Origin of the sequence: Amycolatopsis keratiniphila subsp. keratiniphila (assembly GCF_001620365.2) — a bacterium.
Lineage (GTDB): Bacteria > Actinomycetota > Actinomycetes > Mycobacteriales > Pseudonocardiaceae > Amycolatopsis > Amycolatopsis keratiniphila.
Window position 1 is genome coordinate 61,340 of sequence record NZ_LQMT02000003.1, and the last position, 52,114, is coordinate 113,453.

Below are 52,114 nucleotides of genomic sequence, written 5' to 3' on the forward strand. Positions count from 1 at the left end.
GGAACGGCCCGTTCATAGCGTCTTAAGCGAGCGAAGTCTTCACCGGCGTCGGGTTCCGGAACAGGTCCAGCACCGGGCAGTGCTCGTCCACCTGTCGCTTCAGATCCTCGTAGACCTCCGCCCCGGCAGGCCCGCTCAGCTCGACCGAAACACGCACATCCCCGAAGCCCGGCCGGGTCTCCGAGAACCCGAAGAACCCGTGCAGGTCGATGTCGCCGTCCACGGTCACCTGCACGCCTTCGAGCGGCACACCGAGCTTCGACGCCCAGAACTGGTACGTGATCACCTGGCACGAGCCCAGCGCGGCCAGCGCGTACTCGACCGGGTTCGCCGCGGTGTCGGTGCCGCCGAGCGCGGCGGGCTCGTCGACGGCGAACGAGTGGTCGCGCACCCGCACGTCCACCCGGGTCGCGGTCCCTGGGGTCAGCGCGTTGGCGACGCTGAACGAGACGGCGGCGTTGCGCGGGTCGGCGTCGACGGCGGTCTTGGTTCCTTCGATGACATCGGTCAGCGACATCGGGTCTCTCCAGGATCGAGGTGTCGGACGCCGCCCAGGGTGGGCCAACACCGGGATCCGCGCGCATGATCCCAACTGGTGAACGGCGAAATATCCTCAAGGCGCCGTCGTTGCCGTCGAACATGACCATCGGAGTGGCACTCCCGTCCGGGGACACCGCGGACGCCGTCAACATCGTCGACGAACTCATCACGCAGACCCGGCAGGCAGCCGACGCGGGCCTTACGTCCGTCTGGTTCTCGCAGCAGATGGAGCACGACGCGATCACCGTCGCCGCCCTCGCGGGCCGTGCGGTCCCGGGAATCACCGTCGGGACGAGCGTCGTCCCGATCTACCCGCGGCATCCCCTGCTGATCACCGGTCTCGCGCAGACGGCGCAGGCCGCCACCGGGGGCCGCTTCGTGCTCGGCCTGGGGACCGGTGCGAAGAACTGGCTCGAACCGGCGTACGGCATCGAGTACCCGTCGCCGATCAAACACCTTCGCGAGTACCTCACGATCCTCCGGCAGGTGCTCAGCGGCGGCGAAGTCGACTTCCACGGCGAGACGGTCCGGGCGCACGCCAAGGGCTTCGCGGCCTCGCTTTCCGTCGCGGGGTCTTCGGACATCCCGGTGATCGTCGCCGCGATGGGACGGCAGGCGCTGCGCGTCACCGGCGAGCTCGCCGACGGCACGATCCCGTTCCTCGCCGGGCCGAAGGCCCTTTCCGGGCTGATCGTCCCGGAGCTCACCAAGGCCGCCGCCGGCCGTCCGGCGCCGCGCGTCATCGCCATGGTCCCGGTCGTCGTGACCGATGATCCCGACGGTGTCCGCGCCGCGGTCGACCGGCAGTACGCGTTCTTCCGCGACATCCCCTCCTATCGCGCGGTCTTCGACGCCCAGGGCGTGGATTCCGCCGGTGAGCTGGTGATCGCGGGGGACGAGGAGACCGTCGCGGCCGAGATCCGGCGGTACTTCGACGCCGGGGCGACCGAGGTCGTCGCGGCACAGAGCGGCATCCGGAACGCCGAAGAGCGGCTCCGCACCTGGCAGGTTCTCGGGGAGCTCGCGAAGCGCTGACCTTGTGTCATGAAAGGGCCGTTCAGGACATTCATCGTCCTGAACGGCCCTTTCATGTCATTCAGGAGACCAGTGGCCTTGCTCACAGCGTTCGGATTGTGCATACTCGTGCGCATAGCGAACACAGCTGGAGGTCCCCATGTCCCCTGCCGCGGCCCGTTCGTGGGTGGTCCCACTCGCCTGGACGGCGGTACTGCTCGACGGATTCGACCTGGTCGTCCTGGGCACGGTGCTGCCCGCGCTGCTCCGTGACCACGTCTGGGGCCTGACACCGGGCACGGCGTCGGTGATCTCGACGTTCGGCCTGATCGGCATGACGATCGGCGCGCTGGCGATCGGCACGATCACCGACCTCATCGGCCGCCGGAAGGCGCTGATCATCGCGGTCACCGCCTTCTCGGCGTTCACCGCGTTGTGCGCGATCTCGCCGTCGGCGTTCGTCTTCGGTCTGCTGCGCTTCCTCGCCGGGCTGGGTCTCGGCGGCTGCCTGCCGACGGCGATCGCGCTGGTCACCGAGTACGCCCGCAAGGGAAAGGGCGGCAGCGCGACCACCACGGTGATGACCGGCTATCACGTCGGCGCGGTGCTCACGGCCTTGCTCGGCATCTGGCTGATCCAGCCGCTCGGCTGGCGCGCGATGTTCATCGCGGGCGCGCTGCCCGCGCTCGTGCTGGTCCCGTTGATGATCAAGTACCTGCCGGAGTCCGAGACCTTCGAGCGTGCGCGGGAGACACAGGAGAAGTCGGCGACGGAGGTGGTCGGCGGGCTGTTCCGCGGCGGGCTCCTGCGCGCCACCATCGCGTTCTGGGTGACGTCGTTCATGGGCCTGCTGCTGGTCTACGGGCTCAACACCTGGCTGCCGGAGATCATGCGGCAGGCCGGGTACCCGCTGGGCGCGGCGCTCGGGCTGCTGCTCACGCTGAACCTCGGCGGTGTCGTCGGCCTGCTCGTCGCGGGCCGGGTGGCGGACAAGGTGGGCGTCCGGCCGGCGGTGATCTTCTGGTTCCTCGGGGCGGCCGTGTTCCTCGCCCTGCTGAGCGTGAAGCTGCCCGCCGTCGGCCTGTACGTGGCCGTGTTCCTCACCGGCGGTTTCGTGTTCAGCGCGCAGGTGCTCGTGTACGCGTACATCGGCAAGACGTACCCGGACGTCATGCGCGCCACCGGCATCGGCTGGGCGGCGGGGGTCGGCCGTGTCGGCGCGATCTGCGGCCCGATCCTCGGCGGCGCGCTGCTGAGCGCCGGGATCGCGTATCCGTGGGGTTTCTACGCCTTCGCCGGAGTCGGGGCGTTGGGAGCGGCCGCGGTGACCGGAGTCCGCGCGGGCCGCTCCCGGGAGAACGTCGCCGCTACCCCAGCTCCTTGAGTTCCTTTTCCACGGCGGCGAGTTCCTCCTCGGAACCCTGCACCTTCGGACCTGTGAACCACTTGCGTGCCGAGGCGAACCACCACACCGCCGCACCACCGAGTACGACGAGGAAGGCGATGGGCGTGTAGTTGAAACTGTCGATGGTGACCGGTGATCCCTGCGGGAGCATGAAAAGCACGAAGATGAAGCACACCCACACGGTCGCGATGGTCCCGATGAGCTTGCCCCAGCGGCCGAGGTTCCACGGTCCTGGCTCGAAGTCGTCGCCCTTGCGCACCCGCAGGAACACCGGGATCACGTAGGCCACGTAGAGACCGACGACGGCGATCGAGGTCACCGCCGCGTAGGCGGTCGCGCTCCACAAGTACGGCAGGGCGAGCAGGAGCGCGCCGCCCGCGGCCAGCCACACCGCGTTGGTGGGTGTCTGGGTGCGCTTGTTGATGCGGTGCCAGAACTTCGAACCCGGGATCGCGCCGTCGCGGGCGAAGGCGTAGATCATCCGTGAGTTCGCGGTCACCGACGCCATCCCGCAGAACAGCTGGGCGCCGATGCAGATCAGCAGGAGGAACTTGCCGGTCGTCGCGCCGGTCGCGTCGATGAAGATCTGCGCGGGCGGCACCCCGGTCTCGGAGCCCACGGCGCCGTCGTAGTCCTGGATGGCGAAGGTGAGGCCGATCAGCAGGATCCACCCGGCGACCAAGGAGACGAGGATCGAGTTGATGATGCCGCGCGGTCCGGCCTTCGCCGCGTTCTTGGTCTCCTCGGTCATATGCGCCGAGGCGTCATAGCCGGTCAGCGTGTACTGCGCGACGAGAAGCCCCAATAAGAAGACGTAGACCGGTGAAGCCCAGCCGGTCTTGTTCACGAACTCGCCGAAGACGAAGGACGCGTCCTGGTGCTTGGCGGGCACGACGATCAGCACCCCGACGATGACCAGCACCCCCACCAGATGCCACCACACGCTGATGCTGTTCAGCAGCGCCACGATCTTGACGCCGAAGGTGTTCAGCAGGCCGTGGATCACCAGGATGATCGCCAGCAGCAGGATCGTGTTGCCCGGCGTCGCCTCGAAGCCGAACTGCAGATCGAGGAAGGCGTTGAGGAACAGCGCCGCGCCGAAGTCGATCCCCGCGGTGACGGCGATCTGCCCGATGAGGTTGAACCAGCCGGTGAACCACGACCAGGCCGCGCCGTTACGCGGGGCCAGCTTCGCGGCCCAGTAGTAGAGGCCGCCCGCGGTCGGGTAGCTGGAGCAGACCTCGGCCATGCCGAGCCCGACGAGGATGACGAACAGGCCGACCAGCGGCCAGCCCCAGATCATCGCGGCTGGTCCGCCGGTCTTCATGCCGAACCCGTAGAGGGTCAGGCAGCCGGAGAGGATCGAGATGATCGTGAAGGAGACGGCGAAGTTGGAGAAGGTCGACATCGTGCGCCGGAGTTCCTGCGCGTAGCCGAGTTGGTGGAGCCGGGCACTGTCTTCGTCGGCGGGTTCTGCGGCCTGCTTGTCAGAGACATCCATCGGGCACCCACTTAAAAGGTATGCGGACAGACCATTGAGATCCGCCGAAATTAGGCCCGCCGACCTGCGCATGTCAAGGTCCCGTCAAGAAACCCTTCCCCAGATGTCATGAAAGGGTCGTTCAGGACGGATTTCGTCCTGAACGACCCTTTCATGACACTCGCCTCTGCGCCCGCTACAGGCTCCCTGAAGTACGTGAAGGCCCCCTTCACTGCGCTAGACGCAATGAAGGGGGCCTTCACGTACCGAGAGGTCAGCGCCCCTGGAAGGCCTTCACGGCCTCCAGCGCCGTGTCCGGGTGATCGGCGAAGTACCCGTCGACACCCGCCTTCAGGAACGCCTCCTGCTCGGCGAACGCGTTGCCGTACTCGGCGGGGTTCGCCGACGAACGCAGGTTCTGCGGGAGGAAGTTGTTCTCGTTGCGGAACGTGTACGGCCCGACCTTCAGCCCGGCCTTGTGCGCGTCGGCGACGAGCCTGGTCGGCTGCCCCAGCGCACCGTTCACCACCGGGATGACCTGCGCCTTCTCCGGGCCCAGGTAGTCCGCGTACTTCGAGATCTCCTTCAGGCCTGCCGGCGTCACGAGGTCGGCGTACGTCCGCGGGTCACCCTTCGCGATGAAGTCGGCCGGAGCGCCGGACGCCGAGGTCAGCTGCAGCAGCGGCACTCGCACCTGACGCGAGAGCTCGATCAGGTTCGACACCTCGAACGACTGGATGATCACCGGCGCCTTCGGGTGGTTGAGCCCGTTGCGCTTGATCAGCTCGACCAGCTTCGGCTCGGTCGGGTTCTTGATCGACGCGAAGTAGGTCGAGTGCTTGATCTCCGGGTACGTCCCCAGCTCGCGGCGCAGTTCGCGGCCGAGGCGGCGCGTCAGATCGAGCACCTCCTGGTAGGTGGCGATCTGGTAGCGGCCGTCGTAGATCTTGTTGTTCGGCCGCAGCTGCGGGATGCGCTCGGTCGCGCGCAGGGTCTTCAGCTCGGCGAGCGTGAAGTCCTCGGTGAACCAGCCGGTGAACGACGTGCCGTCGATGACCTTCGTCGTCTTCCGGTTCGCGAACTCGGGGTGCTTCGCGACGTCGGTGGTCCCGCCGATCTCGTTCTCGTGCCGGGCGACGAGCTGGCCGTCCTTGGTCGGCACCAGGTCGACGTCGACCCAGTCGACGCCCTGACGGTAGGCGAGCTCATACGAGGCGAGCGTGTGCTCCGGGCGGTAGCCGGGGGCGCCGCGGTGTCCGACGATCACCGGCCCATCGTGGCCCTTGGCCGACGCCGACACATCCCGGGCACCCGGCTCGGCGGCGCCGGCCAACCCGGTGACACTGAGTACGGCGAGTCCGGACAGGGCGAGCACGCCCAGGCGCTTTCGCATGGTGGATGACCTCTTTCGCTTGAACTCGGGGTACCGCGCCACCCTTGACGCAGGAGGCGTCCGGTCGGCGAAGACGGACCGGCGGAGGCCTGACCGCCGGGTGAACGCCGGATGGAACCACCCGCTCGAGGACGGCGACGTCTCTGTAGCTCACCGGCCCGGTTACCCTGTGCGTCGTGCGCGTACTGGTAATCGGGTCCGGCGCCCGTGAGCATGCACTCGTCCTCGCGGTCGCGGAAGACCCTTCCGTCACCGCACTGGCCTGTGCCCCGGGCAACGCCGGCACCTCTTCGGTGGCCGAGCAGCTCGGCGTCGACGCGGCCGACCCCGAATCGGTCGCCGCCCTCGCGAAGCAGTGGCAGGCGGACCTGGTGGTGGTCGGCCCCGAGGTTCCGCTGGTGGCGGGCGTCGCCGACGCGGTCCGGAAGGCGGGCATCGCCTGCTTCGGTCCCTCCGCCTCCGCGGCCAGGATCGAGGGCTCGAAGGCCTTCGCGAAGGACGTCATGGCGGCCGCGAAGGTGCCGACGGCGCACTGCGAGGTCGTCGACAACCCGGCCCGCCTCGATGCCGCGCTCGGCCGGTTCGGCCCCACCTGGGTGGTCAAGGACGACGGTCTCGCCGCGGGCAAGGGTGTCGTGGTCACCAAGGACGTCGACGTCGCGCGCAAGCACGCCCTGATGCTCCTCGACGGCGGGCACCCGGTGCTCCTGGAGTCGTTCCTCGACGGCCCGGAGGCCTCTCTCTTCTGCTTCGTCGACGGCCGCACGGTCGTCCCGCTGCTGCCCGCGCAGGACTTCAAGCGCGTCGGCGACGGCGACGCCGGCCCGAACACCGGCGGCATGGGGGCGTACGCGCCGTTGCCGTGGGCGCCGAAGGACCTGGTCGACGACGTCGTCGCCCGCATCGTCCAGCCCGTGGTCGACGAGCTCGACGAGCGCGGCGCCACCTTCTCCGGCCTGCTCTACGCCGGTCTCGCGCTGACTTCCGAAGGTCCGCAGGTCATCGAGTTCAACTGCCGGTTCGGCGACCCGGAGACCCAGGTCGTCCTGGCGCTGCTGCGCAGCCCGCTCGGCAAGGTCCTGCACGCGACGGCGACCGGCAAGCTCGCCGAGCTGCCGCCGCTGGAGTGGGATTCCGGCGCGGCGGTCACCGTCGTGCTCGCCGCGGACGGCTACCCCGGCAAGCCGAGGACCGGCGACGTCATCACCGGCGGCGAACTCGAAGGCGTGCTCCACGCGGGCACCCGCCGCCGCGACGACGGTGCCGTGGTCTCCTCCGGCGGCCGTGTGCTGTCGGTCGTCGGCACCGGCAAGAACCTGAAGGCCGCCCGCAAGGACGCCTACGCGACGGTCGAGAAGGTCCACCTGGCCGGCTCCCACCACCGCACCGACATCGCCCTCCTCGCCGCCAAGGGAGAGATCGCCACCCCGGTCTCGTGAATTCCGGACGGAACCTTCCCGGTACCTGGTGCGTCTAACCCGGTATTTCCGGCAAAGCTTAGGCAGCCGATACATCCGCGTTGGTAGCCTCAGGCAGGACGAACGGTCACCGTGCGCAGTGTCCAAGGGGTGGGGAATGGCAGCATCGGGCAAGGTCCAGAACCTCACGTCGGCGGTCCCGACGCCACCGTCGGTGGCCGACATCAGAGTCGATCCGTCGAAGCTGCTCGAAGTGGCGAAGATCGTCGAAGAGCAGGTCGACGCGTTGCAGGACAAGCTCATGACGCGGCTCGACCAGCTGCGGATCGACACTCCGGCCAACGACACGGTGAGCGTGCACGCGACCGACGTGTGGAACTCGCTCGTGGCCGACGGCGACCAGTCGTACGCCGCGCAGGTCCGGGCGTACGTGGCCGGTCTGCGGGGTCTGGTCAGCCAGCTCCGCACGGCGGCCAAGGAGTACAAGACCAGTGATGCGGACAAGGCCGCCGCGTTCGGGGACCGTGGTGTTCACCGGGCGTAGCTCCCGTGTGCTGGTGTCCGGCGGCGTGCTCACCCTCGCACTGGCCGGATGCACCACGGACACGGGCGGGCAGGCCTACCCCGACAAACCCGCGCTGGCTTCGGCCACGCAGGGTGCCAAGGCGTCCGCGCTGCCGGCCAGGCCCGCCGAGCTGAACCTCCAGGGTGCCGATCCGTGTGCCCTGCTCGCCGATCCGCAGCTCGACCGGCTCGAGATCAACAGCAAACCGCGCGCGGCCGCGGAACCGATCGACGGGCCGACCTGTGTCTTCGACGCGGACGCGGAGCAGCCCTTCCACAGCTATTACGTCCGCACGATCACCGCGGACGTCGAAGAATGGTTCACCGGCAAGCGCCGGAAGAACAGCATGACGACGGAGCCGACGCAGGTCGGCGGTTTCCCCGCCATCAGGAACCACCGCGACGCCGGCACGCCGGGTGATTGCGAAACGCTCGTCGGTGTCGCCAAGGGGCAGACGCTGGCGGTGCGGGCCGTCACCGTCACCGCCGGCGCGTTCACCATGCCGCAGCTGTGCGAGAAATCCGCACTGGCGGCCGATTTGGCTTTGCAGACCTTGAAAGCACGCAACTAGGGAGGGCGGCGTGAACGTTTCCGACCTCGCGGGCAGGCTCCGCGATCTTCGGTTCGACGGCTACACCGACACCGGGATCGCGACCGAGATCGAGCAGTTCCGCAGCGGCGACGGCACCGGCAGCATCGGCATCGCCGTCGACGCGCTGAAATCCGTCGCGGGCGCGCTCGCCGACACCGACAAGACGCTGCGCGACGAGCTGGGCAAGCTCGGCGTGGAATGGCAGAGCGAAGCGGGCGGCGCCGCCGGTCAGGTGTTCACCGAGCAGGCGGGCTTCTCCCAGGACGCGAACACGAAGGTCTCGCATTCCGCGGAGATGATCTTCGCCCAGGGTGAGGCCTTCAACCGGACGCTGCACAAGCTCCCGGATCCCGAAGTGGTCCGGAAGGGCGCCGGCGGCCTGACCGTCGGCGACGTCCTGCTGAGCCTCATCGGGTTCGAGACCGACCACGCCAAGACGGTCAGCGCCGCGAACAACGCGCGGGCGCAGGCGCAGGAGGCGTTGAACGACTACGCCAAGACGAGCGGCGAGAACCTGCTGTCGACCGACACCCTGGCCGACCCGCAGGCGATGAACCTGACCCAGACCACGACCACCGCCGGGGCGGGCGGCGGGTCCGGCCCGCTCGACCTCGCGGGCACGGCCACGGACCTCACCCCGGATGGCAGTGTGCGCCCGGCGTCGGCGGCCGTCGAGTCGAAGTACGTGCCGCCGGTCGCGCAGCCGGTCAGCCACCCGAAGGCGCCGTCCTACGACGCTCCGACCCCGGCGTACGGCGTCGCCATGGGCGGCGGAACGGCTCGGAAGACCGCTTCGGCGGCGCCCGCCCCGGGCGCGACCGTTCCCGCGGGCTCGACCACGCCGTCCGGCACGTCGAAGCCCGCCCCGGCGCCGGGCACCGGCTGGGTGACGCCGAACCGGCCGTCCCCGCAGCCCGAACAGGGCAGGCCGTCGTACCCGGGCACCGGCTCGCCCGTCTCGCCGCCGTTCGTCCCGCCGGGCGCGCCGAACACCCCGAACGTCCCGCCGCCGGGTCAGTCCACCGGCAGCGCGCCGCCGAACAGCACCACGTCGGCGCAGCCGCTCGGCAAGTCGTTCGGCCCCGGTCCCGGTATCGACGGTGCCCTCGGCAAGGGGCCCGGCTCCAGCTCCGGTCCCGGTGTCTTCGGCAACGTCGGCGGTGGCACCGGCGGCGGTGACCAGGCGCTCGGCAAGGGCCGCTCAGTCGGCTCCGGACCGCAGACGCCGATGGCCCCCGGCAACGAATCCGGCCGCGGCTTCCCCGCCGTCCCGAAGATCACCGGCCCGGCCGCGGGCGACCTGGGCGCCGGGGCCGCCGCGCTCGGTGCCGGTGTCGCCGGTGGCGCGCTGAGCGGCGACAAGGAACGCGACCGCCGTCCCCGTCAGGAAGGCGGCGTCAAGCCGACCCGGCAGCTGCCGATCGGCGAGCTTCCCGAAGAGGAGGCCATGCGGCGCTCGGAGAAGATCGGCGCGAAGCAGCCGAAGCCCGAGTCGAAGTTCATGGAGCGCGCCGCCACCCAGGACGTCGAAGAGGACGCCGAGCACATCAGGCGTTACGGCGTCGACGACAAGGACCTGTTCACCGACGAGCGGCTGGTGTCGCCCGACGTGATCGGTGACCACGGCAACCGGGAAGCGCGCTGAACCTGTGCCGAACGACAACGGCAGCCTGGTGCTGTCCGCACTCGAGTTCGAAATGCTCTGGGAAGCCGAAAGGCTGCCCCGCCGCCATGTCGCGCTCGACGTGCCGAGCCCCGGAACGACCCACACGGAGCGGGCGGCACTGATCGAAGAGGCCTGGGAATCCCTGCGCGCGCGAGGGCTCGCGCGGGGACACCAGGCGTCGGGCGAACTGGTCGACATGCTGAACCTGTTCGCGCATCCCAGGCTCGCCATCGACGTCTGGGTGTGGACCGACCGCGAGATCAAGGGCCAGGCGGTCAGCGTCGGCAACCAGGCGTTGCTCGGCGTGATCGACTCCGGTCAGGTGTGGCTGATCCCCGCCCGCGAGAGCTCACTGGCCGAGGCAGCCGTCTCGGTCGCGGGTGATCTCGGCCCCGGCGTCGGCCAGTCGATCAGCATCCCCCACGACCTCCTGGTCCAGGCCGACGCCGCCGCCCGCGGCGACGCGAAAGCGCTGGTCACCGCGCTGGAAGACCTGGACGTACCGCTCTGGCAGGCGCAAGAGGTGGCGGGCATGCTGCTCGGCCAGGAGGCCCGTGGCCAGTTCGGCGCCGAACGCGCGGGCCGCGACGGCCGCCCCCGCCGCGCGGACAGCGTGGTCGCCTTCTACGACACGGACGCGGGCCGCTATCTGTTCCAGGTCGCGCGGAACCGCGACGGACGGGATTGGGCGACCATCACCCCGGCGGACAATCAGTTGCTGGCGACGCGTATCCGGGAAGTCGCCGATTTCTGATTCGCCCGATTATCGGCGGGGTGGAAGTTGGCGTGGATACGCACACGGCCCACTGCCGAGGTCTTAAAGTATGCGCGGGAACCGTCGTGATCGGCCACGCGTCAGATCGGGCGGACACAAGTTTTTCCGTGAAGGGGATGACGAACCGTGCCTGTGTACGACCCGGATTCCATGGGGATCGCCGCCGGTCAGGTGGAGAAGCTCAAGGACGAGTTCGAGAAGACCAAAAAAGGCGTCACCGGTATGGATGACGAGAAGGAAAGCCCCTTCGGCGGAGTGGACGAGCACGGTGACGCGCAGGGCGCGGTCGGCAAGTTCAAGCAGGGAGTGCACAACGAATTCGATTCGGCCGGCCAGCTGATGGAGGCCACGGCCTTCGTGCTGCGAAAGGCGGCGGGGTTGATCAAGGAGACCGAAGCGGTCCACGTGGACAACCTGAAGGTGCACGGGGACCTGTGACGACTCGCCAGGCCTGGGGGCCGAAGACCAAGGGGGCTTGAGCAGTGGCTTTGAACGGTGTCGGCGCCGGCACGCCGGATGGCTGGGACGGACTGGTCCAGAAGGCCGAGCAGATCAGCAAAGTCAACCTCGCCGCCATTCAGAACGCGTCGAGGCAGTTCAAGACGGCCGCCGACAACGCGGGTGATCACAGCGCGGCGTTGAAAACGTCGACCGAAGCGCTGAACGGCGGCGTCTGGGCCGGGCCCGCCGCGGAAGCGTTCTTCGAGTACGTCAAGTCGATCACCACGGCCGGGAAGAACGTCGAAGAGCAGCTGGGCAAGGTCGTCGACGACCTCAGTCGCGTCCACACCGATCTCGGCAACATCAAGGCCCAGGTGAAGGGCGTCTACGAAGACGCCGAAGCGGCGGTCAACACCAGGAACGCGCAGGCGGAGAAGGACAAGAACGCGGCGATCACGGCCGCCGCGCAGGCCGAGAAGGATCACAAACCGGCGCCGAGCCCTTCGGCCGACGAGATCATCCAGAAGGCCAAGACCGACATCAACGGCATCGCCAAGGACGCCGACGGCCGGGTCAAGGGCCTGCTCGACCAGGCCAACCAGATGATCCAGAAGTCCCAAGAGCTGATGAAGAAGGACATCCAGGGCGGTTACTCCACCGTCCCGATGCCCGGCAAGGACGGCTCCGTCCCCAAGCGCACCGGTGGTCTCCACACCGGTGGCGGTGGAGGAGGCGGCGGTGGCGGTGGTGGGGGCGGCGGCCTCGGGCCGAGCGGAGGTCCCCCGTCGACGACGCCACCGGGCAACGTCCAGCAGTGGATCCAGGAGGCCATCAAGATCCTGCAGGCCAACGGGATCCCGGTGACCGAGGCGGACATCCAGAAGATCTGGACGATCATCGAGAAGGAGTCCGGCGGTAACCCCAACGCCATCAACAACTGGGACTCCAACGCGGCGAAGGGCACACCGTCCAAGGGTTTGATGCAGTGCATCGACCCGACCTTCAACGCGCACAAGCTTCCCGGGCACGACGACATCTACAACCCGGTGGACAACATCATCGCGGGCGTGCGGTACACGTTCTCGCGGTACGGCGGTTTCGAAGGCCACCCGGGTCTGAAGTCCATGGCCGGTGGCGGCGGATACCAGGGCTACTAACGCCTCGTCCCGGCCGCCACGCGTGATCCGATGGACGACACGCGTGACTGGACGGCCGCCACGCTCGCGGTCGTATTGCGTCGCGTGACGTCCGTCTGGACACATGTGTCGTCCGTCCAATCACGCGTGTCGGCCGCCCAGTCACGCGAGTCCTTGGCCGTCGTGTTGCGAAAGCCACTTTCGCAACCTTCAAAGTTGCGAAAGTGACTTTCGCAACACGCCTTCGGCGCCCGACATTGCCGAGCGGTCAGTAATCCTTGAGCACCAAGGCGTTCGCCGCTTCCGTGAGCGGTCGCATGGCCGCCTTCATCACCCGGTCGCGGAACGGCAGATAGGGCAGCAACCGCATCGACTGGATCTGCTTCCACTGCCGGAACCGCGTCTGCTTCTTCTGGTTCAGCGAAGCCAGTGCCTGGTTCCGGAGGATGAACGGCCGCATTTCCCTTTCGTAGGAAGAAAAAGCGGCGCGGTGGTCAAGGGAAGCGGCCAGCGAACCGGCGAGCACGTAAGCCCCGACGAGTGCCAAACTGGTGCCCTGTCCCGAAAGTGGCGACGGTCCATAGCCCGCGTCGCCGACCAGCGCGACCCGCCCGTCGGTGAACCGGTCCATCCGGATCTGGGCCATGGAGTCGAAGTACAGCTCGCTCGACGCCATTTCGCGAAGCAGCCTAGGCACTTCCCAGCCTTGGCCCGCGAACCGGTCGGCGATCAGTTTTCGTTGCCGCTCCAGGTCGTGCCGGTCGAAGTCGAGTTCCGGCGACTGGAAACCGAGCATCGCCCGCGCTTCCGTGTTCTTTCGCGCGCTGTACAGCCCGGCCAGTTTCCCCGGCGTCATGTGGAAGGTCTGCCAGCGGTCCAGATCGAGGAAGTTCGGCACGGTGAACACCGCGAGATAGGTGTCCAGATAATGCGAAAACTCTTTCTCCGCACCGAAAACCAGTGATCGCACCGCCGAGTGCTGCCCGTCCGCGCCGATGACGAGGTCGAAGTCCCGCCCCTCCCCGTGGGCGAAGGCGACCCGGACGCCGTCCGGCTGCTGCGAGATCCCGGTGATCCAGTTCCCGTAGGCGTACTCGACACCCTCTTGAGCGACCGACGCCAGTGTGTCGGTGAGATCGTCCCGCAGGATCTCGACGTCTTCGCTGTCGGTGAGCCCGCCGGTCAGCGTGTGGTCGGTGACCTTCACGAGGGTCTTGCCCGCGCCGTTCACGAACGACATCCCGCACATATCCGTCCGCAGCTCCCGGAGGCGCTCGAGCACGCCCATCCGGTCGACGACGCCGAGCGCCGTGCCGCGAATGTCGACCGCGTGCCCGCCGACCCGGGGCACAGGTGCCCGCTCGACGACCGTCGGCGCGAAACCGTGCCGCCGCAGCCAGTACGCCAGCGTCGTACCGGCGATACCCGCGCCCGAAATCAGGACCTTCCGCATGTCCACTCCCTGTGTACGGTGGTTTGAAGCACTGCGTACAACGTATGGACACTTCAGCGAAGCCCCAGGAAAACGCACAGAAAATCTTCGCTGCACTAGTGCGGTCCGGCTAGTGCGCTGCCTGGAATGCGATAGGGTGCACTATGGCAGGAATCGATCCGCCCTACCTGCGGATCGCCGCCGAGATCCGTCGCCGGATCACGTCCGGCGAGCTTCGCGAGGGCGACAAGGTCCCCTCGACCCGCCGGATCATCGCCGAGTGGGGTGTCGCGATGGCGACCGCGACGAAGGTGCTCGCCACGCTCAAACGGGACGGCCTTGTCGTCGCCAAACCCGGCGCGGGCACGGTCGTCGCGAGCCGCGCCGGAAAGGCCGCGCCGAGGTCCGAGGCGGACCTGTCCCGCGAGCGAGTGGTGAAGGCCGCGATCCGGATCGCCGACGCCGAGGGAATCCGCGCGCTCTCGATGCGCCGCGTCGCCTCCGGTCTCGGCGTCGCGACGATGGCGCTTTATCGCCATGTCACCGCGAAGGAGGAGCTGATCCTCGAAATGGCGGACATGGCCCTCGGCGAGATCCGCTTCCCACCCGAACCGCCACCCGGCTGGCGAGCTCAGCTGGAGCTGATGGCGAGGGCGCAATGGGCCCTGTTCCGGCGGCATCCCTGGCTCGCGCAAGCGCTTTCGATCACCCGCCCGCAGCCGCTGCCGAACCTGCTCGCCCACGCGGATTGGGCGACCCGTGCGCTCGACGGTCACGGCCTCCCACCGTCGACGATCATGTACGCGCACATCACGATCTTCAACCACGTCCGCGGCATCGCGCTCAGCTTCGAGGCGGAGGCCGACACCGAATCCGGCACCGCGGTTTCGGCCGACGCCTGGCTGGCGGAGCACGAGCCGATCCTCTGGGACCTGGTCTCCGGCGGCCGGTTCCCGAACTTCGCCGGTGTCGTCTCGCGCGCTCCGTTCGACTACGACCTCGACACGCTCTTCGAGTTCGGCCTGCAACGGCTCCTCGACGGCTACGCGGTTCTCTTCTCGAAGGCGAGTTAGCCTCACCTCATGCTCATCCCCGGTCCCGCCGCACGTTCCGACGTCCCGCCGTTCCACGTCATGGACGTCCTTTCGGCCGCACAGGCCCGGCAGCGCAGCCATGGCGACCTGGTCCCGTTGCTCGCCGGTCAGCCGTCCGCGCCGGCACCGCAACCCGTGCTCGAAGCCGCGCAGCGGGCGCTGAAGGACCACAACCTCGGCTACACCGAGCAGCTCGGCATCCCGGAGCTGCGCGAGGCCGTCGCGGAGCACTACAACCGCACGTACCCGGTCGACGTGAGCCCGCAGGACGTCATCATGACGACCGGTTCTTCCGGCGGTTTCCTGCTTTCGTTCCTCAGCGCCTTCGAGGCGGGCGACCGCGTCGCGATGGCGCGGCCCGGCTATCCGGCCTACCGCAACCTGCTGAAGGTGCTCGGTTGCGAGGTCGTCGAGTTCGCCACTGGGGCGGACACGAACTTCCAGCCGACCGTCGCGTTGCTCGACGAGTTGGGGCCGATCAGGGGACTCATCGTGGCCAGCCCGAGCAATCCGACCGGCACCGTCCTGCCGCCGGGTGAACTGGCGGCGATCAGCGGCTGGTGCGCGTCACGCGGTGTGCAGCTGATCAGCGACGAGATCTACCACGGGATCTCCTACGGCGCCGGGCTCGACTGCGCCTGGCAGTACGGCAACGAAGCGCTCGTCCTCGGCTCGTTTTCCAAGTACTTCGCCATGACCGGCTGGCGGCTCGGCTGGATGCTCGCGCCGCAGCGGCTGCATCGCGCGATCGACGTCCTGACCGGCAACTTCACCATCTGCCCGCCCGCGGTCTCCCAGCACGCCGCGGTCGCCGCGTTCACCCCGGAGGCGTACGCGGAGGCCAATGGCCACGTCGAGCGCTACCGGGCCAACCGCGACGTGCTCTTCGCCGGCCTCAAGGGCATCGGTATCGACAAGCTGGCACCGGCCGAAGGCGCCTTCTACGCCTACGCCGACGTCTCCGCGTACACGACCGACAGCCTCAGCTGGTGCCAGCGGCTCCTCGCCGACACCGGCGTCGCGATCGCCCCCGGGATCGACTTCGACCCGGTCGACGGCGGCCGGTTCGTGCGGTTCTCCTTCGCGGGTTCTCGCGAGGACATCGAGGAAGGGGTCCGCAGGCTGGGCGACTGGCTCGGTCAGGGGGAACCCGGAAATCACCCTGAACGTTAGGCGGAATGAAGGCGCTCGCGAGCTCTGCCTGACAACCTGGACTCACCGGGCCCGCTCGGGCACGGTGAGGCAATCGGAGGATGCCATGTTCTGGAAGATCGTCGGCGGGCTGATCCTGGCTTGGGTGGCCTTCATGGTGCTCGGATCCGTGCTCGGTTTCCTCGTGAAGGCCGTTTTTTGGATCGCCGTCATCGGCGGCGCGGTCTTCCTCGGCACGGCCGCGTACGGCGCCATCAAGGGCAAGGGCACCCCGAAGCAGCTCCGCCGCTAAGGCTTACGCGCCACCCCGCCGAGCGACGTGAAGTTCACGGGCGAAAGCGGGGTGAAGCGCGGGCCGTCCGGCCACCACAGGTGCGGGTACGTCAGCCCGGGCTCCATGAGGTCGAGTCCTTCGAAGAACGACTCGATCTCGTCACGCGTGCGGTACAGCGTGTCCAGCCCCGTGCCGTTGAAGCGCTTCTCGAGCGCCGTCGCGACGTCGGCGGCTTCGGAGCCGTCGGCGGGGTTGTGCTGGTGCAGCAGCGCGACGAACGAGCCCGGGGCCAGCGCGTCGACGTAGGCGCGGACGATCTTCCGTGCCTCGTCGAGGTCCTGGAGGTGATGGACGATCGCGCACAGGACCAGCCCGACGGGCCGCTCGAAGTCCAGCCGGTGGGTGCGGGCGAGTTGCTCGACGACCTCGGCCGGTTCGGTCAGGTCCGCGGCGACCATATGCGCGAAGTCGTTCGCCGCGAGCAACGCGCGGCCATGCGCCTGCACCACCGGATCCCGGTCGACGTAGACGACCTGCGCCTCGGGGTTGTACCGCTGCGCGACCTGGTGCGTGTTGTCCATGCTCGGGAAGCCGGAGCCGAGGTCGAGGAACTGGTCGATGCCTTCCTGATCGGTCAGGTAGCGCACGGTCCGCACCAGCCAGTGCCGGACCTCCTTGGCCATCGTCCGCGCGTCCGGCGAGATCTCCAGGATCTGGCGCAGCGCCACCCTGTCGGCCTCGTAGTTGTCCTGGCCGCCCATGAGCGCGTCGAAGACCCTCGCGATGCTCGGCCGGTCGAAATCGACGGGCACGAACGGGCGCTGGTCCGCTGACATGGGCACCTACCGGGGTAACTCGGTTTGGACGCGTTCAGCGTAGGTCATCGGCTTCACCGCGCGTAAGCGGATGAGCGGTGAGGGTGAATTATTCCTCCGAAGAGCCGAAACTGGATTTCGCTGTTGTCACGCCGACCCAGCGTTCGGCCTTCATCCCCACCGCCCGCGCACCGTCCACATTGGACTGACGATCGTCGAAGAACAGGCAGTCGCCCGGTTCGGCGCCGAGTTCGGCGAGCAGGATCCGATAGATCTTCGCGTCGGGCTTCATGCAGCCGAGGTCGCCGGAGAAGAGCTTCACCCGGAACAGCTTCGCCCACTCCTGCTCGCGAACCCAGCGGCCGAAGGTGGACGACGCGTTCGAGAGCAGCGCGAGCGCCGCGCCTGCTTCGTGCAGCCCTTCCAGGAGTTCGAGGACGTCCGGTTCGAGATGCGTCCAGCCCTCGACGTCGATGCGGGTCAGTTCGTCGGCGAACGCCTTGTCGACCGGGACGTTCAGCGCGCGGCCGACGTTCTGCCAGTACTCGAGGTCCGAGCCGCCGGAGTCGTACTGGACCCGCTCGGCCCAGTAGTGCGGTTCGAAGTCGGCGACGTCGAGGTCGAAGGCCTTGGCCAGGGTCGGCAGCGCGTCGGTGTGCTCGCTGATGACGTCGCCGTAGTCGAAGACGATCCAGTTCATGTTCAGCCCCCGGTCTTGATGCGTTGAAGGGTTTCTTCGATGTCCGCGGCGGAAAGGTCCCGGTGCGCCACGAACCGGATCCGGCCCGAGCTGGGCAGCGTCAAGATCCCGAGCCCGGCCAGCCACGCCAGCCGTCCTTCGAGGTCCGGTGCGGTGACCTGCACGATGTTGGTCTCGGGAGTGTTGACCTCCCAGCCGTGCTCGGCGAACCCGGCCGCGAGCCGGGTCGCGTTCTCGTGTGTTTCGGCGAGGTCGCCGATGCGGTCCAGCGCGACCATGCAGGCCGCGGCCAGCACGCCGGCCTGGCGGACGCCGCCGCCGAGCATCTGGCGCATCCGCCGCGCCTTCTCGACGAACTCCTCGCTGCCGGCCACCACCGAGCCGACGGGCGCGCCGAGTCCCTTCGAGAAGCACGCGGACACGGTGTCGACGCCGACCGTGAGCGCCGCGGGCGGGACCTCCAGCGCGACCGACGCGTGCCAGATCCGGGCGCCGTCGAGGTGCACGGTCAGCCCGGCCTCCTTCGCCACCGCGACCAGCTGGGCGTGTTCGTCGGGCGGGGTGACCGCGCCGCCCGCCGTGTTGTGCGTGTTCTCCAGGCACAACAGCGGGGTGCGCAGCGCGTAGTACGGCCCGCGCGGGACGCCGATCGCGGCCGAAAGCGTCTCCGGCGTCGGCCGTCCGGGCCCGGCGTCGTGCTCCAGCGGCTCCGGCATGCCGCCCGCGAGCCACGCGGCGGAACCGAGCTCGTCGGTGATGACGTGCGACCCCCGCGGCGCGAGGAACCGATCGCCACGCTGGAGATGGATGCTCAGCGCGATCAGGTTCGCCATGGTCCCGGACGGGGTCCAGAGCGCGGCGGGCATGCCGAGGAGTTTCGCGGCGCGCTGTTCGAGCGCGGAGACGGTCGGGTCACCGTCGAGGACGTTGTCGCCGACCTCGGCCTTCGCCATGGCCTGGCGCATGACGTCGTCGGGGCGGGTGACGGTGTCGGAGCGGAAATCGAGCAGCGGGAGAGAGCGCGAGGTCACGGTACGATCACATCACATCGACGGGCCCGCGATGAATCTCGTCCCCGGCTGGTCCGCCGCGCCCGCTCATGCAACCGTGGACGCCCCCGGTTCCGTCCTACCCACCGACGAGGCAAGAGCGGAGACAATAACCGCGTGAACCAGCGCGACGAACAAGAATTCGCGGAGTACTTCGCCGCGAAGCGGGACTCCGTGCGCAGGACCGCGTACATGCTCTGCGGTGACTGGCATCGTGCGGACGATCTCGCGCAGACGGCGTTCGTCGCGCTGCACCGGAGGTGGAAGAAGATCAGAGAACGGGCGGCGACCGACGCCTACGTGCGGAAGACGCTGGTCAGGGCGGCCATCGACGAGTCGAGGCGGCCGTGGCGGCGGGAGTGGCAGACCGAAGAGCTGCCCGAACCGCCGCAGGACGGCTTCGACCTCGGCGAACAGGTCGTCACCAGGGAAGACCTGCTGGCCGCGTTGCGCGAAGTGCCCCCGAAGCAGCGGGCCGTGCTGGTGCTCAGGTTCTTCGAGGGGCTTGATGTCGGCGCGGCGGCGAAGGCGCTGGGCTGCAGCGAAGGGAACGTGAAGAGCCAGACCGCGCGCGGGCTGGCGAATCTCAGGCAGGTCATGGAGAAGGAGGAGGTGGCACGGGATGGACGAGAATGACCTGAAGGCGTTGTTCCGTGACGCCCCCGGCGACGCGCCGTCGCCGACCTTCGACACCGCCGACGTGGTCCGCGCCTCGAAACGCGCCACCGCTCGACGCCGAAACGGTATCGCGGTGGCCTGTAGTGCGGTGGTTTTGGTGCTGGCCGGGGTGGGCATGTTCGGCGTGCTCGGCGGAACCGACTTCGAACTGGGGACCGCGGCCAAATCCGATCAGGAAGCGGCGTCCGCGGGGCAACCCGGGGCGGCGTCCGCACGTCCTCAGGACGGGGAGTCCTCGAACTTCTCGAACCCGCCGCCTCAGCAGGGGGGCGGCGGATCAGAGAAGACCGGCCCATTGGTGGCCGAAGGCACCTACGGGTGCGACCAGGTGGACCGGGAGCTCGCCACCGCCCTCGCTGGCGAGCTCCCGGTCCCCGTGGATGTCGCCAAGTCGACGCCCGGCGACATCTGTACGACGGGAGCCAGGTCCGCGGGGTTCCAGGTGCCGGGCGGCACGGTCTCCGCGGCGGTCTACCCGGCGGGCTCATCCGTCCCGGTGATGCCCACCGGAGCGGCCGAGGCGCGGCGGACCACCGCCAAGGGGTCGCTCGTGGTCGTGGTGAGCCTCGGCGACGGCTCCGGCAGGCCCGCCCTTCCCGAGTCCGACGTCGACAGGCTGGTCGGCGTGCTCGCCGCCCGTTACTGACCGAGCTGGCAAAATAGCCCGCCATGACCGCCGCAGCGACCACACCGAAGGGTGAGCGACGCCGTGCCGAGCTGATCGAGGCCGCCTCGTCGCTCCTGGCCGAGGGCGGGTTCGACGCCGTGCGGCATCGTGCGGTCGCCGAGCGGGCCGGCCTGCCGCTCGCTTCGACGACGTACTACTTCGACTCGCTGGAAGAACTGGTCACCGCCGCGGTGGAGCATCACGCGAAAGTCGAGCTGGAGGACGGGAGGCAGCGTCTCGACGAGCTGGCGACCCGCAATCGCGGCGTCGAGGCCACCGTCGACCTGGTGCTGGACATGCTCCTCGGCCCGCTTCGCCCCGATCGCGAGGCCGACGCCGAAGCGGTCCTCCTGCGCTACGAACGCCTCGTCGGGACAGGGCGCCGTCCGTACCTTCGTCCCCTGATGCGGACGCTGTCCGCGCAGCTGTACGAGCTGCTCCACGAGATCTTCGCGCGCTCCGGCACTCCTGTGGACGCCACCGAACTGGAGCGGCTCGTCGCCCTGGTCGACGGTGCCGTGGTCAACGCGCTCATCGAGGTCGACCCGGAGCCGAGGGCCGCCGCCGCGCGCATGCTCCAGGCGGCCCTCGCCTAGCGCCGGTTAGTCTGGCCGCGTGACGGACAAGCCCCGCATCCCCAACGTGCTCGCCGGCCGCTACGCCTCGCCTGAGCTGGTCGAACTCTGGTCCCCGGAACGCAAGGTCGTGCTGGAGCGCGAGCTCTGGCTCGCCGTGCTCCGCGCGCAGGCCGACCTCGGCGTCGAGGTACCGGACGGTGTCGTCGCCGACTACGAACGCGTCCTGGAGCAGGTCGACCTCGACTCGATCGCCGCGCGCGAGCGGGTCACCCGGCACGACGTGAAGGCCCGCATCGAGGAGTTCAACGCGCTCGCCGGGCACGAGCACGTCCACAAGGGCATGACGTCGCGGGACCTCACCGAGAACGTCGAGCAGCTGCAGGTGCTGCGCTCGCTGGAGCTGGTGCGCGGCCGCGTCGGCGCGGTGCTGGCCCGGCTCACCGCGATCGCGGTCGAGCACGCCGACACGGTGATGGCAGGCCGTTCGCACAACGTCGCCGCGCAGGCGACGACCCTGGGCAAGCGGTTCGCCACCGCCGCCGACGAATTGCTGGTCGCCTTCGACCGGCTCGAAAACCTCATCGGCCGCTACCCGCTGCGCGGGATCAAGGGCCCGGTCGGCACCGCGCAGGACATGCTCGACCTGCTCGGCGACGAGTCCACTTTGGACGAACTGGAGTCGCGGGTCGCGGCCCACCTCGGCTTCGAGAACGTGTTCACCAGCGTCGGCCAGGTGTACCCGCGTTCGCTCGACTTCGATGTGCTGTCCACCGTCGTCCAGCTCGCGGCCGCCCCGTCGAGCCTGGCGAAGACGATCCGCCTGATGGCCGGCCACGAGCTGGTCACCGAGGGCTTCAAGCCCGGCCAGGTCGGCTCGTCGGCCATGCCGCACAAGATGAACACCCGTTCGTGCGAGCGGGTCAACGGGCTCGCCGTGGTGCTGCGCGGCTACCTGTCGATGATCGGCGAACTCGCCGGCGACCAGTGGAACGAAGGCGACGTGTCCGACTCCGTCGTCCGCCGGGTCGCGCTGCCCGACGCGTTCTTCGCGCTCGACGGTCTGCTGGAGACCTTCCTCACTGTGCTGGCCGAGTTCGGCGCCTTCCCGGCGGTCATCGGACGTGAGCTCGATCGCTATCTGCCGTTCCTCGCGACCACCAAGGTGCTCATGGCCTCGGTCCGCGCGGGCGTCGGGCGTGAAACCGCTCACGAGGCGATCAAGGAGAACGCCGTCGGCGTCGCGCTCGCGATGCGGGAGCAGGGGCTGGCCGAGAACGACCTCCTCGACCGGCTCGCCGCCGACGAGCGCATCCCGCTCGACCGCGGTGAGCTGGACAAACTCCTCGCCGACCGCATCTCGTTCACCGGTGTCGCGCCCCGTCAGGTGGCCGCGATCGCGTCCCGCGTCGAGGCCATTCTGGAGCGTTTCCCGGAGGCGGCGAACTACTCGCCGGCGCCGATTCTCTGACCTGTGAGCAGCCCCACCACGGGGCGTTCACAGAGTGAGACGAAGTTACTCGATCGGGCGAAATGCCTAATCTCGATCGCTGAACCCGGAGCGCCAGGCGGCCCATGAGGCGGCCTGGCGTGTTTGTATCGCGCCTTGCGCGCCGACACCCACGGAAGAAGCGATGAGATCCACGCTGTCGAAAATCGTCGCCGTCGTCACGGCGGGAGCGGCCACCCTCGCCCTCGCCGCCTGCGGCTCCGGTGACGCGAGCACGACCGGCCAGAAGCTGCGGGTCGGCACCCTCACCGACGCGCCGCCGTCCATCTACCTGGAGAACGGCACCTTCACCGGCTACGACAACGAACTGCTGCGCGACATCGCGAAGCGCGAGGGCTTCGAGGTCGAGTTCGTCGGCACCGAGTTCGCCGGGCTGCTCGCCGCCGTCGCCACCAACAAGTTCGACATCGGCAGCTCCACGATCTCCACCACCGAGGCCCGCAAGAAGACCGTCGCGTTCAGCAACGGCTACAGCACCGGGTTCACCTCGATCATCACCAAGAAGGGCGCGGGTCTCAAGGACGTCAGCGCCTTCAACGGCAAGCGGCTCGGCGTCGTGCAGGCGTCGGTGCAGGACGACTTCGCGACCGGCAAGGTGCCCGGCGCCAACGTCGTCCGCTTCCCCGACTACAACGCCGGTTTCGCGCAGCTGAAGGGCGGCAGCCTCGACGGCTGGGTCGTGCCGAAGGACATCGGGCAGAAGTACATCGACCAGAACCCGGACCTGCGGCTGGAGTTCGGCTACACCGTCGAGACCAAGGACACGCCGTCCGCGTTCGCCGTCCGCAAGGACAACAAGGAACTGCTGAAGAAGCTCAACGACGGCCTCGCGAAGGCCGTGGCGGACGGCACCGTCGCCCGCCTGCACGCTCGGTTCTTCAAGACCGAGCCGCTGCCCAAGGAACTCGAACAGGGTGGCCCCGGCCTGCCCGTGCAGAACTCGGGGGTCTGAAAATCATGAAGAAAACGCTGCTCGCCACGCTGGCCGCGGGCCTCGTCGCCGTGCTCGCCGCCTGCGGTGGTGGCGAGTCCGCCACCGAGAAGACCCTCCGCGTCGGGACGCTGAGCGACGCGCCGCCGAACATCTACGTCGAGAACGGCAACTACACCGGCTTCGACAACGAACTGCTGAAGGCCATCGCCGCCAAGCAGAACCTGAAGCTCGAGTTCGCGTCGACCGACTTCTCCTCGCTGCTGGGCCAGGTCGCGAACAACCAGTTCGACATCGGCAGCTCGGCCATCGCGCAGACCGACGAGCGCAAGAAGAACGTCGACTTCTCCAGCCCGTACAACTTCGAGGTCATGAGCATCCAGACCAAGGACGGCTCGCCGATCACCGAGGAGAAGGGCCTGTCCGGCAAGCGGGTCGCGGTCATCCAGGCGACCGTCGGCGACAAGTGGCTCACCTCGACGGTGCCCGACGCGCAGGCCGTCCGCTTCCCGGGATACGCCCCGGCGCTGGCCGCGCTGAAGAGCGGCGCCGTCGACGCCTACATCCTCGACCAGGCGATCGCCGAGACGAACGTCAAGGAGAGCGCCGACGCGAAGCTCAAGGTCGTCAAGTCCTTCACCACCGACGTGCCCCACGGCTTCGCGGTGAAGAAGGGCAACAGCGAGCTGCTCACCAAGATCAACGAGGGCCTCAAGCAGGTCATCGCCGACGGCACCTGGGTCAAGCTGCACGAGAAGTTCCTGCCGACGGCCCCGGTCCCGGACCAGTTCAAGGCGTGAGGATCACGATGAAGAAGTCACTCGCCGCCGCCGTCAGCGCCGCCCTCGTGGCGGTGCTGACGGCGTGCGGCGGCGGTGAGGACGCCGGCGGGAAAACCCTTCGCGTCGGCACTCTCAGCGACTCGAAACCCAACGCCTATCAGGAAAACGGCGTGTTCACCGGGTTCGACAACGAGCTGCTGAAGGCCATCGCCGCGCACCAGAACCTGAAACTCGAATTCGTCTCCACGGAGTTCTCGGCGCTGCTCGGCCAGGTCGCCACCGGCAAGTTCGACATCGGCAGCTCGGGGATCTCGCAGACCGACGAACGCCGCAAGACCGTCGACTTCTCGGCGCCGTACAACTACCAGTCGCTCGGCATCGAGACCCGCGAGGGCGTCGCGATCACCGATGAGAACTCCTTGGCGGGCAAGCGGATCGGCGTCGTCCAGGGCACGGTGTCGGACAGCTGGCTGGCGGCCAACGCGCCCACCGCGCAGGCGGTGAAGTTCCCGCAGGACGCCGCCGCCCTCGCCGCGCTGAAGTCGGGCGCGATCGACGGCGCGATCTTCGACCAGGCGACCGCCGAGGACTACGCGGCGAAGAACCCGGACGCGAAACTCAAGGTGGTCAAGGCGATCACCACGACGATCCCGCACGGTTTCGCGGTCAGGAAGGGCAACACCGAGTTGGCGGGCAAGATCAACGCCGGGCTCAAGGCGGTCATCGCCGACGGGACCTGGGAAAGGGTGCATCAGCGGTTCGAGCCGAACGCGCCGGTGCCCGCGGAGTTCAAGGCCGGGCAGAAGTAAGTGGACGATTTCCTCAACACCTTCCTGAACTGGGAGTACATCTGGGAGGTCTTCCCCGACCTTCTCGGGACCGGCCTGCTGAACACGCTGATCCTTTCGGTGTTCTCGGCACTGATCGGCACCGTGCTCGGCATGCTGCTGGCCACGATGGGCCTGTCCAGCAAGGCGTGGCTGCGCTGGCCCGCCCGGGTGTACACCGACATCTTCCGCGGCCTGCCCGCGATCCTGACCATCCTGGTGATCGGGCAGGGCGGCGGGATCCTCATCCCGTCGCTGTCGCGGAACCCTTACCCGCTGGGCATTCTGGCGCTGAGCCTGATCGCGGCCGCCTACATCGGCGAGATCTTCCGCGCCGGTATCCAGAGTGTCGAAAAAGGACAGATGGAGGCCAGTCGCGCGCTGGGCATGAGCTACACCAAGGCGATGACGCTCGTCGTCATCCCGCAGGGCGTGCGGCGCGTGCTGCCCGCGCTGGTGAACCAGTTCATCGCGCTGGTCAAGGACTCCAGCCTGGTGTACTTCCTCGGCTTCCTCGCCGAGCAGCGCGACCTGTTCCGCATCGGGCAGGATCTCGCGGCGAACACCGGGAACCTGTCGCCGCTGGTCGCGGCGGGTGCGGTGTATCTGGTGATCACCGTGCCGCTGACCCATCTGGTCAACTACATCGACAAGAAGCTGCGCACCGGCAAGAAGATCCGGGTCGACGACGAGGGCGGCGAGCCGGAACTCCTGAACACCGGAAAGGTGCCGATGCCATGACCGCCGCCGTACGCTCATCGAGCGTCGAACTCCGCGACATCCACGTCTCCTTCGGCACCCTCGAAGTGCTGAAGGGCGTGAACCTCAAGGTCGAGAAAGGCCGCACGACCTGCATCATCGGGCCGTCGGGCTCCGGCAAGTCAACGCTGCTGCGCTGCGTGAACCGCCTCCAGGAGCCCGACTCGGGCGACCTGCTGCTGGGCGGCGAGAGCGTCATCTCGTCGGATCCGGACGCGCTGCGGCAGCGCGTCGGGATGGTGTTCCAGCACTTCAACCTGTTCGGGCACCGCAGCGTGCTGGACAACATCACCCTGCCGCTGCGCAGTGTGCGCAAACTCGGCAAGGAGGAGGCGGCGGAGATCGCGCACGCCCGCCTCGCCGAGGTCGGCCTCGCCGACAAGGCGCCCTACCGGCCGAGCGCGCTCTCGGGCGGGCAGCAGCAGCGGGTCGCGATCGCGCGGGCGCTCGCCATGGAGCCCGAGGTCATGCTGTTCGACGAGGCGACCAGCGCGCTGGACCCGGAGCTGGTCAAGGGCGTCCTCACCCTGATGGCGGGGCTGGCCGAACGCGGGCTGACGCTGCTCGTGGTCACCCACGAGATGGGTTTCGCGCGCAGCGTCGCCGACGAGGTCGCGTTCATGGACGCCGGGAAGATCGTCGAACAGGGCGCTCCGGAGGCGATCTTCGACGCTCCGCGGAGCGAGCGGCTGCAGCGGTTCCTTTCGCAAGTGCTGTAGGGAGCCGGCGGTGAGGCGTGGGTCCGGTTGGTCGTGAGTGGCGATTCGGGTTCTAACCCGAATCGCCACTCACGACCCACGCGAGACCGCACTCACGTGATCCAAGCCGTAACACGCGTGATCAGCGGCGGAACACGCGAGTGCGGCCTTCAATCACGCGAGTTACGTGCCTGATCACGTGAGTCACGCCTTCGCTCACGCCGCGCCTGTGTGCCCAGTCCGTGAAGGCCTCCTTGAGGGACCCAGAGTCCCTCAAGGAGGCCTTCACGGACTTGGGTTCGTTAACCTGCGGTCATGGCGAGAGTGGCGAAGCTGGTCTATTACCCGGTCAAAGGCTGCGCGGGGACGTCGGTCGAAACGGCCGACGTCACCCCCGCGGGGCTGAGGTTCGACCGGGCCTGGATGGTCGTCTCCCCGGAGGGCGAGTTCCGCAGCCAGCGCAAGCATCCGGTGATGGCGTCCATCCGCGCAGAGGTGCTCGACGACGGCGCGCGCTTGCGGCTCGCCGCTCCCGGCGTCGAAGATCTGCTGGTCGAGACGGTCACGGACGGGCCGAGGCAGCCCGCCGCGACGTTCACCTGGCAGGGCAAGGGCGTCCACCAGGGCGACGAGGCCGCCGAGTGGTTCTCCGACGTCCTCGGCCTGCCGTCGGTGTTCGTCGGCCTCGCGCCGGAGCACGAACGCGTCACCAACGGCGAGATCCCCGGCACCGCGGCCTTCGCCGACGCGCACGCGATCCTGCTCACCTCCGAGTCCTCTTTGGACGGTTTGAACGAGCGCATCGCGTCGCGCGGCGCCGAAGCCGTGCCGATGGACCGCTTCCGGCCCAACATCGTCGTCGCGGGCTGGCCGGAGCCGCATCGCGAGGACGACGTCCGCTCGCTCACCGCCGGTGGCCTCGAACTGGGCTACGCCAAGGTCTGCATCCGCTGCACGGTGCCGATGGTCGACCAGGAGACCGGGAAGAAGGCCGGTCCCGAGCCGATCCGGTCGCTCGCCGACTACCGCCGCGAGCCCGAGGGCGGCGTCTCGTTCGGGATCAAGATGGCGGTGACCGGGCCGGGTCAGGTGTCCGTCGGCGACGAGGTGATCGTGCACTCCTGGGCCGGTCCCAGCCCGAGCACCGCCGACGCCGAGCCGCCGTTCACGGCGACCGCGAGCCGTCCCGCGGAATCGGTGTAGAGCACGTTCCGGCCCGGCGGCACCGTGCCGAAGGTGTCGCCGACCAGCGCCTTCACCAGGACGTGTTCGCTGCTGACCGAGACCGTGCCCGCCAGCCCGGCCAGTTCGAGGTCGGCGGGGCTCGCGGCCAGCTGGACGTTGCCGAAGTGGTCGACCGTGAGCACTTCGGCCACCAGCTTGCCGGGGAACACCGCGACGAACGGGTCCGGCAGCCGCACGAGGTCGTCGACGCGCGGCCCGAACTCCTCGGGTGCGACGCCGAGCGCGAGATGCGCCGCCGCGGGGGCGAAGACGTCACGCCCGTGGAACGTCGACGACGTCACCGGAAGGCGGTATTCCGGCGCCGCGAGTTCGTACGCGGCTATCACCCCGCTGAGTGTTTCGGCGGCGGGAATGAGGAGCCCGTTGTCCGGGCCGACGAGCATTCCGCGTTCGGTGACCACCACGACGCCGCGCCGCGCGGTGCCGACGCCGGGGTCCACGACGGCGAGATGGACGGACTCCGGCAGATACGGCGCGGTCTGGGCGAGCACCTCGGCGCCGGTCCTGACCTGCTGCGGAGGGATCTCGTGGCTCACGTCGATCACCCGTACGGACGGCGCGATCCGCGCGATCACGCCGTGGCACGCGGCCACGAAACCGTCGCTCAGCCCGTAGTCGGTCGTGAACGAAACGCAGTGGATCGGCATGATCAGCCATCATCCTTGATCGCTAGGGTGCAGCCGTGACGACGCTCGAATACCCGAAGATCGCCGCCGGCAAGGTCCGTGAGCTCTACGCCGTCGATGACGAGCATCTGCTGCTCGTCACGTCCGACCGGATCTCCGCCTACGACGTCGTCTTCGACACGCCCATCCCGGACAAGGGGCGGGTGCTCACCGCGATGAGCGTGTTCTGGTTCTCCCTGCTCTCCGATGTCCTCCCCAACCACCTGGTCTCCTACGAAGACGAACGCATCCCCGCCGAGGTCCGCGGCCGTGCGCTGCTGGTGCGGCGGCTGGCGATGCTGCCGCTCGAAGCCGTCGCCCGCGGATATCTCACCGGTACCGGTCTCGCCGATTATCGCGCGCGCGGCACGGTTTGCGGTGTCGAACTTCCGCCCGGTCTGACCGAATCGTCCCGCCTTCCCGAGCCGATCTTCACGCCCGCGACCAAGGCCGACCGCGGCTCGCACGACGAGAACATCGCCTTCTCCGACGTCGTCGGGCAGCTCGGCCGCGAGCGGGCCGAGGAGGTCCGCGAGGCGACGCTGGCGGTGTACCGCCGCGGCGCGGAGTTCGCCGCCGAACGCGGCATCCTGCTCGCGGACACGAAGCTCGAATTCGGCATCGACCGGGAGGGGAACCTCGTGCTCGCCGACGAGGTCCTGACCCCGGATTCGTCGCGCTACTGGCCCGCCGGTGGTTACGCGCCGGACAGCCCGCAGCCGTCGTTCGACAAGCAGCCCCTGCGGGACTGGCTCACCAGCCCCGCGTCCGGATGGCACCGCCGGGACAGACCGGGGTCACCACCCTTGCCGGAGGACATCGTCGCCGCCACACGGGCGAGGTACATCGAGTCGTACGAACGCATCACCGGCCGGTCGTTGCAGGATTGGCCCGCCTGACCTGCGGCGTTCACTCCGTCGTCAGTCCGGCGCAAGGCGGCGCTGGCTCACTGGTGGGGTGGATGCACGTTTGCTGGTTTCCCTGTCCGGCGTGACCACCCGGACGTTGCACCGCTGTGCCGATCTCGCGGCCGAACTCGACCGGCGCAGGGTCCCGTTGTCCGTGCTCTACGCCGCTCGCACCGGCGAGGGCCCCGTGACCGAGTGGGTCCGGACGCGCCGCACCAGCGGTGACTCCGTCCTCCTGCACGGGTACGACCACCAGATCCCGCCGACGCACCGCGCCGTCTACCTGGGCAAACGTGCCGAATTCGCGGCGCTGCCCGCACACGAGGCGCGGCTGCGCCTGATCGCGGCGAAGGCGGCGCTCGACGCCAACGGCATGGCCGTCGACGGTTTCGCGCCGCCGCGCTGGGTCGCGTCGGAGGGCACCTTGCAGGCCTTGCGCGAACACGGGTTCACGCTGTGCGCGGACCTGGTCTCGGTGCGGGACCTGGTGACCGGCGACGCCCAGCGCGCCAGGGTGCAGGAGTTCGGCGGGCCGTCGCACCGCACGGAGACCGTCCGGTGTTTCGCGCTGGTGCTGGCCGCCGCCAGGGCCGCGCGCCGCGGCGGGCTGGTGCGGCTCGGCATCGACGCCGCGGACCTCGCCCGGCCGGGACTGCGGCAGGCGTTCCTCGACGCCGTCGACGTCTCGCTGGAGAACCGCGCGTTCGGAACCACGTACGGCTCGCTCTCGCGAACGCGGGTTAAATTGTCGGGATGACCGACGAGGCCGGCGCACCGGCGACGCTGATGCGGCTCTGGCGCCGGTCGGAGCGCCCCACCCGCGGCAGGCCGTCCGTGCTCGACATCGATGGCGTCGTGGCCGCCGCGGTGGACCTCTCCGATCGCGAAGGCGTCGCGAACGTGACGCTGGCGAACGTGGCGAAAGAGCTGGGCGTCACGAAGATGTCGTTGTACCGCCACATCGGTTCGAAATCGGAGCTGCTGGAGCTGATGGCCGACGTCGCCGTCGGCGATCCGCCGAGCCTGGAGCCCACCGGCGATTGGCGGGCCGAGCTCACCGCGTTGGCCGAGGCCAACCGTGATGTCCTGATGCGCCACCCATGGCTGGTCGAGCTGCCGCTTTCCGGCCCGCCCGCCGGACCGCACGCGGTCGCCTGGATGGACGCGTTCCTGCGGACGCTGCGCGACACCGGTCTCGACTGGGGGACCAAGGGTGGGATCCTGGTGCTGATCGGCGGCTATGTCCGCCTCGCGTGCGCGCAGGCCCTCCAGCTCGCCGAGGGCCGGAAGGACAGCGGGCTGAGCCAGGCGCAGGCGGAGCGGGCCTACGGCCAAGGCCTCGCCGAGCTGATCGACCCCGAACGCTTTCCCGACGCCGTGGGCTTCCTGACCTCGGGCCTCGGCGACTCCGGACAGAACTCCGACTTCGACTTCGGTCTCGGCGTCGTCCTCGACGGCATCGCCGCTCTGATCGACGCCGGCTGACAAACGCCTCCTCCTGCCATTAGTATCCGCCGGACATTAATTAGTGTACGTTGGATACTAAAGGGGGAACCATGACATCGACACCGATCGGCGAGCGCGTGCTCGCTCCGGATCTGGCCAGGGGTTTCGCGCTCCTGCTGGTCGCGCTGGCGCATACCGCGAGCATCTTCCTCGGCAACACACCCGGCGTCGATCAGACGCCGGAAGGCCCGGAGCGGCCGTACTTCGTGGTGCTGTTCGTGCTCGTCCACGCGTGCGCGCTGCCGCTGTTCGGCATGATGCTCGGCTACGGGATGGTGCAGTTCGCCGCTCGTCAGGAGGCGCTGGGGCAGCCGTGGCCGCGGACGCGCGGCATCTTGCTTCGCCGTCACGCGTGGCTGCTGGTCTTCGGCGCCGTCGACGGGGTGCTGTTCTTCTCCGGCGACGTGCTCGGCGCGTACGGCGTGATCGGCATGGTGTTCACCCTGCTGCTTTTGCGGCGCGGCAAGGGTTTCTACCGGATTCCGGTGCTGTACCTCGGTTTCGGCGTCTGCTATCTCGCCGTGCTGATGTACCTGGTGCTCACCGGGAACTCCGGGAGCGCGCCGGTTCCGTCCATCGAGGACGCGTCGTCACTGGCGCCGACGTACGGCGACGCCGTGCGGGAACGGCTCTTCGAATGGCCCATGACCACCGCGGTCCTGCTGTCGTCGATCCTGTTCGTCTGGGTGGGCGCCTGGGCCGCGAAGAAGCGTGTGCTGGAGGAGCCGAATCGGAAACTGCTCCTTTTCGGTCTGTTCGGGGGTTTCGGGGTCGCGGTCGCGGGCGCGCTGCCGATGGGGCTCTTCGCCGGCGACTACATCGGCTTCGACGAGGAAACCGCTGGGCTCGTCAAGCTGATGTACGAGGGCGCGGGCCTGTTCGGCGCGATCGGCTACATCAGCTTGTTCGGGCTCATCGGCATGGCGGTCGGCGAGAAACGCCGAGGCGTCGTGGTCACCGCGATCTCGGCGCTCGGGCAACGCACGCTGAGCGCCTACCTGTTCCAGTCGGTGGCGTGGCTGGTCCTGGCGCCGCCGTTCATGCTGGGGCTGAGCGGCAGCACGTTCGTCGCGGCCGCGTGCGGGCTCGGCGTGTGGCTGCTGACGGTCGTCGTCGCGTACGTGATGCACCGCCGGGCGTATCGGGGACCGGCGGAGATCTTGGTGCGGAAACTCGCGTACCGGAGCGGGGGTCGTGAGTGGCAATGATGGTTCTGGTGAACCTGTATTCGCTCACCACTCGGCGTGCCCCCGTCCTGCTGCCGCGGCGGAGCCGATATCGGCGAGTGGGGAGGATTGGGGACGTTCAGCGTCCGGAATCTTCCCCGCTCGGCATGACCTTGATCAACGGAGGATTCGGGACATTCAACGTCCCCGATCTTCCGTTGATCAGCCCCCGAGATCCGCACGACCCTCGACGATGCAGGAATTAGGACACTCAACGTCCCGATTCCTACATCGTCGGCACTGGCACGCCGAGTTCCAGCGCCATCAACCCTCGACTTTCGCCCTGCTCAGGAGTGGTGAGCAAATACCGATTCGCTCTAACCGTCTTTGCCACTCACGACCCGGACGCGCTGGATCATCGCCAGTCCGATCACGCCACGTTTACCCTGCCTTCAAGGGAAGGCATGTGTTGCGAAAGCCACTTCCGCAACCTTCAACGTTGCGAAAGCCACTTTCGCAACGCCATCGCGACCACGCCGGCGACCGGAGCTAGAGCTTCACCGGCTCCCCGACATCGAGCACCTTCACCTCGGTGCCTTCCGGCGCGAGATTCGCGAACAGGCCGTAGTGCATCTGCGGCCGCGCGAGGACGGCTTCGTGGATCGGGACGGCGAGGCGCGGCGACACCGCACGCAGGTAGTCGACCGCCTCGCCGGCCTTGAGCCACGGGGCGCCGGTGGGCAGGCCGAGGACGTCGATCTTCTGTTCCGGCACGAAGAACGAGTCGCCCGGGTGATAGAAGGCGCCGTGATCGACCACGTAGCCGACGTTCGGGATCACCGGGATCTCGTCGTGGATCACCGCGTGTTCGCCACCGACGACGCTGATGCCGCTGGAACCGATCTCGAAGGCATCGCCGGGGTTGGCGATCTGGAACTCGGTGCCGATCTTCCCCACCGCTTCGGCGGAACCCGGATCGACGATCAGCCGCACGCCGGGGTTCGCCTCAAGAAGCGCGGGCAGCCTGTCCATGTCGAGGTGGTCGAAGTGCTGGTGCGTGATCAGGATGGCGTCCAGCTCGCGCTCGCCCTCGAAGCCCGCCGAGAAGGTGCCGGGGTCGATCAGGATCCGCGCGCCCTCGGTCTCCAGAAGGGTGCAAGCGTGTCCAAAGTGGACAATACGCATCGGTGTTCTCCTTCGCGGTAGGTCGATTCCAGCCTAGGCCCGCAGGAGGGCATCGCCAAGTTCGGTGCGCCGGTAACGGACTTCGCGGCCGCGCCGCCGGGTGTCGAGCAGGCCTGCGGCGTGCATCGCGGTGAGGTGCTGCGAGACCGTCGGCGCCGAGAAGCCCAGCCGTCGGGCCAGTTCGGTGGTGCTCGCGGGTTCGTTGAGCGTCGTGAGCAGCGCGGCCTTCGTCCGGCCGAGTACTCCGGCGAGTGCGCCGGGCGGGCGTTCGGGGTCCGACCAGAGTTCGGCAACACCGCGGGCCGGATACAGCAGCGAAGGCTGCCACGGCTCCATCGTGATCACCCCGACCGAAGGCCACGCGAAGACGCCGGGAATCAGCAAGAGCCCGCGACGGTCGAGGTGGACGCGGCCGCGTTCCTTCATCTCGATCACCAGGACGTCGTCGACCAATCGCACCCTCGGGTGGATGTCCTCCAGTACCAGCGCGATCCCGCCGGCGGCCAGCCGTCGTGAGCGTTCCTCGATGTCGGCGACGAGGAACCGGCGCATCCGCGGCCAATGAGGTTCGACCAGTTCGGTCCAGGCGATCTCCATCTGGTCCGCCAGCAGATCCCTCGCCACGGCCGGATCTTCGGGGAGCCCGCTCAGGTCGGCGTCTACTTTGGACAGCTCATGGGCGACCTGCTCCGGCGCCGTGCGGCGGATTTCGGCGAGCTGGGCGGACGCCGTGGTCTCCGGGCCGCTCGGCGGCGGGCTGAGGAAGTCGGTGATGTAGTGCCGCGCGCTCATCACCTTGGCGAAGCCGTCGATGGGCAGGTCCGGCAGTTTCGCGGCCGCCTCGCGCAGCCACGGCAGATGACTCGGATGCCCGCGCCGTCCGAGCAGGGTCTGCATCGCGCCCATGGTCTCGTCGAGCGGGGAGATGCCGAAGCGGACGCGGTTGGCGCTCTCGGCGGTCAGCACCAGCTCGATCATCGGATTAGGCTATTACCTAATCAATGGGCTCGCTGGCCCGGGGTCGGCAATGTTCGTGGCATGACGTTGCTGCGTAATTCCGGGTATTGGCGCTGGTCGGCGGGGGTGCAGCTGAACCGGCTGCCCGCCACGATGGCGCCACTGGCCTTCACCGTGCTGACCACCGCGACGACCGGTTCGTACCGGCTCGGCGGGATCATGATGGCCGTCTTCGTCGCCGCCGAGATGGTCGGCGCCGTGCCGACCGGACGGCTGCTCGACCGCGTCGGCCCCGCCCGCGGTCTCGTCGTGCTGCTTCCCCTGGTCGCCGCCGGGCTGTTCCTGCTGGCCGCGGTCGCCTCCGCCGGAGCCCCGGACTGGGTGATGCTCGCGCTGGCGATCCCGCCTGGACTGGTCGCGGGTGGGCTGAACGGCGGTTTCCGGACCCTGCTCGCCGGGACGGTGACCGAAGAGGAGTTGCCGAGGGCCGTTTCGGTGGACGCGATGATCCTCGAAGGCGTGATCGTCGGCGGACCGCTGCTGGTGGCGCTCCTGGCGACGTCCGGGCCTGCCGTCCCTGTCCTGGCGATGGCCGTCGTCGCCCTGATCGCGGCGCTGCTCGTGCCGCGGCGGACCGTCCGGCGAGATCCACAAAGGACAGTCGAGCGGCAGTCGATCCCGGTCGCCGCCTGTGTGCCCTGGCTGGCGGGGTTGTTCACCGTCGGGCTCCTGCTGTCGACCATCGAAGTCGGGCTGCTGCCGCTCGTCCAGCGCCTCGGCGCCCCGGATTCGGCGACGGCGATCGTCATCGTCGTGTTGTGCGCCGCCAGCATCACCGGGAGCGCGCTCTACGCGGCGCGCGGGAAGGTCGGCGATCCGCGGCTGTTCCTGGCCGGTTTCGTGCTCGGCGGGATCGTCGTTTCGGCGGGTTTCGGGTGGGCCGGGCTGCTCGGCGGGGTCGCGCTGATCGGGCTCTGCACCGGCCCGCTGATGGCCGTCTCGTCGGTCAACCTGCAGAAGCTGCTGCCGGTACGCCGCCGGTCGGAGGGGTTCTCGCTGGCCTTCACCGTGCAGGCGTCCGGCTTCGGGCTGGGCTCGCTGGCGATCGGTGTCCTGCCGGTCTGGCTGTGCCCCCTTCTCGGTGTCCTTGCGGCCCTCGTCTCCTGTGCGATGCTGGTGGCACGCCCCAGGCGAGCTATTGGCACGCCGTCAGTAACGTCGTAGCCTGGGCTTTGAGCCGAGACACGGGAGAAGTCGATGACCGCAGTCCAGCCGAAGCCGACCGCGCACAGCGTGGGGGAGACCTTCGATTCCCTCAGCCCGGCGACCGACGAGGTCGTCGGCACCTACCCGGTGCACAGCAAGGAGGACGTCCGCGCCGCCATCGCCCGCGCGAAGGACGCCGCCGCATGGTGGGCCGGGCTCGGCTACGACGGCCGCGCCGAACGTCTGCGCCGCTGGAAGGGCGTCATCACCCGCAGGCTGCCGCAGCTGTGCCAGGTCGTGCGCGACGAGACCGGGAAGCCGATCGCCGACGCGCAGCTGGAGAGCGTCCTCGCCATCGAGCACATCGCGTGGGCCGGCAAGCACGCGCGCAAGATCCTCGGCAAGCAGCGACGCGCGGCCGGGCTGATGATGTCGAACCAGGCGGCGACGGTGGAGTACCAGCCGCTCGGCGTCGTGGGCGTGATCGGCCCGTGGAACTACCCCGTGTTCACCCCGCTCGGCTCCATCGCCTACGCGCTCGCCGCCGGCAACACCGTCGTCTTCAAGCCCAGCGAGTACACGCCCGGCGTCGGGAAATGGCTGGTCGACGCGTTCAACGAGGTCGTCCCGGAATGGCCGGTGCTGCAGCTGATCACCGGCTTCGGCGAGACGGGCGCTTCGCTCGTCACAGGTGGCGTCGACAAGATCGCCTTCACCGGTTCGACCGGGACGGGCAAGAAGATCATGGCCGCGGCCGCCGAGACGCTGACCCCGGTGATCATCGAGGCCGGCGGCAAGGACGCCGTCCTCGTCGACGCGGACGCCGACCTGGAGGCCGCCGCGGACGCGACCGTCTGGGGCGCGTTCTCCAACTCGGGCCAGACCTGCATCGGCGTCGAGCGCGTGTACGTCCACGAGCGCGTGCACGACGAGTTCGTCGCGAAGGTCGTCGAGAAGTCGAAGGACGTGCGGGCCGGCTCGGACGCGGCCGCGCAGTACGGCCCGGTGACGATGCCTTCGCAGCTCTCGGTGATCAAGCGCCACATCGCGGACGCCATCGAACGCGGCGGCAAGGCGCTGGTCGGCGGTGTCGACGCGGTCGGCGACCGCTACGTGCAGCCGACGGTGCTCGTCGACGTGCCCGAGGACTCCGCGGCCGTGCAGGAGGAGACGTTCGGCCCGACCGTCACCATCGCCAAGGTCCGCGACATGGACGAGGCCGTCGAGAAGGCCAACGACACGAAGTACGGCCTCGGCTCGACGGTGTTCTCGAAGTCGCGCGGCCTCGAACTGGCCGGACGGCTGCGCACCGGCATGACGGCGATCAACGCACCGCTTTCGTTCGCCGGTATCGCTTCGCTGCCCTTCGGTGGCGTCGGCGATTCGGGCTTCGGCCGGATCCACGGCCCGGAAGGCCTGCGGGAGTTCGCCCGCCCGAAGGCCGTGGCACGGCAGCGGTTCACCGCCCCGATCGTGCTGACTTCGTTCTCCCGCAAGGAAAAGACCGACGCTCTGGTGGCGAAGCTGATCACCGTGCTGCACGGGAAACGCTGACGCTTCTCCCTCGGATGTCATGAAAGGGTCGTTCCTGACGAAAAACGTCAGGAACGACCCTTTCATGACATTTGGCGCTACTTGCCCCGGATGAGGTCCGCGGCCTTCTCCGCCACCATGATCGTCGGCGCGTTCGTGTTCCCGCGCGGCACCACGGGCATCACCGAAGCGTCCACCACCCGCAGCCCCTCCACCCCGCGCACCTTCAGCGACGGATCGACGACGGCGTTCTCGCCCGTCCCCATCGAGCAGGTCCCCACCGGGTGGTACAGCGTCTGCGTCTTCTCGCGCACGTAGTCGGCCAGTTCGTCGTCGGTCAGGTCGTGCCGCTCCGGCAGGAACGGCTTGTCCAGATACCGCGCCAGCGGACCGGACTTCCCGATCTCCACCAGCGCGCGCATCCCGGCGAGCATCTTCTCCATGTCCACGGACTCCGCGTAGTAAGCCGGATCGATTTCGGGTTTCCACAAGGGATTCCCCGACTTCAACCGCAGACGTCCCCGGCTCGCGACGTCCACGAGGGTCGCCGCCGACGTGAAGCCCGGCACCGTCGGCTCGCGCATCCCGTTGTCGTAGAACAACGTCGGCGCGACGTGGATCTGCATGTCCGGCGGCGAAACCCCGTCCGCCGCGGGGAAGAACGCGCCCGCCTCGCCGATGTTCGAAGCCAGCGGGCCGCGTTTGGTGAGCTGGTAGCGCACCAGGCCGGCGGGTGTCGCCGCGTCCACCAGGTCGGTGGTGCCGCGTGTGGACCAGATGATCCCGCAGGCCGGGTGATCGTGCAGGTTGTCGCCGACCCCCGGAAGCGCGGCCACGACGTCGATCCCGTGCTCCCGCAGGTGTTCCGCCGGGCCGACGCCGGAGAGCATCAGCAGTTGCGGTGAGTTCACCGCGCCACCACTCAGCAGAACCTCGGTCGACGCACGCACGGTCGTCTCGGCACCTCGGTCCAAATAGGACACACCGACCGCGCGAGTGCCTTCGAAGACGACGCGGGTGGCTTGCGCGTTGGTCCGCACGGTGAGGTTCGGGCGTGACAACGCCGGCCGCAGGTACGCGTCGGCCGTCGACCAGCGGCGGCCCTTCTTGCAGGTCACCTGGTAGACGCCGGCGCCCTCCTGCGAATCCCCGTTGAAGTCGTCGGTGCGCTTGAGGCCCCAGGCGACCGCGGAATCCACCCAGGCGAGGGAAAGTTCGTGGGTGAAGCGGCGGTCCTCGACGTTCAACGGGCCGTCGGTGCCGTGCAGCGGCCCGCCGAGCCGCTGGTTTCCCTCCGCCCGTTTGAAGTACGGAAGGACGTCGTCGAAACCCCAGCCCTCGGCGCCGTGCCCGTCACGCCAGCCGTCGTAGTCCGCGCGGTTGCCGCGGATGTAGATCATCGCGTTGATCGACGAGCAGCCGCCGAGCGTCTTCCCGCGCGGCCAGTACAGCGACTGGCCGGTGTGCTTCTGCTCGACCGTCTCGTAGTTCCAGTCCCACTTCGTCTTGAACAGACCGGGGAACGCGGCGGGGATGTGGATCTCGTCGGCGTCGTCCTCGCCACCCGCTTCGAGCAGGAGCACCCGCGCCGACGGATCCTCGCTCAGCCGGTTCGCCAGTACGCATCCCGCGCTGCCCGCGCCGACGATCACGTAGTCGAAGGAGTCCTGATCGGCCACGGTGCCTCCTGCTGCTCGCCCGGTGTTGACGCCCCGCCAATGGGCTCATCTTGGCCCAGCGCCGCGCTCCGAGCATCCCCCAGACGAAGGATCGGTGCGAGCTCAGTCGGAGTCGGGTGAAAAAGAGGTCACGCAGGGGCCGCCCTCGGCGTCGTCCTCGGTCTCGACGCGGCCGGGGTTCCGGACGCCGTCGACCTCGCCCGACAGGTGCAGGATCGTCTGCTTCGCGGTGGTCAGCACGTCGGCGTTGTCGACGGTGTACCGCGCCTCACCGTGGATGATCTGCTGCACGCCCTCGCGGGTCGTGTCCGGCACCTTCTCGCACAGCACGGACAACGCCGCCGGGATGTCGCGCGCGTTGATCGCGTCGACGAACTTGTTCCCCGCCTCTTCCCCGGTCTTGACGTCCGGTCGGGGCGACGGCTTCGTCTCCAGGCTCGGCAGCGGCTCGGGCTCGCCGCCGACCTTGGCGTCGCGCACGCACCAGCCGTCCTCGCCGGGGATCATCGCGATCCCGACGGTTTGACCCCCGAGGGTGAACGCGGCCGAGTACTCCTGCGGCGCACGCTGATGCGTGGGCGTGCTCAGCTGTGCGCCTTCGGAGACGGCCGCCATCTGCTCGAAGGTGTAGGACCGCTTCGAGCGGATCGGGCACCAGAGCTGACTGACGCGACCCTCGCCGACGCCGTTCACGAACGACTGGCCCAGCTGCTCGGGCGTCGCACGCGAGGTGGTGTCGGGCTTGGTCTTGAAGAACCCCGGCGTCACGAAGCCGGTGAACGCGACACCGCCCGCGATCAGGACGAAGACCAGCGCCAGCGTGATCCAGAGCCCGGTCTTCGACTTCTTCGGCGGTGCGTACTGCCCGTAGGTCATGCGGCAACCGTAGTGAAGTAGGCTCGGGCGGTACCCACGACCTGCGTGAATAAGGAGCAGCCTGCCGTGGCCCGAGTCGTCGTCGACGTCATGCCCAAGCCCGAAATCCTCGACCCGCAGGGCCAAGCCGCGCTCGGCGCGGCCGGTCGTCTCGGCTTCACCGGGATCACCGGGATCCGTCAGGGCAAGCACTTCGAGATCGAGGTCGACGACTCCGTCGACGACGCGACGCTCGAAAAGATCGCCGAAGGTTTCCTCGCGAACCCCGTCATCGAGCAGTGGACCATCAAGCGGGTGGACGCGTGAGCGCCCGCATCGGGGTCATCACCTTCCCCGGCACGCTCGACGACGGCGACGCGGCCCGCGCGGTCCGCTACGCCGACGCCGAGGCCGTGCCGCTGTGGCACGCGGACGAGGACCTGAAGGGTGTCGACGCGGTCGTCGTCCCCGGTGGCTTCTCCTACGGCGACTACCTGCGCGCCGGCGTCATCGCCCGGTTCGCGCCGGTGATGTCGTCGGTGATCGAGGCCGCCCACAAGGGCATGCCGGTGCTGGGCATCTGCAACGGCTTCCAGATCCTGTGCGAGGCCGGGCTGCTGCCGGGCGCGATGATCCGCAACGCGGGCCTGCACTTCATCTGCCGCGACCAGTGGCTGCGCGTCGAGAACACCGAGACCGCGTGGACCACCCGGTACGACAAGGGTGCCGAGATCCTCATCCCGATGAAGAACATCGACGGCTGCTTCGTCGCCGAGCAGAACACGCTCGACGAGCTGGAGGGTGAGGGCCGCGTGGTGTTCCGCTACGTCGGCGGCAACCCGAACGGCTCGCGTAACGACATCGCCGGGATCCGCAGCGAGAACGGCCGCGTCGTCGGGCTCATGCCGCACCCGGAGCACGCCATCGACGCCCTCACCGGGCCGTCGGATGACGGGCTCGGCATGTTCTACAGCGCCGTGGACGCGCTCGTCTCCGCCTGAGCCAAATGTCATGAAAGGGTCGTTCAGGACATCTTTCGTCCTGAACGACCCTTTCATGACATCTCAGGAGGCGGCGGCGACCAGGGCGGCGTAGGGCCCACCAGCCGCCAGCAGCTCCGCATGGGAGCCCAGCTCGGTCACCCGGCCACCCTCGATCACCGCGACCCGGTCCGCCGCGGCCGCCGTGTGCAGCCGGTGCGCGATCGCGATCACCGTGCGCCCTTCGAGCACCGCGCTCAACGACCGCTCCAGCTCCCGCGCCGAACCCGTGTCCAGCAGCGACGTCGCCTCGTCCAGCACCAGCGTGTGCGGATCGGCCAGCACGACCCGCGCCAGCGCGAGCTGCTGCGCCATCGCCGCCGGGACGGCGACCGCCCCGGCCCCGACCTTCGTGTCCAGTCCGTCCGGCAGGCTCGCGACCCACTCCGACGCGCCGACCGAGGCCAGCGCGGCCAGCAGCCGTTCGTCGGTCCAGTCACCGGCCGGGAGCGTGAGGTTGTCCCGCAAAGTCCCCGCGAACACGTGCTGCTCCTGCGTCAGCAGCAGAACCTCGCCGCGCAGGACGTCGTCCGGCAGCGTCGACACCTCGGCACCGCCGATCCGCACCGAGCCCGACGTCGGCGCCGACATCCCGGCCAGCAGCCGTCCCAGCGTCGACTTGCCCGCCCCGGACGGCCCGACGATCGCCAGCCGCTCACCGGCGGGCACCCGCAGGTCGATCCCGTGGAGCACTTCGCGGTCCGCGTTGTAGCCGAAGCGCACGTCGCGGACCTCGATGTCCTGGCCGCGGGGCGCCTCCGAAGTCCCACCTGAAGACCCAGCAGGCCGGACACCCAGCAGCCGCCGCAGCGAGACCCCCGCCACCTGGATATCCGCGAGCCAGAACAGTGCCTCGTTCAGCGGACCCGTCATGACCTGCGAATACAGCAGCATCGCGGTGATCGTGCCGAGCCCTTCCCAGCCGTTCGAGTAGGCGAGCAGGCCCAGCCCGAGCATCACCGGCACCGGCAGCACGTAACTGATCTCCAGCGACGGGATCCACCGCATCTGCAGCGCCCGGACCTTGCGCTCGCCCAGCATCGACGCGTCGAGACCGTCGTGTCCGGTCCGGATCCGGCGGCCGGTGAGATTCAGCGCCTCGGCCGTCCGCGCGCCCTCCGCGGTCTCGTGCGTGGTGGACTGCAGCTCGGACCACTTGTCCAGCATCCGCCGCATCACGTCCGGGATCCGCCGCTGGTACCAGATGTTCACCGGCACCAGCAGCGGCAGCGCGACCAGCAGGCCCAGCGCCAGGAACGGGGACGTGATCACCATCGCCACCACGGTGAACACCACCGTGACCGCGGCGATCAGGATCTCCGGCGCGCCGAAGCGCACCGCGTGGTCGATACGGCTGACGTCGGTGGTCGCCCGGCTGAGCAGGTCACCGGTGCCCGCGGCCTCGACCGTCCCGAGCGGCAGGTTCAGCGCGTTCCCGACGAACTCCTCGCGGTTCTTCGCCAGGATCCGCTCACCGAACACCCTCGCGCGAAGCCGCGCCAGGCCCTTGAACCACGCCTGAGCGCCCAGCACCACCACGAACGCGATCGCCAGCCAGGTGATCGTGGCGGTCGTCGTGCCTTCGACGACCTCGTCCACCAGCGCGCCCAGCAGTCGCGGCCCGGCCAGCCCGATCGCGGTCGCGACGCAGAACAGGCCGAGCATCACGGAGAACTCGCGCTTGTTGGCGCGCGCGGTCTCCCTGATCCATCGTCGAACGTCCTTCTTGTCTGCCAGCGGCAGCTTTTTCATGCCGGTACTTTCGTACTCACGACCTCGTCGGCCACATGTGTCCACAAAGGACTTTGACTGAACACGACGGTGGTCTTGCCGCGCCGCAGCTTCGCGACGCGTTCGGTTATGCGGGCTTCGGTATGCGCGTCGACGGCCGAGGTCGGCTCGTCGAGCAGCAGGACGTCGGCGTCGGTCGCCAGCGCGCGGGCCAGGTTCAGCCGCTGCCGCTGACCGCCGGAGACCTCACGTCCGCGTTCACCGATCACCTCGTCGACGCCGTTGGGCAGCGCGTCCACGATGTCCTCGGCGTCCGCCGCGTACAGCGCTTCGGTGATCTCGACGCCGCCGGGCTCGGTGGGGCTGACCTGTTCGCGCAGCACACCGGAGAACCAGATGTCCTGGTTGTGCGCGAACACGACCCGCCGCCGCAGCTCGTCCAGCGCGACCCGGTCCACCGGAACGCCGCCGACGAGAGCAGGTTCACTCGGATCGGTGAACCGCGCCATCCGCGACGCCACCGCTTCGGCGTCGGCCCCGACGTCGATGACGGTCAGCTTCCCGGCTTCGACCTTGATCCCGGACGTCTCGTCGTACAGGTCCAGCGGGCCTTCCGGCAGCGACACCGGGTGCTCCGGCTCGGCGAGCGTGCGTTCGGTGGACAGCAGTTTGCACACCTTCCGCGCCGAAACCAGCGCGGCGCTCAGCACGCCCGCGAACTCGGTCGCCGTCGTCACCGGGATCACCAGGAACACCGAGATGCCGTAGAACGTGATCAGCTCGCCGACGCGGATGGTGCCGTTCATCGTCGCCTGCGCGCCCAGCCAGGTGATGGCCACCGTGACCAGTCCCGGCAGCGCGATCTCCGCGGCCGCGAGCCACGCTTCGCTGCGTCCGACCTGGACACCGGCCGCGCGGACCTTCTGGCTGGAGCGGCGGAAGCGGTCGAGGAACTGCTTCTCACCGCCGACACCGCGAAGGATCCGCAGGCCGGAGACGATGTCCGCGGCCAGCGCGTTGACCTCGGTCTTCTCCTCGCGCTGCTTCGTCTGACGCTTCTCCAGCGGCTTCAGCAGCGGCCCGATGCCCACCACCGCCAGCGGGACACCGATCAGCGCGACCACACCGAGCAGCGGCGACGTCGTCAGCAGCGCCGTCGCGCACACGATGAACGCGATCAGCGAACCGAACGCCCGCCCGAGCACCTCGAAGGAGTCACCGATCGGGTTGATGTCGCTGGTGGTGATCGCGACCACGTCACCCGTGGTGGTCGTGTCGCGCAGATTCGCGCCCAGCTTCGCCGCGTGTTCGGTGGCGAGGCGCTGCGTCACCCCGGCGCCGTGGATCCAGCAGCCGTAGGACGCGAAATGCTGCACCGTGCCCGCGAGCGTCTGCGCGATCCCGAGCCCGGCGGCCGCGAGGCCCCACAGCCAGACGGAATCGCCGTCGCCCCGGCCGATCGCGTCGATGCCCCGGCCGATCGCGACCGGCAGAAGGGCGATCGGCAACGACCACAGCGCACCGCTGATCGCCGAGACGGCGAGCAGTCCCGGACGCGCGAGCATCATCCTGACCAGGTACCGCCAGGCGGTCGGCTTGGCGGGCAGGCGTAGTCGCGGAAGCGGATATGTGGCGGAAAGCACGATTGCCGACGTTAAGCCGATCACCGTCGCGGGCGCGACCGATTTATGCGTGGGCGACCGACGGGTGAACATTCCCCTCGCCTATTCTCAAGGCCGTGGCGAACCCTGATGCGGACACCGTGACCAGCACCGTTGACACCACTCAACACGCCGAGGCGACCCCCGAGCAGACCCAGCCGTACGTCGAGCTCGGCCTCGCCGACGACGAGTACGCCCGGATCCGGGAGATCCTCGGCCGCCGTCCGACCGACGCCGAACTGGCGATGTACTCGGTGATGTGGAGCGAGCACTGCTCGTACAAGTCCTCGAAGAAGCACCTGCGCTACTTCGGCGAGACGGCCACTCCCGAGATGAAGGAAAAGATGCTCGCCGGTATCGGCGAGAACGCGGGCGTCGTCGACATCGGCGAGGGCTGGGCGGTCACCTTCAAGGTCGAGAGCCACAACCACCCGTCCTACGTGGAGCCGTACCAGGGCGCCGCGACCGGCGTCGGCGGCATCGTGCGCGACATCATGGCGATGGGCGCGCGTCCGCTCGCGGTGGCGGACGCGCTGCGCTTCGGCCCGGCGGACGCCCCCGACACCCGCCGCGTGCTGCCCGGCGTGGTCGCCGGCGTCGGCGGCTACGGCAACTGCCTCGGCCTGCCGAACATCGGCGGCGAGCTGGTGTTCGACCAGAGCTACTCCGGGAACCCGCTGGTCAACGCCCTGTGCGTCGGCGCGATGCGCGTCGAGGACCTGCACCTGGCCTTCGCCTCGGGCAAGGGCAACAAGATCATCCTGTTCGGCGCGCGCACCGGCCTCGACGGCATCGGCGGCGTGTCCGTCCTCGCCAGCGACACCTTCTCGGGTGACGAGTCCTCGGGTGGTCGCAAGAAGCTGCCCAGCGTCCAGGTCGGCGACCCCTTCACCGAGAAGGTGCTCATCGAGTGCTGCCTCGAACTGTTCGCCCAGAAGCTCGTCGTCGGCATCCAGGACCTCGGCGGCGCCGGGCTCTCCTGCGCGACGTCGGAGCTCGCGGCCGCCGGTGACGGCGGTATGCACATCTACCTCGACCGCGTTCCGTTGCGCGCCACCGGGATGACCCCGGCGGAGGTGCTCTCCAGCGAGTCGCAGGAGCGTATGTGCGCGGTCGTCTCGCCGGAGAACGTCGAGGCGTTCATGAAGGTCTGCGAGAAGTGGGATGTCATCGCCACCGACATCGGCGAGGTCACCGACGGCGAGCACCTGGTCATCACCTGGAACGACGAGATCGTCGTCGACGTCCCGGCGCACACGGTGGCGCACCAGGGCCCGGTGTACGACCGCCCGATCCAGCGTCCGTCCAGTCAGGACGCTCTGCAGGCCGACACCTCGGCGAAGCTGCCGCGTCCGTCCACTTCGGACGAACTGCGCGCCGACATCCTCAAGCTCATCTCGTCGCCGAACCAGGCGTCGAAGGAATGGGTGACCTCCCAGTACGACCGCTACGTGCGCGGCAACACCGTTTCCGCGCAGCCGTCGGACTCCGGCGTGATCCGGATCGACGAGTCGACCGGCCGCGGTGTCGCCGTCTCGACCGACTGCAACAGCAAGTTCGTCTACCTCGACCCGTACGAGGGCGCGAAGCTCGCGCTGGCCGAGGCGTACCGCAACGTCGCCACCAGTGGCGCGAAGCCGGTCGCGGTCTCGGACTGCCTGAACTTCGGCGCGCCGACCGACCCGGGCGTGATGTGGCAGTTCGAGCAGGCCGTGCACGGTCTGGCCGACGGCTGTGTCGAACTCGGCATCCCGGTCACCGGCGGCAACGTCAGCTTCTTCAACCAGACCGGTGACGTGGCCATCCTGCCGACCCCGGTGGTCGGCGTGCTCGGCGTGATCGACGACGTCACCCGCCGCATCCCCACCGGGATCGGCGCCGAGGCCGGGGAAACCCTGCTGCTGCTGGGTGAGACCCACGACGAGCTGGACGGCTCCGCCTGGGCGCGCGAACTGCACGGCCACCTCGGCGGCCGCCCGCCTCGCGTGGACCTGGCGCGCGAGAAGCTGCTCGCCGACATCCTCATCGCCGGTTCGCGCGACGGCATGATCTCCGCCGCGCACGACATCTCCGACGGCGGCCTGATCCAGACGCTCGTCGAGACCGTCCTCATCGGACAGTGCGGCGCCCGCGTCTTCCTCGACTCGGAGCAGGATCCGTTCGTGCAGCTGTTCTCCGAGTCCGCGGGCCGGGTGCTGGTCGCCGTGCCGCGTACCGAGGAACTGCGGTTCACCGAGATGCTGACCGCGCGCGGCCTGCCGTGGCGCAAGACCGGCGTGGTGGACCCGGAGTCGGGCTCGCTCGAACTCCAGGGCATCACGGAGTTCACGCTGGACGAGCTTCGGGAGCCGTGGGAGCGCACGCTCCCGGCCCTCTTCGACTGATAGTTCGTCCGTGAAGGCCTCCTTGCCTACCCTGAAGGTAGTGAAGGAGGCCTTCACGGACTTGCGGGCGGGCCCAAGACACTCACGAGCCGGGAAGCGTCGATCCGGAAGGGAACTCCGCGCCCTCAAGCGACGGCGGCTCCGCGAAGGTGGCCACGCTGAAGTCGACGGGCTTCCCCACGACGAGATGGTCCAGCGACACCTTGCGTTCGAAGCTCGCCCTCGTGAGGTCGAGTGACCCGTGGATGGTCACGTCCTTGAGCGAGAACTTCCCGGAGATCTGGGCGTCGGTGAGATCCACGTAGCTCGCCACCTCGCAACGATCCGCCCCGAACCAGCCGACGCGCCTGCCGAGCAGTTCGAGCTTGTCGAGCCGGGCGTCACTGAGGTTGAGCCCCAGCGTCGGCCCGGTGGTGCCGGCATGGGGAAGGATGTCGCGGATCAGCCGCTCGGCCGCGCGCCGGACCAGCCGTTCGCGTTCCGCGGCCGCCTTGTTTTCCGTGTCCCACTTGGTCTCGCTCGGGAACTTCGGATGGTCGAACGGCCGCCGCAGGTAGGCGCACAACACGTCGAGCACCGTCTGCCGGTACTCTGGACGGGTCCTGGCCAGTCCGGCGAGTGAATGCATCGCGCCGACCCGGACCTGATCGGCCTCGTTTCCCAGCAGTTCGATCGATTTGGCGAACCGCTCGTCTGAGATCCGGCTGCGCTCGATCTCGTGCCGGTCCTCTTCGGTCCGCCGTCGCCGGTCGTTGAGCCACAGGCCGTAGAGCGCGGCGATCGCCCCGCCCGCCAGCGCGCCGGTCTTGAGCGCGTCGCCGCGGCTGGTCGCGCGATCCGTGAGAAGCCAGGCGGTGACCCCCACGAGCACCACGACCGACGACAGCAACGTCCACAACAACGGAGACTTGAGCAGGCGTCTCATGCGTCCTTCATCGTGAGCCGGGCGCGGCCGTCCGGAAGGGTTTCGACGGACCAGTCCGCCGGGAGTTCGTGCTCCCTCGCCGGTTCCACCGACGTGTTGTACAGCGACACCGTGCCGGGTGTCTCACGGAAACTCAGATCCGCGAAACCGTCGAACCGCGCGCGGCGCAGGTCCAGTGTCCCTTTGAACTCGGCGTCGGCGAAGACGGCGTCCTTCGCGAAGATGCTGTCTTTGAAGGACGTCTCACCCGCGAACACCGTCCCGCGGAATTCGGCGTCCTCGCTGAACTGCACCCCGCTGAACCAGGCCCGCTGCTCGAACTTGGCTTCGTTGCACCGGAAGAAGCCGATCTTCTTCTCCTCGGCCGTTCCCGCGCCCGTCAGGTAGACCGGTCCCAGGAACACGCAACCGGACAAATTGGTGCTGCTGTACAGACCCGCGTAGCGGAGCAACAGCTTGCCGATCTTCCGCTGAGAAAGATCGAAGTACTCCAGTACCGCCCCGGTCAGGTCGAGGTCGTAACCGGGCGCGTCCTCGGCATCCGCGGCCGGCAGCAGTTCCCCGATGAGCCGCTGGGCGGTCTGCCGAACCTGGAGTTCCTGTTCCTGCTCAGGTTTGCCGCGTTCGGGAAGCTTGTTCCCCGGACGTTTCGCCTCTCCTTCGTAACGTGGATGGTCGAACGGCCGCCGCAGGTACGAGCACAGGATGTCCAGCACGGTCTGCCGGTACAGCTCGCGACCGCGGGCCAGCCCCGCCAGCGCGTGCAGGGCCCCTACCCGCACCTGGTCGGCGTCGTGCCCGAGGAGCTCGACGGCCTTCGCGAACCGTTCGTCCGAGATCCGGTCCCGGTCCTGGTCGGCCCGCCGCAGCTCCAGCTCCTGCCGTTGCCGCTCGACCTCCTGCCGCCGTTCCTCCACCCGGCGCCGCCTGTCGTTGAGCCACAACGCGTACAGCGCGACGATGGCGGCGCCGGCGACACCGCCGGTCTTCAGCGCCTCACTGCGGCTGGTCGCCGGATCCGTCAGCAACCAGCCGCCGACCGCGAGCAACAGGACGAACGAGAGGACGAACGTCCACAGCAACGGGGAGCGGAGGACCCGCTTCATCGGGCCTTGGAGACCAGCAGCGAGGAGACGCACCAGGCACCGGACTGGCTCTGCGCGAACATCGTGCCCTTGGCGTCCTCACCTTCGACCGTGCCGGTGATCTCGGCCATGACGAGGTTGGTGGTTCCCTGCGTCCGCTTGACCTCCGCCGTGGAGCCCGGCGGAAGGAAGACGTCGAGCACGGAGCCCATGCTCGACCGCCGGTTCTCACAGGCCAGGGCGATCGCCCCTTGCCGGTCGCCCGACGAGATCTTGGCGAGGAAGTCCTGGATGACCTTGACGCCCTGAGGGTCGCCGGAGCTGCTGCCACCGCTTTCGGTGCTCCGCGGGGTCCTGGTCGTGCTCGACTTCGGGCTGCTGCTCTTCGGCGCGGAGGTCGGCGCGGGCTCGGACGACGGGGGCGGCGCGGCCGCGGGCTCGTCCTTGCTCAGCAGGAAGCCCGGCGCGACGAACCCGGTGACCCCGAACGCCACCAGCACGACCACGCCGATCACGATCCCGATGATCAGTCCGGTCTTGCTCTTCGGCGGCGGCGCGGGCGGGCCACCGAAGCCCTGCTGGTAGCCCTGCTGATTCGGGTCCCAGCCCTGCTGCGGGTACTGCTGGGTCTGATCCCAGCCCTGCTGGGGCTGCTGCTGGTACTGCTGCGTCTGGTCCCAGCCCTGCTGCTGGCCGTACTGCTGCGGCTGACCGTATTGCTGGTTCGGGTCCCAGCCACCCTGCTGCGGCTGCTGTCCCTGGGGGTCCTGGCCATAGGGCTGGCCTGGCTGGGGTGGGTAGGTCATCGGTCTCGCCTTCCGTGCTGGGGCCTGAGGCTGGAGATCAGACGACCGGCGGTCAGCGCTGGTTCCGGATCCGCCCGTGCCAGGGATTTTCAAGGGGAAGGTACCCCGCGTACCAAAACGGCTCCCGGCCGAGGCCGGGAGCCGTTTCTTCACGGAATGCGCAGCTCAGCCGTTGGCCAGTGCCTGCAAGCGGTCATAGGCGCCGTTGAAGGTGTTCTGGTCGAGCGGGCTGGAGGTGTACTGCCACACGGTGTAGTAGCCCCAGCCGTAGGGCAGCGCGCCGACGGTGGAGGCGTATCGCGCGATCCACAGCGGGACCGTGCCACCGAAGTTCTGCGTCGAGCCGACGCAGGTGCTCCACCAGCTCGTCGAGGTGTAGATGACGGGCCAGCGGCCGGTGCGCGCCTTGTAGCGGTCGTGGAACGCCCGGATCCACGAACCCATGGCGGACTGGCTCAGGCCGTAACAGGTGGCGCCGTACGGGTTGTACTCCATGTCCAGCGCGCCCGGCAGGGTCTTGCCGTCCTTGGACCAGCCGCCGCCGTTGTTGATGAAGAAGTCGGCCTGCGCCGCGCCGCTCGAGACGTTCGGCAGGGCGAAGTGGTACGCGCCGCGGATGAAGCCCTGGTTGTAGGAACCGTTGTACTGCTGGGCGAAGTACGGGTTCTTGTAGCTCGTGCCTTCGGTGGCCTTCGTCCACACGAAGCGCTTGCCCTGCCCCCACCAGTAGGCCCAGTCGACGTTCTTCTGGTAGCTGGCCACGTCCATGCCCGCGACGGTCGCGAGCACCCCGGCCTCGGGCTGCGGCTGCGCGGCCTTGGCCTTGGAGTCGGGGGTGGAGTTGTCGCCTTCCACGCGCCGGATCTGCGATCCGATCGTGTGGTCGTTCTGCTGGAGATCCTGTTCGATCGACATGATCTCGGGGGACGGGGCGGCCGACGCTTGGACCGTGCTGCCGAGCAGGAGCAGCGCGGAGCCGACGGCGATGGCGATTCTTCGGGAAGTGCGCATTACGACAATCCCTTCACGGATAACCCTCGCTGAGGACGGCGACCTTGCAGGTGGTAGCCGTCCGGGCACGATTGTTGACGACGAGTGCCGGGTTTGTCACTAACTTCCGTGAAATTGGTACTACGCGTGGGTGATTTTCATTTCCAAGTAGGGCGAGTTATGTGATCTTGTAACGCCCACTCGGGTGGGTGTTCAGCCGAGCGACAGCGCACGCACGCGATCGAACGTGCCGTTGAACCAGTTCTGGTCGCCGGGGAGACTGCCCTTGTTCGAGAACTGCCAGATGGTGTGGGTCTTCCAGCTCGCGGGCAGCTCGCCGATCTCCGTGTTGTACCGCGCGATCCACAGCGGGTTCTGCCAGAACACGTTGCTGTTGCCGGTGCAGCGCTTCCACCAGCTCGTCGACGTGTAGATCGCCGGATGCCGCCCGGTCCGCCACAGATACGTCTCGGCGAACGACGCCATCCACGCGACCATCTGCGCCGGCGTCTTGCCGTAACAGGTTTCGCCGTACGGGTTGTACTCGACGTCGAGCGCGCCCGGCAGCGTCTTGCCGTCGCCGGACCAGCCGCCGCCGTGGTCGACGAAGTAGTGCGCCTGCGCCGCGCCGTCAGAGATGTCGGGGCGCGCGAAGTGGTAGGCGCCGCGGATCAGGCCGACGCCGTAGGAACCGTTGTACTGCTGGGGAAACCGGGGATTGACGAAGCCGGTGCCTTCGGTCGCCTTCACGTAGACGAACTTCGCGCCGGTCCTGGCGGCCCCGGGCCAGTCGACGTCGCCTTGATGACCGCTGACGTCGTGGCCGAGCGTCTGCGCTTCGCCGCCGTACAGCGGCCCCACCGACACGTTGACGCCTTCGTGCAGCGCGATCTGGGAACCGGCGTAGTGCTCCTCGGCCCCGTCGTACCTGGGCCCGCTTTCCCGTGCGACGGCGGGGGTCTGCGCGAGCAGCAAAACCCCCGCCGCGAGGACGGCCCCCCAGCCTTTCGAACACACTCTGCGACTCATCACGTCGCCACGATCCCCCGGACAAAGGGAATCAGCGACTCGAACATCACCCGAAAGAGTTGCTTTCCGGCCGAAAAAATTGGGCCGAGTGGGTTAACCGGGCCCTAACGGCGCTCGTCTGAAAGGGCTTTGTCGAGGTGCTCCGAGGGGACGATCGCGGTGAGCCGGTCGTGCGGGTTGATCGTCACGGGGTGCCCGGCGAGCAACGGCACCATGTCCCGGCCCAGCACCGCGCGGGCGTGCGGCCATTCGCGCGGGACCAGCGATTTGGCCGTGTACGCGGGCACGAGCACCTTGCCGTCGGTGTTGTGGAAGCCGATCACCGTGCGCTGCACCGGGGAAAGGGCGTAGACGAACAGCGTCGAGTCGAGGATGACGCGCGGCAGGTCGGCGGCCGGGCGGTGGTTCGTGCGCACCAGCTGGAGGAGCTGTTCGAGCTCGTTGCGCGGCTCCGGGAAGCCGAGCGCCTTCGGCGAAGGACGGTAGCGATCGTTGGGGTGGAAGTCCTCGACGATCTCGCCGCCGCCGTTCACCGGGTACGCGCCGACGACCGCCCAGGACGGCACCGGGCCGTCGGGATCGAAGGCCTCGTCGATGACGTAAAGCCAGCTGTTCGGGTTGGCCTTGGCGTTGGCGCGCATCTCTTCGGTGATCTTCGGCTTCTTCTTGCCCGCCGGGCTCGACGCCAACCGATCCGCCTCGTCCCGCTGCGCCATCGCCATCCCCACGTTCCGGGTGCCTGAAGGTTCGTTCGCGCTCACTCTACTGTTCTCCCATGGCCTCTTCGCGTACGGTCGACCCCGCTGAGTTACGAGCCGCGATCGCGGCGATTTCCCCCTGGTTGAGCGGATCCGGTCCGGATCCGGCCCGTCCCGAGCTGGCCGCGGCGGTGCGGCTGAGCCTGCGGACGCTGGCCGGGGACGCCCCGGGGAAGAGTGTCGAAGTGCGGGTGCCGCCGTTCGCGGCTGTGCAGTGTGTCGAAGGATTGAGCCATACCCGCGGGACTCCGCCGAACGTCGTCGAAACGGATCCGCGTACCTGGCTGGAACTGGCGACCGGGCTGCTCGGGTGGGCCGAAGCCGTCGAATCGGGGCGGGTCACCGCCTCCGGGAGCAGGGCCGATCTGGCCCGCTGGCTGCCCTTGGTCCGCCTCTAGACCCCGCCCTGGCGTGCTATGAACGGGACGTTCC

52 protein-coding genes are annotated in these 52,114 nt (G+C 68.7%); 32 read left to right on the forward strand and 20 right to left on the reverse strand.

Going from position 1 to position 52,114, the window contains the following annotated elements:
• Window positions 1-22 precede the first annotated feature (22 nt).
• Window positions 23-517: an OsmC family protein gene (locus AVR91_RS00785; RefSeq protein ID WP_063271941.1), complete on the reverse strand. Its 495-nt coding sequence runs from the start codon at window positions 515-517 to the stop codon at window positions 23-25.
• Between the two features lie 122 nt (window positions 518-639).
• On the opposite strand from AVR91_RS00785, the gene AVR91_RS00790 reads away from it, so the two are divergent.
• Together AVR91_RS00790 and AVR91_RS00795 are read left to right on the forward strand one after the other, a co-directional pair.
• Window positions 640-1,575, forward strand: a complete 936-nt coding sequence (locus AVR91_RS00790; protein WP_063271942.1) for an LLM class F420-dependent oxidoreductase — start codon at window positions 640-642, stop codon at window positions 1,573-1,575.
• Between the two features lie 139 nt (window positions 1,576-1,714).
• Window positions 1,715-2,938: an MFS transporter gene (locus tag AVR91_RS00795; protein WP_063271943.1), complete on the forward strand. Its 1,224-nt coding sequence runs from the start codon at window positions 1,715-1,717 to the stop codon at window positions 2,936-2,938.
• Here the strand turns inward: AVR91_RS00795 and AVR91_RS00800 are convergent.
• The gene (locus AVR91_RS00800; protein ID WP_063271944.1) at window positions 2,922-4,460 is read right to left on the reverse strand and encodes an amino acid permease; all 1,539 of its coding nucleotides are present in this window, start codon (window positions 4,458-4,460) and stop codon (window positions 2,922-2,924) included. The two genes, AVR91_RS00795 and AVR91_RS00800, sit on opposite strands and share 17 nt — an antisense overlap.
• A gap of 253 nt (window positions 4,461-4,713) precedes the next feature.
• Window positions 4,714-5,832 carry a glycerophosphodiester phosphodiesterase gene (locus AVR91_RS00805; protein WP_063271945.1) on the reverse strand — a complete coding sequence of 373 codons (1,119 nt, stop codon included), beginning with the start codon at window positions 5,830-5,832 and terminating at the stop codon, window positions 4,714-4,716.
• Window positions 5,833-6,008: 176 nt separating this feature from the next.
• Here AVR91_RS00805 and purD point away from each other — a divergent pair, with 176 nt between their 5' ends.
• From purD to AVR91_RS00840, 7 genes are all read left to right on the forward strand, one after another.
• Complete coding sequence (gene purD / locus AVR91_RS00810) at window positions 6,009-7,271, forward strand: phosphoribosylamine--glycine ligase (protein WP_063271946.1); 1,263 nt, start codon at window positions 6,009-6,011, stop codon at window positions 7,269-7,271.
• 136 nt (window positions 7,272-7,407) lie between these two features.
• Window positions 7,408-7,794, forward strand: coding sequence for a PE domain-containing protein (locus AVR91_RS00815; RefSeq protein WP_063271947.1), 387 nt, complete (start codon window positions 7,408-7,410; stop codon window positions 7,792-7,794).
• Window positions 7,745-8,386, forward strand: a complete 642-nt coding sequence (locus AVR91_RS00820) for a DUF3558 domain-containing protein (RefSeq protein WP_228708079.1) — start codon at window positions 7,745-7,747, stop codon at window positions 8,384-8,386. The genes AVR91_RS00815 and AVR91_RS00820 overlap by 50 nt, the downstream gene beginning before the upstream one ends.
• Before the next feature lie 10 nt (window positions 8,387-8,396).
• Complete coding sequence (locus AVR91_RS00825; RefSeq protein WP_063271948.1) at window positions 8,397-10,052, forward strand: PPE domain-containing protein; 1,656 nt, start codon at window positions 8,397-8,399, stop codon at window positions 10,050-10,052.
• 4 nt (window positions 10,053-10,056) lie between these two features.
• Entirely contained in the window at window positions 10,057-10,827 is a 771-nt protein-coding gene (locus AVR91_RS00830; protein WP_076153351.1) for an ESX secretion-associated protein EspG, read from the forward strand.
• A gap of 147 nt (window positions 10,828-10,974) precedes the next feature.
• Window positions 10,975-11,286 carry a hypothetical protein gene (locus tag AVR91_RS00835; RefSeq protein ID WP_038521469.1) on the forward strand — a complete coding sequence of 104 codons (312 nt, stop codon included), beginning with the start codon at window positions 10,975-10,977 and terminating at the stop codon, window positions 11,284-11,286.
• Window positions 11,287-11,330: 44 nt separating this feature from the next.
• Entirely contained in the window at window positions 11,331-12,446 is a 1,116-nt protein-coding gene (locus AVR91_RS00840) for a transglycosylase SLT domain-containing protein (protein WP_063271949.1), read from the forward strand.
• 247 nt (window positions 12,447-12,693) lie between these two features.
• Here the strand turns inward: AVR91_RS00840 and AVR91_RS00845 are convergent, their stop codons facing one another.
• Complete coding sequence (locus AVR91_RS00845; RefSeq protein WP_063271950.1) at window positions 12,694-13,878, reverse strand: FAD-dependent monooxygenase; 1,185 nt, start codon at window positions 13,876-13,878, stop codon at window positions 12,694-12,696.
• A gap of 143 nt (window positions 13,879-14,021) precedes the next feature.
• Here AVR91_RS00845 and AVR91_RS00850 point away from each other — a divergent pair, with 143 nt between their 5' ends.
• From AVR91_RS00850 to AVR91_RS00860, 3 genes are all read left to right on the forward strand, one after another.
• Window positions 14,022-14,930 carry a TetR/AcrR family transcriptional regulator C-terminal domain-containing protein gene (locus AVR91_RS00850; RefSeq protein ID WP_063271951.1) on the forward strand — a complete coding sequence of 303 codons (909 nt, stop codon included), beginning with the start codon at window positions 14,022-14,024 and terminating at the stop codon, window positions 14,928-14,930.
• Window positions 14,931-14,939: 9 nt separating this feature from the next.
• Complete coding sequence (locus tag AVR91_RS00855) at window positions 14,940-16,124, forward strand: pyridoxal phosphate-dependent aminotransferase (RefSeq protein ID WP_063271952.1); 1,185 nt, start codon at window positions 14,940-14,942, stop codon at window positions 16,122-16,124.
• Between the two features lie 85 nt (window positions 16,125-16,209).
• Window positions 16,210-16,395, forward strand: coding sequence for a hypothetical protein (locus AVR91_RS00860; RefSeq protein WP_007032516.1), 186 nt, complete (start codon window positions 16,210-16,212; stop codon window positions 16,393-16,395).
• Here the strand turns inward: AVR91_RS00860 and AVR91_RS00865 are convergent.
• From AVR91_RS00865 to AVR91_RS00875, 3 genes are all read right to left on the reverse strand, one after another.
• Window positions 16,392-17,213, reverse strand: coding sequence for an SAM-dependent methyltransferase (locus AVR91_RS00865; protein WP_063271953.1), 822 nt, complete (start codon window positions 17,211-17,213; stop codon window positions 16,392-16,394). The genes AVR91_RS00860 and AVR91_RS00865 overlap by 4 nt on opposite strands.
• Before the next feature lie 88 nt (window positions 17,214-17,301).
• Window positions 17,302-17,892 carry an HAD family hydrolase gene (locus tag AVR91_RS00870; RefSeq protein ID WP_063271954.1) on the reverse strand — a complete coding sequence of 197 codons (591 nt, stop codon included), beginning with the start codon at window positions 17,890-17,892 and terminating at the stop codon, window positions 17,302-17,304.
• Between the two features lie 2 nt (window positions 17,893-17,894).
• A complete protein-coding gene (locus AVR91_RS00875) occupies window positions 17,895-18,923 on the reverse strand; it encodes a threonine aldolase family protein (protein WP_063271955.1) in 1,029 nt (342 codons plus the stop codon).
• A gap of 135 nt (window positions 18,924-19,058) precedes the next feature.
• Here AVR91_RS00875 and AVR91_RS00880 point away from each other — a divergent pair, with 135 nt between their 5' ends.
• The 10 genes from AVR91_RS00880 to AVR91_RS00925 all read left to right on the forward strand — a co-directional run bounded on the left by AVR91_RS00880 (window position 19,059) and on the right by AVR91_RS00925 (window position 27,571).
• A complete protein-coding gene (locus AVR91_RS00880; RefSeq protein ID WP_005152531.1) occupies window positions 19,059-19,577 on the forward strand; it encodes a SigE family RNA polymerase sigma factor in 519 nt (172 codons plus the stop codon).
• Entirely contained in the window at window positions 19,564-20,265 is a 702-nt protein-coding gene (locus tag AVR91_RS00885; protein ID WP_063271956.1) for a hypothetical protein, read from the forward strand. Before AVR91_RS00880 ends, AVR91_RS00885 begins: the two co-directional genes overlap by 14 nt.
• A 23-nt stretch (window positions 20,266-20,288) precedes the next feature.
• On the forward strand, window positions 20,289-20,882 hold the full coding sequence (locus AVR91_RS00890) for a TetR/AcrR family transcriptional regulator (RefSeq protein WP_037334651.1): 594 nt from the start codon (window positions 20,289-20,291) through the stop codon (window positions 20,880-20,882).
• A gap of 19 nt (window positions 20,883-20,901) precedes the next feature.
• On the forward strand, window positions 20,902-22,332 hold the full coding sequence (gene purB, locus AVR91_RS00895; protein WP_063271957.1) for an adenylosuccinate lyase: 1,431 nt from the start codon (window positions 20,902-20,904) through the stop codon (window positions 22,330-22,332).
• A 163-nt stretch (window positions 22,333-22,495) separates the two neighbouring features.
• On the forward strand, window positions 22,496-23,323 hold the full coding sequence (locus tag AVR91_RS00900; RefSeq protein WP_083737294.1) for a substrate-binding periplasmic protein: 828 nt from the start codon (window positions 22,496-22,498) through the stop codon (window positions 23,321-23,323).
• 5 nt (window positions 23,324-23,328) lie between these two features.
• Window positions 23,329-24,102 (forward strand): ABC transporter substrate-binding protein, encoded by a 774-nt coding sequence (locus AVR91_RS00905; protein ID WP_063271958.1) that lies wholly within the window; start codon window positions 23,329-23,331, stop codon window positions 24,100-24,102.
• An 8-nt stretch (window positions 24,103-24,110) separates the two neighbouring features.
• Complete coding sequence (locus AVR91_RS00910) at window positions 24,111-24,893, forward strand: ABC transporter substrate-binding protein (RefSeq protein ID WP_063271959.1); 783 nt, start codon at window positions 24,111-24,113, stop codon at window positions 24,891-24,893.
• A complete protein-coding gene (locus tag AVR91_RS00915; protein ID WP_016338057.1) occupies window positions 24,894-25,652 on the forward strand; it encodes an amino acid ABC transporter permease in 759 nt (252 codons plus the stop codon).
• Complete coding sequence (locus AVR91_RS00920; protein ID WP_016338056.1) at window positions 25,649-26,389, forward strand: amino acid ABC transporter ATP-binding protein; 741 nt, start codon at window positions 25,649-25,651, stop codon at window positions 26,387-26,389. The genes AVR91_RS00915 and AVR91_RS00920 overlap by 4 nt, the downstream gene beginning before the upstream one ends.
• 294 nt (window positions 26,390-26,683) lie before the next feature.
• A complete protein-coding gene (locus tag AVR91_RS00925; protein WP_063275764.1) occupies window positions 26,684-27,571 on the forward strand; it encodes an MOSC domain-containing protein in 888 nt (295 codons plus the stop codon).
• Here the strand turns inward: AVR91_RS00925 and AVR91_RS00930 are convergent.
• Complete coding sequence (locus AVR91_RS00930; protein WP_076153353.1) at window positions 27,454-28,260, reverse strand: SAM hydrolase/SAM-dependent halogenase family protein; 807 nt, start codon at window positions 28,258-28,260, stop codon at window positions 27,454-27,456. The genes AVR91_RS00925 and AVR91_RS00930 overlap by 118 nt on opposite strands.
• 35 nt (window positions 28,261-28,295) lie before the next feature.
• On the opposite strand from AVR91_RS00930, the gene AVR91_RS00935 reads away from it, so the two are divergent.
• The 4 genes from AVR91_RS00935 to AVR91_RS00950 all read left to right on the forward strand — a co-directional run bounded on the left by AVR91_RS00935 (window position 28,296) and on the right by AVR91_RS00950 (window position 31,900).
• Window positions 28,296-29,177 (forward strand): phosphoribosylaminoimidazolesuccinocarboxamide synthase, encoded by an 882-nt coding sequence (locus AVR91_RS00935; RefSeq protein WP_016338053.1) that lies wholly within the window; start codon window positions 28,296-28,298, stop codon window positions 29,175-29,177.
• A gap of 58 nt (window positions 29,178-29,235) precedes the next feature.
• Window positions 29,236-29,943 (forward strand): DUF2334 domain-containing protein, encoded by a 708-nt coding sequence (locus AVR91_RS00940; protein WP_228709095.1) that lies wholly within the window; start codon window positions 29,236-29,238, stop codon window positions 29,941-29,943.
• Window positions 29,940-30,671: a TetR/AcrR family transcriptional regulator gene (locus tag AVR91_RS00945; RefSeq protein ID WP_063275762.1), complete on the forward strand. Its 732-nt coding sequence runs from the start codon at window positions 29,940-29,942 to the stop codon at window positions 30,669-30,671. The genes AVR91_RS00940 and AVR91_RS00945 overlap by 4 nt, the downstream gene beginning before the upstream one ends.
• A 71-nt stretch (window positions 30,672-30,742) precedes the next feature.
• The gene (locus AVR91_RS00950) at window positions 30,743-31,900 is read left to right on the forward strand and encodes a DUF418 domain-containing protein (protein ID WP_063275761.1); all 1,158 of its coding nucleotides are present in this window, start codon (window positions 30,743-30,745) and stop codon (window positions 31,898-31,900) included.
• A 507-nt stretch (window positions 31,901-32,407) separates the two neighbouring features.
• On the opposite strand, the gene AVR91_RS00955 is transcribed toward AVR91_RS00950, so the two are convergent.
• Together AVR91_RS00955 and AVR91_RS00960 are read right to left on the reverse strand one after the other, a co-directional pair.
• A complete protein-coding gene (locus AVR91_RS00955) occupies window positions 32,408-33,043 on the reverse strand; it encodes an MBL fold metallo-hydrolase (protein WP_063275760.1) in 636 nt (211 codons plus the stop codon).
• Between the two features lie 33 nt (window positions 33,044-33,076).
• Window positions 33,077-34,021, reverse strand: coding sequence for an ArsR/SmtB family transcription factor (locus AVR91_RS00960; RefSeq protein WP_063275759.1), 945 nt, complete (start codon window positions 34,019-34,021; stop codon window positions 33,077-33,079).
• A gap of 60 nt (window positions 34,022-34,081) precedes the next feature.
• Between AVR91_RS00960 and AVR91_RS00965 the strand changes: the two genes are divergently transcribed.
• Entirely contained in the window at window positions 34,082-35,224 is a 1,143-nt protein-coding gene (locus AVR91_RS00965) for an MFS transporter (protein ID WP_063275758.1), read from the forward strand.
• 33 nt (window positions 35,225-35,257) lie between these two features.
• On the forward strand, window positions 35,258-36,760 hold the full coding sequence (locus AVR91_RS00970) for an aldehyde dehydrogenase family protein (RefSeq protein ID WP_063275757.1): 1,503 nt from the start codon (window positions 35,258-35,260) through the stop codon (window positions 36,758-36,760).
• Between the two features lie 77 nt (window positions 36,761-36,837).
• Here the strand turns inward: AVR91_RS00970 and AVR91_RS00975 are convergent, their stop codons facing one another.
• Together AVR91_RS00975 and AVR91_RS00980 are read right to left on the reverse strand one after the other, a co-directional pair.
• Entirely contained in the window at window positions 36,838-38,418 is a 1,581-nt protein-coding gene (locus AVR91_RS00975; protein ID WP_063275756.1) for a GMC family oxidoreductase, read from the reverse strand.
• Window positions 38,419-38,520: 102 nt separating this feature from the next.
• A complete protein-coding gene (locus AVR91_RS00980; RefSeq protein WP_063275755.1) occupies window positions 38,521-39,294 on the reverse strand; it encodes a hypothetical protein in 774 nt (257 codons plus the stop codon).
• Between the two features lie 66 nt (window positions 39,295-39,360).
• Here AVR91_RS00980 and purS point away from each other — a divergent pair, with 66 nt between their 5' ends.
• Complete coding sequence (gene purS, locus AVR91_RS00985) at window positions 39,361-39,600, forward strand: phosphoribosylformylglycinamidine synthase subunit PurS (RefSeq protein ID WP_005152565.1); 240 nt, start codon at window positions 39,361-39,363, stop codon at window positions 39,598-39,600.
• Window positions 39,597-40,274 (forward strand): phosphoribosylformylglycinamidine synthase subunit PurQ, encoded by a 678-nt coding sequence (gene purQ / locus AVR91_RS00990; protein ID WP_016338043.1) that lies wholly within the window; start codon window positions 39,597-39,599, stop codon window positions 40,272-40,274. The genes purS and purQ overlap by 4 nt, the downstream gene beginning before the upstream one ends.
• 63 nt (window positions 40,275-40,337) lie before the next feature.
• On the opposite strand, the gene AVR91_RS00995 is transcribed toward purQ, so the two are convergent.
• Entirely contained in the window at window positions 40,338-42,065 is a 1,728-nt protein-coding gene (locus AVR91_RS00995) for an ABC transporter ATP-binding protein (RefSeq protein ID WP_063275754.1), read from the reverse strand.
• Window positions 42,062-43,687 (reverse strand): ABC transporter ATP-binding protein, encoded by a 1,626-nt coding sequence (locus AVR91_RS01000; protein ID WP_063275753.1) that lies wholly within the window; start codon window positions 43,685-43,687, stop codon window positions 42,062-42,064. The genes AVR91_RS00995 and AVR91_RS01000 overlap by 4 nt, the downstream gene beginning before the upstream one ends.
• A 119-nt stretch (window positions 43,688-43,806) precedes the next feature.
• Between AVR91_RS01000 and purL the strand changes: the two genes are divergently transcribed.
• A complete protein-coding gene (purL, locus tag AVR91_RS01005; protein WP_143253841.1) occupies window positions 43,807-46,089 on the forward strand; it encodes a phosphoribosylformylglycinamidine synthase subunit PurL in 2,283 nt (760 codons plus the stop codon).
• An 82-nt stretch (window positions 46,090-46,171) separates the two neighbouring features.
• Here the strand turns inward: purL and AVR91_RS01010 are convergent, their stop codons facing one another.
• From AVR91_RS01010 to AVR91_RS01035, 6 genes are all read right to left on the reverse strand, one after another.
• A complete protein-coding gene (locus tag AVR91_RS01010; protein WP_063275751.1) occupies window positions 46,172-47,014 on the reverse strand; it encodes a hypothetical protein in 843 nt (280 codons plus the stop codon).
• On the reverse strand, window positions 47,011-48,120 hold the full coding sequence (locus AVR91_RS01015; RefSeq protein WP_063275750.1) for a pentapeptide repeat-containing protein: 1,110 nt from the start codon (window positions 48,118-48,120) through the stop codon (window positions 47,011-47,013). The genes AVR91_RS01010 and AVR91_RS01015 overlap by 4 nt, the downstream gene beginning before the upstream one ends.
• The gene (locus AVR91_RS01020; RefSeq protein WP_063275749.1) at window positions 48,117-48,905 is read right to left on the reverse strand and encodes a hypothetical protein; all 789 of its coding nucleotides are present in this window, start codon (window positions 48,903-48,905) and stop codon (window positions 48,117-48,119) included. Before AVR91_RS01020 ends, AVR91_RS01015 begins: the two co-directional genes overlap by 4 nt.
• A 165-nt stretch (window positions 48,906-49,070) precedes the next feature.
• On the reverse strand, window positions 49,071-49,916 hold the full coding sequence (locus tag AVR91_RS01025) for a lysozyme (protein ID WP_063275748.1): 846 nt from the start codon (window positions 49,914-49,916) through the stop codon (window positions 49,071-49,073).
• 192 nt (window positions 49,917-50,108) lie between these two features.
• Window positions 50,109-50,924, reverse strand: coding sequence for a lysozyme (locus tag AVR91_RS01030; RefSeq protein WP_063275747.1), 816 nt, complete (start codon window positions 50,922-50,924; stop codon window positions 50,109-50,111).
• Window positions 50,925-51,028: 104 nt separating this feature from the next.
• Entirely contained in the window at window positions 51,029-51,646 is a 618-nt protein-coding gene (locus tag AVR91_RS01035; protein ID WP_037334719.1) for a type VII secretion system-associated protein, read from the reverse strand.
• A 53-nt stretch (window positions 51,647-51,699) separates the two neighbouring features.
• Here AVR91_RS01035 and AVR91_RS01040 point away from each other — a divergent pair, with 53 nt between their 5' ends.
• Window positions 51,700-52,080: a sterol carrier family protein gene (locus AVR91_RS01040; RefSeq protein WP_043848455.1), complete on the forward strand. Its 381-nt coding sequence runs from the start codon at window positions 51,700-51,702 to the stop codon at window positions 52,078-52,080.
• Window positions 52,081-52,114 lie beyond the last annotated feature (34 nt).

Bases quoted from the DNA above. Each gene is read 5' to 3' on its own strand.
- AVR91_RS00785 (WP_063271941.1), bottom strand. From the start codon at position 517: ATGTCGCTGACCGATGTCATCGAAGGAACCAAGACCGCCGTCGACGCC.
- AVR91_RS00790 (WP_063271942.1), top strand. From the start codon at position 640: ATGACCATCGGAGTGGCACTCCCGTCCGGGGACACCGCGGACGCCGTC.
- AVR91_RS00795 (WP_063271943.1), top strand. From the start codon at position 1,715: ATGTCCCCTGCCGCGGCCCGTTCGTGGGTGGTCCCACTCGCCTGGACG.
- AVR91_RS00800 (WP_063271944.1), bottom strand. From the start codon at position 4,460: ATGGATGTCTCTGACAAGCAGGCCGCAGAACCCGCCGACGAAGACAGT.
- AVR91_RS00805 (WP_063271945.1), bottom strand. From the start codon at position 5,832: ATGCGAAAGCGCCTGGGCGTGCTCGCCCTGTCCGGACTCGCCGTACTC.
- AVR91_RS00815 (WP_063271947.1), top strand. From the start codon at position 7,408: ATGGCAGCATCGGGCAAGGTCCAGAACCTCACGTCGGCGGTCCCGACG.
- AVR91_RS00820 (WP_228708079.1), top strand. From the start codon at position 7,745: ATGCGGACAAGGCCGCCGCGTTCGGGGACCGTGGTGTTCACCGGGCGT.
- AVR91_RS00845 (WP_063271950.1), bottom strand. From the start codon at position 13,878: ATGCGGAAGGTCCTGATTTCGGGCGCGGGTATCGCCGGTACGACGCTG.
- AVR91_RS00850 (WP_063271951.1), top strand. From the start codon at position 14,022: ATGGCAGGAATCGATCCGCCCTACCTGCGGATCGCCGCCGAGATCCGT.
- AVR91_RS00855 (WP_063271952.1), top strand. From the start codon at position 14,940: ATGCTCATCCCCGGTCCCGCCGCACGTTCCGACGTCCCGCCGTTCCAC.
- AVR91_RS00860 (WP_007032516.1), top strand. From the start codon at position 16,210: ATGTTCTGGAAGATCGTCGGCGGGCTGATCCTGGCTTGGGTGGCCTTC.
- AVR91_RS00865 (WP_063271953.1), bottom strand. From the start codon at position 17,213: ATGTCAGCGGACCAGCGCCCGTTCGTGCCCGTCGATTTCGACCGGCCG.
- AVR91_RS00870 (WP_063271954.1), bottom strand. From the start codon at position 17,892: ATGAACTGGATCGTCTTCGACTACGGCGACGTCATCAGCGAGCACACC.
- AVR91_RS00885 (WP_063271956.1), top strand. From the start codon at position 19,564: ATGGACGAGAATGACCTGAAGGCGTTGTTCCGTGACGCCCCCGGCGAC.
- AVR91_RS00890 (WP_037334651.1), top strand. From the start codon at position 20,289: ATGACCGCCGCAGCGACCACACCGAAGGGTGAGCGACGCCGTGCCGAG.
- AVR91_RS00900 (WP_083737294.1), top strand. From the start codon at position 22,496: ATGAGATCCACGCTGTCGAAAATCGTCGCCGTCGTCACGGCGGGAGCG.
- AVR91_RS00905 (WP_063271958.1), top strand. From the start codon at position 23,329: ATGAAGAAAACGCTGCTCGCCACGCTGGCCGCGGGCCTCGTCGCCGTG.
- AVR91_RS00910 (WP_063271959.1), top strand. From the start codon at position 24,111: ATGAAGAAGTCACTCGCCGCCGCCGTCAGCGCCGCCCTCGTGGCGGTG.
- AVR91_RS00920 (WP_016338056.1), top strand. From the start codon at position 25,649: ATGACCGCCGCCGTACGCTCATCGAGCGTCGAACTCCGCGACATCCAC.
- AVR91_RS00925 (WP_063275764.1), top strand. From the start codon at position 26,684: ATGGCGAGAGTGGCGAAGCTGGTCTATTACCCGGTCAAAGGCTGCGCG.
- AVR91_RS00930 (WP_076153353.1), bottom strand. From the start codon at position 28,260: ATGCCGATCCACTGCGTTTCGTTCACGACCGACTACGGGCTGAGCGAC.
- AVR91_RS00945 (WP_063275762.1), top strand. From the start codon at position 29,940: ATGACCGACGAGGCCGGCGCACCGGCGACGCTGATGCGGCTCTGGCGC.
- AVR91_RS00950 (WP_063275761.1), top strand. From the start codon at position 30,743: ATGACATCGACACCGATCGGCGAGCGCGTGCTCGCTCCGGATCTGGCC.
- AVR91_RS00955 (WP_063275760.1), bottom strand. From the start codon at position 33,043: ATGCGTATTGTCCACTTTGGACACGCTTGCACCCTTCTGGAGACCGAG.
- AVR91_RS00960 (WP_063275759.1), bottom strand. From the start codon at position 34,021: ATGATCGAGCTGGTGCTGACCGCCGAGAGCGCCAACCGCGTCCGCTTC.
- AVR91_RS00965 (WP_063275758.1), top strand. From the start codon at position 34,082: ATGACGTTGCTGCGTAATTCCGGGTATTGGCGCTGGTCGGCGGGGGTG.
- AVR91_RS00970 (WP_063275757.1), top strand. From the start codon at position 35,258: ATGACCGCAGTCCAGCCGAAGCCGACCGCGCACAGCGTGGGGGAGACC.
- AVR91_RS00980 (WP_063275755.1), bottom strand. From the start codon at position 39,294: ATGACCTACGGGCAGTACGCACCGCCGAAGAAGTCGAAGACCGGGCTC.
- AVR91_RS00995 (WP_063275754.1), bottom strand. From the start codon at position 42,065: ATGAAAAAGCTGCCGCTGGCAGACAAGAAGGACGTTCGACGATGGATC.
- AVR91_RS01010 (WP_063275751.1), bottom strand. From the start codon at position 47,014: ATGAGACGCCTGCTCAAGTCTCCGTTGTTGTGGACGTTGCTGTCGTCG.
- AVR91_RS01015 (WP_063275750.1), bottom strand. From the start codon at position 48,120: ATGAAGCGGGTCCTCCGCTCCCCGTTGCTGTGGACGTTCGTCCTCTCG.
- AVR91_RS01020 (WP_063275749.1), bottom strand. From the start codon at position 48,905: ATGACCTACCCACCCCAGCCAGGCCAGCCCTATGGCCAGGACCCCCAG.
- AVR91_RS01025 (WP_063275748.1), bottom strand. From the start codon at position 49,916: ATGCGCACTTCCCGAAGAATCGCCATCGCCGTCGGCTCCGCGCTGCTC.
- AVR91_RS01030 (WP_063275747.1), bottom strand. From the start codon at position 50,924: ATGAGTCGCAGAGTGTGTTCGAAAGGCTGGGGGGCCGTCCTCGCGGCG.
- AVR91_RS01035 (WP_037334719.1), bottom strand. From the start codon at position 51,646: ATGGCGATGGCGCAGCGGGACGAGGCGGATCGGTTGGCGTCGAGCCCG.
- AVR91_RS01040 (WP_043848455.1), top strand. From the start codon at position 51,700: ATGGCCTCTTCGCGTACGGTCGACCCCGCTGAGTTACGAGCCGCGATC.